At 71.4% G+C, this 56,417-nt stretch carries 50 protein-coding genes (1 of these 50 cut by a window edge); 16 read left to right on the top strand and 34 right to left on the bottom strand.

From position 1 onward, the window contains the following. Nucleotides 1-73: 73 nt before the first annotated feature. From KGD83_RS28060 to KGD83_RS28050, 3 genes are all read right to left on the bottom strand, one after another. A complete protein-coding gene (locus KGD83_RS28060; protein ID WP_212641891.1) occupies nt 74-1,057 on the bottom strand; it encodes an NAD-dependent epimerase/dehydratase family protein in 984 nt (327 codons plus the stop codon). Nucleotides 1,058-1,184: 127 nt separating this feature from the next. Continuing rightward, nucleotides 1,185-1,898 (bottom strand): PIG-L deacetylase family protein, encoded by a 714-nt coding sequence (locus KGD83_RS28055; protein ID WP_212641890.1) that lies wholly within the window; start codon nt 1,896-1,898, stop codon nt 1,185-1,187. Between the two features lie 96 nt (nt 1,899-1,994). After that, nucleotides 1,995-2,726, bottom strand: coding sequence for a WbqC family protein (locus KGD83_RS28050; RefSeq protein WP_212641889.1), 732 nt, complete (start codon nt 2,724-2,726; stop codon nt 1,995-1,997). A 348-nt stretch (nt 2,727-3,074) separates the two neighbouring features. Here KGD83_RS28050 and KGD83_RS28045 point away from each other — a divergent pair, with 348 nt between their 5' ends. Together KGD83_RS28045 and KGD83_RS28040 are read left to right on the top strand one after the other, a co-directional pair. After that, the gene (locus KGD83_RS28045) at nt 3,075-4,598 is read left to right on the top strand and encodes a glycosyltransferase family 2 protein (protein ID WP_212641888.1); all 1,524 of its coding nucleotides are present in this window, start codon (nt 3,075-3,077) and stop codon (nt 4,596-4,598) included. Between the two features lie 141 nt (nt 4,599-4,739). Next, nucleotides 4,740-5,147, top strand: a complete 408-nt coding sequence (locus tag KGD83_RS28040; protein WP_212641887.1) for a DUF3817 domain-containing protein — start codon at nt 4,740-4,742, stop codon at nt 5,145-5,147. Here KGD83_RS28040 and KGD83_RS28035 read toward each other — a convergent pair. Continuing rightward, on the bottom strand, nt 5,123-5,881 hold the full coding sequence (locus KGD83_RS28035) for an SURF1 family protein (RefSeq protein ID WP_212641886.1): 759 nt from the start codon (nt 5,879-5,881) through the stop codon (nt 5,123-5,125). The genes KGD83_RS28040 and KGD83_RS28035 overlap by 25 nt on opposite strands. Nucleotides 5,882-6,342: 461 nt before the next feature. Further along, entirely contained in the window at nt 6,343-6,876 is a 534-nt protein-coding gene (locus KGD83_RS28030; protein WP_212644643.1) for a DinB family protein, read from the bottom strand. Nucleotides 6,877-7,033: 157 nt separating this feature from the next. Here KGD83_RS28030 and KGD83_RS28025 point away from each other — a divergent pair, with 157 nt between their 5' ends. Beyond that, the gene (locus KGD83_RS28025; protein ID WP_212641885.1) at nt 7,034-7,801 is read left to right on the top strand and encodes an alpha/beta fold hydrolase; all 768 of its coding nucleotides are present in this window, start codon (nt 7,034-7,036) and stop codon (nt 7,799-7,801) included. A 25-nt stretch (nt 7,802-7,826) separates the two neighbouring features. Here the strand turns inward: KGD83_RS28025 and KGD83_RS28020 are convergent, their stop codons facing one another. Continuing rightward, entirely contained in the window at nt 7,827-8,234 is a 408-nt protein-coding gene (locus KGD83_RS28020; RefSeq protein ID WP_017563427.1) for a VOC family protein, read from the bottom strand. A gap of 404 nt (nt 8,235-8,638) precedes the next feature. On the opposite strand from KGD83_RS28020, the gene KGD83_RS28015 reads away from it, so the two are divergent. Next, on the top strand, nt 8,639-8,833 hold the full coding sequence (locus KGD83_RS28015) for a helix-turn-helix transcriptional regulator (RefSeq protein WP_043705785.1): 195 nt from the start codon (nt 8,639-8,641) through the stop codon (nt 8,831-8,833). 30 nt (nt 8,834-8,863) lie between these two features. Continuing rightward, nucleotides 8,864-9,364: a hypothetical protein gene (locus KGD83_RS28010; RefSeq protein WP_212641883.1), complete on the top strand. Its 501-nt coding sequence runs from the start codon at nt 8,864-8,866 to the stop codon at nt 9,362-9,364. A gap of 43 nt (nt 9,365-9,407) precedes the next feature. Here KGD83_RS28010 and KGD83_RS28005 read toward each other — a convergent pair whose 3' ends face one another. Beyond that, the gene (locus tag KGD83_RS28005) at nt 9,408-10,070 is read right to left on the bottom strand and encodes a class II aldolase/adducin family protein (RefSeq protein ID WP_212641882.1); all 663 of its coding nucleotides are present in this window, start codon (nt 10,068-10,070) and stop codon (nt 9,408-9,410) included. A 329-nt stretch (nt 10,071-10,399) separates the two neighbouring features. Between KGD83_RS28005 and KGD83_RS28000 the strand changes: the two genes are divergently transcribed. Together KGD83_RS28000 and KGD83_RS27995 are read left to right on the top strand one after the other, a co-directional pair. Next, complete coding sequence (locus KGD83_RS28000; protein WP_212641881.1) at nt 10,400-11,926, top strand: aldehyde dehydrogenase family protein; 1,527 nt, start codon at nt 10,400-10,402, stop codon at nt 11,924-11,926. Between the two features lie 29 nt (nt 11,927-11,955). Beyond that, entirely contained in the window at nt 11,956-13,527 is a 1,572-nt protein-coding gene (locus KGD83_RS27995; protein WP_212641880.1) for a GMC family oxidoreductase, read from the top strand. Nucleotides 13,528-13,634: 107 nt separating this feature from the next. On the opposite strand, the gene KGD83_RS27990 is transcribed toward KGD83_RS27995, so the two are convergent. The 6 genes from KGD83_RS27990 to purS form a co-directional block, all read right to left on the bottom strand. Further along, complete coding sequence (locus KGD83_RS27990) at nt 13,635-13,874, bottom strand: hypothetical protein (RefSeq protein WP_061079651.1); 240 nt, start codon at nt 13,872-13,874, stop codon at nt 13,635-13,637. A 223-nt stretch (nt 13,875-14,097) separates the two neighbouring features. After that, entirely contained in the window at nt 14,098-16,392 is a 2,295-nt protein-coding gene (purL, locus tag KGD83_RS27985; RefSeq protein ID WP_212641879.1) for a phosphoribosylformylglycinamidine synthase subunit PurL, read from the bottom strand. A gap of 71 nt (nt 16,393-16,463) precedes the next feature. After that, complete coding sequence (locus KGD83_RS27980) at nt 16,464-16,985, bottom strand: hypothetical protein (RefSeq protein WP_212641878.1); 522 nt, start codon at nt 16,983-16,985, stop codon at nt 16,464-16,466. A gap of 28 nt (nt 16,986-17,013) precedes the next feature. Then, entirely contained in the window at nt 17,014-17,709 is a 696-nt protein-coding gene (gene purQ / locus KGD83_RS27975) for a phosphoribosylformylglycinamidine synthase subunit PurQ (protein WP_212641877.1), read from the bottom strand. Nucleotides 17,710-18,093: 384 nt separating this feature from the next. After that, nucleotides 18,094-18,573 (bottom strand): ATP-binding protein, encoded by a 480-nt coding sequence (locus KGD83_RS27970; RefSeq protein WP_212641876.1) that lies wholly within the window; start codon nt 18,571-18,573, stop codon nt 18,094-18,096. Between the two features lie 242 nt (nt 18,574-18,815). Next, complete coding sequence (gene purS, locus KGD83_RS27965) at nt 18,816-19,061, bottom strand: phosphoribosylformylglycinamidine synthase subunit PurS (RefSeq protein ID WP_013156400.1); 246 nt, start codon at nt 19,059-19,061, stop codon at nt 18,816-18,818. A gap of 281 nt (nt 19,062-19,342) precedes the next feature. Between purS and KGD83_RS27960 the strand changes: the two genes are divergently transcribed. Further along, entirely contained in the window at nt 19,343-19,978 is a 636-nt protein-coding gene (locus KGD83_RS27960) for a sigma-70 family RNA polymerase sigma factor (RefSeq protein ID WP_248773069.1), read from the top strand. Nucleotides 19,979-20,093: 115 nt separating this feature from the next. Here the strand turns inward: KGD83_RS27960 and KGD83_RS27955 are convergent, their stop codons facing one another. Beyond that, nucleotides 20,094-21,146 (bottom strand): CPBP family intramembrane glutamic endopeptidase, encoded by a 1,053-nt coding sequence (locus KGD83_RS27955; RefSeq protein WP_249352052.1) that lies wholly within the window; start codon nt 21,144-21,146, stop codon nt 20,094-20,096. 460 nt (nt 21,147-21,606) lie between these two features. Here KGD83_RS27955 and pdhA point away from each other — a divergent pair, with 460 nt between their 5' ends. The 3 genes from pdhA to KGD83_RS27940 are packed head-to-tail and all read left to right on the top strand — an operon-like array spanning nt 21,607 to nt 25,137. Then, nucleotides 21,607-22,722, top strand: coding sequence for a pyruvate dehydrogenase (acetyl-transferring) E1 component subunit alpha (gene pdhA / locus KGD83_RS27950; RefSeq protein WP_212641875.1), 1,116 nt, complete (start codon nt 21,607-21,609; stop codon nt 22,720-22,722). A gap of 3 nt (nt 22,723-22,725) precedes the next feature. Beyond that, nucleotides 22,726-23,706 carry an alpha-ketoacid dehydrogenase subunit beta gene (locus tag KGD83_RS27945; RefSeq protein WP_071621015.1) on the top strand — a complete coding sequence of 327 codons (981 nt, stop codon included), beginning with the start codon at nt 22,726-22,728 and terminating at the stop codon, nt 23,704-23,706. Between the two features lie 21 nt (nt 23,707-23,727). Further along, entirely contained in the window at nt 23,728-25,137 is a 1,410-nt protein-coding gene (locus KGD83_RS27940; RefSeq protein ID WP_212641874.1) for a dihydrolipoamide acetyltransferase family protein, read from the top strand. A 93-nt stretch (nt 25,138-25,230) separates the two neighbouring features. On the opposite strand, the gene KGD83_RS27935 is transcribed toward KGD83_RS27940, so the two are convergent. From KGD83_RS27935 to eccCa, 11 genes are all read right to left on the bottom strand, one after another. Beyond that, on the bottom strand, nt 25,231-25,590 hold the full coding sequence (locus KGD83_RS27935; protein WP_071621019.1) for a hypothetical protein: 360 nt from the start codon (nt 25,588-25,590) through the stop codon (nt 25,231-25,233). A 205-nt stretch (nt 25,591-25,795) separates the two neighbouring features. After that, a complete protein-coding gene (locus tag KGD83_RS27930; RefSeq protein WP_212641873.1) occupies nt 25,796-28,456 on the bottom strand; it encodes a TPR repeat region-containing protein in 2,661 nt (886 codons plus the stop codon). A 62-nt stretch (nt 28,457-28,518) separates the two neighbouring features. Continuing rightward, on the bottom strand, nt 28,519-28,851 hold the full coding sequence (locus tag KGD83_RS27925; protein WP_212641872.1) for a hypothetical protein: 333 nt from the start codon (nt 28,849-28,851) through the stop codon (nt 28,519-28,521). A gap of 285 nt (nt 28,852-29,136) precedes the next feature. Further along, the gene (locus KGD83_RS27920) at nt 29,137-31,047 is read right to left on the bottom strand and encodes a serine hydrolase domain-containing protein (protein WP_249352051.1); all 1,911 of its coding nucleotides are present in this window, start codon (nt 31,045-31,047) and stop codon (nt 29,137-29,139) included. Between the two features lie 230 nt (nt 31,048-31,277). After that, nucleotides 31,278-32,207, bottom strand: a complete 930-nt coding sequence (locus tag KGD83_RS27915) for an AEC family transporter (protein WP_212641871.1) — start codon at nt 32,205-32,207, stop codon at nt 31,278-31,280. A 183-nt stretch (nt 32,208-32,390) separates the two neighbouring features. Further along, the gene (locus KGD83_RS27910; RefSeq protein WP_212641870.1) at nt 32,391-34,748 is read right to left on the bottom strand and encodes a serine/threonine protein kinase; all 2,358 of its coding nucleotides are present in this window, start codon (nt 34,746-34,748) and stop codon (nt 32,391-32,393) included. Between the two features lie 74 nt (nt 34,749-34,822). Further along, nucleotides 34,823-35,167 (bottom strand): hypothetical protein, encoded by a 345-nt coding sequence (locus tag KGD83_RS27905; protein WP_212641869.1) that lies wholly within the window; start codon nt 35,165-35,167, stop codon nt 34,823-34,825. 14 nt (nt 35,168-35,181) lie between these two features. Then, nucleotides 35,182-35,472, bottom strand: coding sequence for a WXG100 family type VII secretion target (locus KGD83_RS27900; RefSeq protein ID WP_212641868.1), 291 nt, complete (start codon nt 35,470-35,472; stop codon nt 35,182-35,184). Between the two features lie 41 nt (nt 35,473-35,513). Next, the gene (locus KGD83_RS27895) at nt 35,514-35,849 is read right to left on the bottom strand and encodes a hypothetical protein (protein WP_013156414.1); all 336 of its coding nucleotides are present in this window, start codon (nt 35,847-35,849) and stop codon (nt 35,514-35,516) included. A gap of 262 nt (nt 35,850-36,111) precedes the next feature. Further along, the gene (locus KGD83_RS27890; protein WP_212641867.1) at nt 36,112-37,233 is read right to left on the bottom strand and encodes a hypothetical protein; all 1,122 of its coding nucleotides are present in this window, start codon (nt 37,231-37,233) and stop codon (nt 36,112-36,114) included. Between the two features lie 261 nt (nt 37,234-37,494). After that, nucleotides 37,495-41,460 (bottom strand): type VII secretion protein EccCa, encoded by a 3,966-nt coding sequence (eccCa, locus tag KGD83_RS27885; RefSeq protein ID WP_394358127.1) that lies wholly within the window; start codon nt 41,458-41,460, stop codon nt 37,495-37,497. A 217-nt stretch (nt 41,461-41,677) separates the two neighbouring features. Between eccCa and eccD the strand changes: the two genes are divergently transcribed. Then, nucleotides 41,678-43,012, top strand: a complete 1,335-nt coding sequence (gene eccD / locus KGD83_RS27880) for a type VII secretion integral membrane protein EccD (RefSeq protein WP_212641865.1) — start codon at nt 41,678-41,680, stop codon at nt 43,010-43,012. A gap of 134 nt (nt 43,013-43,146) precedes the next feature. Here the strand turns inward: eccD and KGD83_RS27875 are convergent, their stop codons facing one another. After that, the gene (locus KGD83_RS27875; protein WP_212641864.1) at nt 43,147-43,620 is read right to left on the bottom strand and encodes a GerW family sporulation protein; all 474 of its coding nucleotides are present in this window, start codon (nt 43,618-43,620) and stop codon (nt 43,147-43,149) included. A 199-nt stretch (nt 43,621-43,819) separates the two neighbouring features. On the opposite strand from KGD83_RS27875, the gene KGD83_RS27870 reads away from it, so the two are divergent. Then, the gene (locus KGD83_RS27870; protein WP_212641863.1) at nt 43,820-44,494 is read left to right on the top strand and encodes a hypothetical protein; all 675 of its coding nucleotides are present in this window, start codon (nt 43,820-43,822) and stop codon (nt 44,492-44,494) included. A 201-nt stretch (nt 44,495-44,695) separates the two neighbouring features. Here the strand turns inward: KGD83_RS27870 and KGD83_RS27865 are convergent, their stop codons facing one another. Together KGD83_RS27865 and KGD83_RS27860 are read right to left on the bottom strand one after the other, a co-directional pair. Then, on the bottom strand, nt 44,696-45,835 hold the full coding sequence (locus tag KGD83_RS27865; RefSeq protein ID WP_212641862.1) for a WD40 repeat domain-containing protein: 1,140 nt from the start codon (nt 45,833-45,835) through the stop codon (nt 44,696-44,698). Nucleotides 45,836-46,451: 616 nt separating this feature from the next. After that, entirely contained in the window at nt 46,452-46,829 is a 378-nt protein-coding gene (locus KGD83_RS27860) for a hypothetical protein (RefSeq protein ID WP_019609224.1), read from the bottom strand. Between the two features lie 570 nt (nt 46,830-47,399). On the opposite strand from KGD83_RS27860, the gene KGD83_RS27855 reads away from it, so the two are divergent. Both KGD83_RS27855 and KGD83_RS27850 read left to right on the top strand, forming a co-directional pair. After that, nucleotides 47,400-48,686, top strand: coding sequence for an MFS transporter (locus KGD83_RS27855; RefSeq protein WP_212641861.1), 1,287 nt, complete (start codon nt 47,400-47,402; stop codon nt 48,684-48,686). Nucleotides 48,687-49,113: 427 nt separating this feature from the next. Further along, complete coding sequence (locus KGD83_RS27850; RefSeq protein ID WP_212641860.1) at nt 49,114-49,578, top strand: TIGR03668 family PPOX class F420-dependent oxidoreductase; 465 nt, start codon at nt 49,114-49,116, stop codon at nt 49,576-49,578. A gap of 235 nt (nt 49,579-49,813) precedes the next feature. Here KGD83_RS27850 and KGD83_RS27845 read toward each other — a convergent pair whose 3' ends face one another. The 6 genes from KGD83_RS27845 to KGD83_RS27820 all read right to left on the bottom strand — a co-directional run bounded on the left by KGD83_RS27845 (nt 49,814) and on the right by KGD83_RS27820 (nt 55,705). Further along, nucleotides 49,814-50,647 (bottom strand): SDR family oxidoreductase, encoded by an 834-nt coding sequence (locus tag KGD83_RS27845; RefSeq protein ID WP_212641859.1) that lies wholly within the window; start codon nt 50,645-50,647, stop codon nt 49,814-49,816. 353 nt (nt 50,648-51,000) lie between these two features. Then, nucleotides 51,001-52,818, bottom strand: coding sequence for an acyl-CoA dehydrogenase (locus KGD83_RS27840; protein ID WP_212641858.1), 1,818 nt, complete (start codon nt 52,816-52,818; stop codon nt 51,001-51,003). A gap of 238 nt (nt 52,819-53,056) precedes the next feature. Then, nucleotides 53,057-53,560: an ATP-binding protein gene (locus KGD83_RS27835; RefSeq protein ID WP_212641857.1), complete on the bottom strand. Its 504-nt coding sequence runs from the start codon at nt 53,558-53,560 to the stop codon at nt 53,057-53,059. Then, nucleotides 53,557-54,300 carry a hypothetical protein gene (locus KGD83_RS27830; RefSeq protein WP_212641856.1) on the bottom strand — a complete coding sequence of 248 codons (744 nt, stop codon included), beginning with the start codon at nt 54,298-54,300 and terminating at the stop codon, nt 53,557-53,559. The genes KGD83_RS27835 and KGD83_RS27830 overlap by 4 nt, the downstream gene beginning before the upstream one ends. A gap of 350 nt (nt 54,301-54,650) precedes the next feature. Then, complete coding sequence (locus KGD83_RS27825; RefSeq protein WP_174545932.1) at nt 54,651-54,896, bottom strand: DUF397 domain-containing protein; 246 nt, start codon at nt 54,894-54,896, stop codon at nt 54,651-54,653. Continuing rightward, entirely contained in the window at nt 54,893-55,705 is an 813-nt protein-coding gene (locus KGD83_RS27820) for a helix-turn-helix domain-containing protein (protein ID WP_174545931.1), read from the bottom strand. Before KGD83_RS27820 ends, KGD83_RS27825 begins: the two co-directional genes overlap by 4 nt. 194 nt (nt 55,706-55,899) lie before the next feature. On the opposite strand from KGD83_RS27820, the gene KGD83_RS27815 reads away from it, so the two are divergent. After that, nucleotides 55,900-56,417, top strand: partial view of an ATP-binding protein gene (locus KGD83_RS27815; RefSeq protein ID WP_249352050.1) — the 5' portion only. Its footprint extends 19 nt past the window's final position; 518 of the gene's 537 nt are visible here — the first part of the coding sequence; the start codon lies at nt 55,900-55,902; its stop codon lies beyond the right edge, outside the window.

The raw sequence follows: 56,417 nt of genomic DNA, 5'->3' as shown, positions 1-56,417 counted from the left end.
CCCTTCGTCGTCCTGTCTCGTCTCGGTCGGCCGAGGCGGAGAGGGCGCCCCGGACCGGTCCCTTCCGGTTCGGCTACGCCGGCTGCGGTACGGAGCCCACCGCGCGGCGGTGCTCCATGATCGAACGGATGATGTCGTTGAGGTCGCGCTCGGGGCGGTACCCGATCAGCCGTTCGGCCAGCGAGGTGTCCGGGTAGCGGCGCTGCATGTCCTCGTAGCCCTCGCCGTAGGCCTCCTCGTAGTCGACGTAGGTGATCGCGCTCCTCGAACCGGCCAGCTCCACGACGCGGTCGGCCAGGCCCTTGATGGAGACCTCCTCGTGCCCGCCGAGGTTGACGGCCTGGTTGTACGCCTCGGGGGTGTCCATCAGCCGCAGGAGCGCGGGCACCACGTCGAACACCGAGCCGAAGCAGCGGCGCTGCGTCCCCGTCCCGTACACGGTGATGGGCTCGTCCGCCAGCGCCTGTTCCACGAAGCGCGGGACCACCATCCCGTACCGGCCCGTCTGGCGGGGGCCGACCACGTTGAAGAAGCGGGTGATGACGCACGGCACGCCCGACTCGACGCCGTGCACGTAGGCGACGAGTTCGTCCAGCCCCTTCGCCGCGGCGTAGGACCAGCGGCTCTTGGTCGCCGGACCGTAGACGCGGTCGTCGCCCTCCTTCAGCCCGCCGGCGTCGTTCTTGCCGTAGACCTCGCTGGTGGAGGCGACCATGTAGGGCACGCGGTGCGCCACGGCCGCCTCCACCACGTTCTCCGTCCCGTGCAGGTTGATCCGCAGGGAGCGCAGCGGGTTGTCGACGATGTTGTACACGCCCACGGCCGCCGCGAGGTGGAACACGGCGTCCGCCGGGGCGACCAGGGAGTCGACCAGCTCCCGGTCCAGGACGTCCCCCTCCACGAACCGGAACCCGGGCGAGCCCTGCGCCTGGGCCAGGTTCGCCGGGGACCCGGTCGACAGGTCGTCCAGGACGGTGACCTGATGGCCCCGGGCGATCAGGTGGTCGCACAGGTGCGAGCCGATGAAGCCGGCTCCTCCGGTGACTACAGCCTTCATGGTTTCCCCTCCACTCGGTGTTCTCTCTCGCCGCTCCCCGTCGGGGAGCGGCGTGTGTGCGCGGTCGTCGCGGCCGGGCGCACGGTGGGGCCGCGCACGGCACCGCCGACCGCGGTCTCGGGAGCGCTCAGGCCAGGCAGCGCAGCACGTGGAAGCCCTCCCCGAGCGCCACGCCCGCCTGCATGCCCCGCAGGACGGCGAGGCTGCGCAGGGTGGGCTCGGAGCGCGTGTGCGGGTGCTGGTGGGACTGGGAGCCGTACAGCTGCATGCCGTGGAGCTTGTCGACCACCTGCACCTCGTCCAGCTCGACGATGAGGTTGGGCGGGCACAGCGGCTCCGAGCGCCAGTGGTCGGCGGCCTCCTCGTAGGACAGGGCCAGGTGCGGGTGGTGGCGCAGCGCGGTGTTGGACGGGCGCAGGGCGGTGTGCACCGCCTCGGCCACGGCCCGGTGGTCCTGGTTGTAACTGGAGTGGTGCGGTCCGAGCACCACGGTCGGTCGGAGCCGCTCGATGGACAGCGGGCTCTCACGCTCGATCAGCTGGGCGAGGTCCACCCGGGCGACGGAGTCGAGCCTCAGGTGGTACTGGTCGCCGGGCAGGGCCATGTGCCAGTCGTCCCAGCGGAAGTGGTCGGCGACCTTCTTGATCTCCGCGTAGCGCTCCTCCGCCGTGGAGAAGCCCTTGGGAGACATGTCGGCCGTGTCCCCGACGGTGAGGAACTGGACGAAGACCTCGGCACCGGCCGCCTTGGCCTTGCTCATGAGGCCGCCGCAGCCGAGCGTCTCGTCGTCGGGGTGGGGCGCGAACACCAGGATGCGTTCCTGGGACCAGTCCGTCGTCATACCGTTTCCCGTCCTTTGCCTAGAGAGCGATCGGGTTTTTCCCGGGGAGCGGCGCCGCGCCCGGTGGAGCGGCGCTGTGGTGGACCCGTGTCCGGGTCAGCTCTGGGTTCTCGCCTGCCTGAGCACGTGCAGTGCCTCCGGGCCGGTGTTGAGGAGAAGGTCGATCGCCGACAGACGAGGGACGAAGTCGGCCGGGGCGCGCCCGTGCTGCGGGTACACCGGGTGGCGGAAGTCCTGCCACCGGACGCCGATCCCGTAGCGGCGCAGGGTCTCGGGCTCCAGGTAGTCCCGGGCTCCGTCGCCCGAGAGCATGGTGTGCGCGCCGGTCTTGGCGCAGATCTGGGCGAGGAGCTCGCTCTTGCGGCCGGGGAAGTCTCCGATCTCACTGGCCAGCAGCAGCGGCGTGTCGATCCCGAACCACCGCATCAGCATGCGCGTGGTCGCTACGCACAGGTCCGCGAGACCGTCCCACTCCTGTTCGTACAGGTGGGCGATTTCGTCGCGGTAATCCTTCCAGTAGGGCGCTTTGCGGTAACAGTGTTCCGCGAGTGCCTTGTAGTGTCTTGACTTCCATTTCTGACTGTTGTCAACAACCTTGTCCCGTATGAGGTCGTTCCGGCTGCCCTGGACGACCGGAACGGTCAGCAGGACGGGTTTTCCACCGCCGCCGACGTAGTTGCGGTTCTGCCATCCGCGGCGCTCGAACTGGACGTTGTCGAGGATGATGAAACGGTCGGAACGGTCAATTTTATCCAAAAGCCCCAGCCATGGAAGGTAGTGCGGCTGGTGCAGTGCCACGGTGCGTGACGCACCGTCCTGGCTGCTCATGGCGGAGTGACCCCCCGGGCTGGTGCCCTGTGGGGTTCGAGTGGAACCGGATGAGGATGAGGACGGAACGCCGATCACTCCGAGCATTCTCCTTCTCTCCGCTGGTCACTTTCCGCAGACTTTTCCAGAATCTGGACAATATTGGACAAACCACAGACGAGCCGTAGCTACTGCTCACAAATATCCTCTTATGGTTACCATCTTCCGCAAGCCCGTGTATACGATTTGTGTGGCCTACATAGGACGCGAACCCGGGTGAACCTCTCGGTGTCGTAGGGCGTCAAGATAACACCGACTTTGCGGGTTAATGTCGGTCCGAAACCGAGAACTTCGGAGGGTCCTAGCGCTGTGCGTACCGCACGTTTCATAGGCGGCCTGCTGATCGGGCTCATCGCCCTAGCCCTGGCCGCGGCACTCTTTGTCTACTGGTTCGGCTACGCGACGGACGTGGCCGAGGCCTCCGGTCTCGGCGCCCTGGGTTACGTGTTCCTGTGGTTGGCCTTCGGCGCCAACCTGCTGCTGTGGACCGTCGTCGGACTCGTGCGCCTGGGTGAGGACTCGGTGCGCGCCGTGCTCGGATCGCCGCGCGCCGGACACCGCGGCGCCGTCGGGGGCGGGGCCCGCGAACGCGTCCTGGTGGGCGCGGGCGGTTCCGGCGGCACCGCGCTCGCCGAGCGGGGCGGCGACGCCTCCGAGGCGGGCGCCTCGGCCGCCGTGGCGGCCCGGGCGGCGGATCCCGGGCGGGAGGTGTCCCTGGCCGTCATCATCCCGGCGCACAACGAGGAACCCGTCATCGGCGGCGCCATCGCCTCCGCGACGGGGCTGTTCGACCGCTGGGACGTCTACGTGGTCTCGGACTCGTCGAGGGACTCCACCGCCCAGATCGCGGCCAAGACCGGCGTGAACGTCCTCGAACTCCTCACCAACCGCGGCAAGGCCGGGGCCATCGAGGCGGTCATCGAGGAGTTCTCGCTGACCGACAACTACGACGGCGTCCTCATCCTGGACGCCGACACCGAGCTCGACCCCGGGTACGTGGAGGGCGCCCGGCGGCAGCTGGCCGACCCGTCGGTGGCGGCGGTCGCGGGCTTCGTCGTCTCGGAGTGGAAGCCGAAGGAGCGCGGCTTCGTCGGCCGGATGATCTCGGCCTACCGGGACCGCCTGTACTTCATGCTCCAGTACCTCATGCGCTTCGGGCAGACCTGGCGGCACGCCAACACGGCCTTCATCGTGCCGGGCTTCGCCAGCGTCTACCGCAGCGAGGCGCTCAGGGAGATCGACGTCAACCCCAAGGGGCTGGTGATCGAGGACTTCAACATGACCTTCGAGGTGCACCACAAGCGCCTCGGCCGGGTCTCGATGAACCCCGACACCAAGGCCTACAGCCAGGACCCGTTCACCTTCCGGGACTACTACAAGCAGGTCACCAGGTGGACGCTGGGCTTCTGGCAGACCGTCCGGCGCCACCGGGTGTGGCCGAGCCTGTTCTGGGCCTGCCTGGCGCTGTACATCCTGGAGGTCGTCCTGGTCTCCGCTGTGCTGTTGGTCACCACCGTCGTCGGCCTGTTCGTCCTGGCGGGGACGCTGGGCGGCGAGTTCTTCCTGGACCTGCCTTTCGCCGGGGAGGCCTTCACGGCGGTGACGGCCTTCCTGCCGCTGCTGGCGATCGCCGTCGGCCTGTTCATCCCGGACTACATGCTCACCTGCCTGATGGCGGCCATCCGGCGGCGGCCGTCCTACCTGCTCTACGGCCTGCTCTTCCTCCCGATCCGGCTCGTGGACGCCTACCTCGCGCTGCGGATGATCCCCAAGGCTTGGACCACCGAGTCCGACGGCCGGTGGAGCAGCCCGGACCGCGTCCCGGGCAGGTGACCCGACCTGCGGTGATGTGAGATCGTCCGGCCCCGGGTACCCCGGGCGCCCGGGGTGCCGGACAGCGTTTAGGCTGATTTCCGCCCGCCCGCGGACCTGTCCTGCCGGAGCGGGGACGCAGTCGTCTGAGGGGGATCAGCCGTGGACAAGAGGCGCGTGTCGTTCGCGTTGTACCGGGTGCTCGCGTACGTGACCGGAGTCTTCCTGCTGGGCCTGACCTTCGTGGCCATGCCCGCCAAGTACCTGGTCGGGGAGACCGCGCGGTTCTCCCTGGTGGCCGCGCCGCAGGGCCTGGAGCACTGGTTCGGCCCCGAGTCGCCGCTCATGCTCTACATCGCGATGCCGCACGGCTACATCTACATGGCCTACGTCTTCGTGGTCCTGTGGGTGGCCCTGGACCGCCGCTGGAGCGCCTCCCGCACGCTGGGGGTGGCGCTCGCGGGCACCATCCCCGTGCTCGGCTTCGTGGTCGAGCACCGGATCGTGCGCTCGGAGCAGGCCAAGGACCGCGAGGCCGGACGGCCTCAGGAGCCCGCGACCGCGGGCTGATCCTCCCGGGAGCCGCTCTCGCGCAGCTCCCGGCGCATCAGCAGGACCCAGAAGACCACGGCGGAGACGCCGAACATCGCCCACTGCACGGTGTAGCTGAGGCTGCGCCAGTTGACGGTGAACCCGGTGGGCGGTTCGGGCGGCGGCGCCGGGACGAGCGAGGCTGTGGCCGGGTCCGTCTCGGGCAGGGTGACGTAGCCCTCGTAGAGCGGGTGGTCCCACTCGTTGACGAGCACGGACGCGGCGATGCGCTCGACCTGGCCCTCGGAGACGTCCACCGGCACGACCCCCTCCGAGCCCGCCGGAGGCAGCAGCCAGCCGGTGACCGTGACCTCGCCCCCCGGCGCGGGCGGGATGTCCTGGCCCTCCTCGGCCCAGCCCCGGTTGACGGTGACGGCGGCGCCGTCGTCGGTGACCAGGGGCACGATGACGTCGTAGCCGAGCACGCCGTCCACGACGCGCGGCACCAGCAGCTGGGCGTCCGCGTCGTAGCTGCCGCTGGCCTCCACCGCGCTGTTGGCGAAGGAGTCCGGGTGCATGTACTGGCCCGGTTCGAGCAGGTCCGAGACGGGCACGGCACCGGCCAGGTCCTCGACCGGGTTGGTGATGACCTCGCGGTCGGGCTCGAAGGCGCGGACGAACTGCCAGGCGGTACCGGCGACGCAGACGACGCCGATCAGCAAGGCGAGCAGGTGGATGCCGAGCCACCGTGGGCTGAGGAGCGGTGATCTCACCAGACCAGGCTAAGCGCGGTCCCCGAGCGCCCCGTCATGACCCCGGTTTGACGCTACGCACGCACGCTTGGCCCGCCATCTGCCGAGGAATGACGATCACTTTAAGTAGTTCATCGTGACTCAGGGTTGTTCTTCGAGGTTGGGGTGGGTAGTGTCTCCATCAACGCGGAACGACCGGGTCGTTTCCGCGGCAGGCCTTCAAGGCCGCGACTCCAGGGGGGAGGAGTCGCCGGCCGCTTCCCAGCGCGAGGGTCGCTTCCGTACTTTGAGGGGGGATGCGGAAGCGACCCTCGCCACCTCGTAACCGGGGGCGTTCCCACTGGTCAGTGGGGGCGCCCCCCGCCGTTTCCGGGTCAGGGCGGATCCCCGGCTCCAACCTGATCGGCCCGCTGCCTCCAGGCGGCGTAAGCGGTCATAACCACGCACGTCATCGTGGCGGGTCGGCGGAGCGGGTATGCGGGTCAGCCCATGCTCTTCTGGCCGTCCAGGGCCTCGCGCAGGATGTCGGCGTGCCCGCAGTGCTGCGCGGTCTCACGGATGATGTGCAGCAGCACGTCGCGGGCGGACCAGGAGGCGCCCTCGGGGAACCACGGCGCGTCCGGGAGCCGGTGGCTGACCTCCAGGTCCGGCAGGCCGTCGACGAACTCCTCGGTCTCCCGCGCGGCCAGCGCGTAGTCCGCCAGGACGCCGTCGAGGGTCTCGCCCCCCAGCAACCGGAAGCTGTCGGCCTGCTCCTCCCAGGTGGCCGGGTCCTCGTAGTCCACCTTCGGGTGGACCGCTCCCTCACGGACGAACCGGATCCAGTCGCGCTCGGCCCGGGTCACGTGCTTGACCAGTCCGCCGAGGGTCAGTTCGCTCACCGTGGTGCGCCGGGCGGCCTGTTCGTCGTCCAGGCCCCGGACCGTGAGGCGCAGGAAGCCGCGCTGGTCCTCCAGGGACCGCAGGAGGCTCGCGCGCTCCACGTCCACCGTGCTCGTCGCCGTCGTGACCACCATGACCACCGCTTTCTCGCCCTGTCCGACTCGGTACACGAGGACTCTAGGAAGCGTGGAGGTCAGTTACGGTCCTCCACTGGACGGAAAACGGGAGAAAGGGTGCGGCCCCGAACGGGGCTCTGCCGATAACCTGGCGTTCTGGCGACTCGGAGGTTCCATGACCTTGATTCCGCTCCAGCACCGGCTCGACGGTCCCCGGCACGCGCCCGTCGTACTGCTCGTGCCGCCCTTCGGCACCACGATGTCGGTCTGGGAACCGCAGCTGCCCGAACTCACCCGCGACCACCGGGTCCTGCGGGTCGACCACCGGGGGCACGGCTCCTCTCCGGCCCCGGAGGGCCCCTACACCGTCGAGGAACTCGCCCTGGACCTGCTCGGCGTCCTGGAGGCCCGGGGGCTGACCCGGGTCCACGCGGTGGGTGCGGGACTCAGCGGGGCGCTGCTGGTGTGGATCGCGGCCAACTCACCGCGCACCCTGGAACGCCTCGTGCTGCTGGCCGCGGCGCCCCGCACCCCGCGGACGCACCGGTGGGACCTCCTGGCCTCCCGGGTGCGCTCGTCGGGCCTGGAGTCGGTGACCGCGGACGTGGTGCGGCCCTGGTTCACCCCGGACATGGTTGAGGAGCGGCCGCGGGTCGTGGCCCGGCTGGCCGAGGAGTTCGGCGGGCTCGACCCGGAGGGCTTCGCCTCGGTGTGCGACGCCGTGGCCGGGATGGACCAGCGCCACCTGGTGGCCTCCGTGCGGGTGCCGACCCTGGTGGTGTCGGCCGCCCACGACCCGATGCTGCCGCCCGGCCACGGCCGCAGGCTGGCGGACGGGATCCCCGACGCCCGGTTCGAGGTCGTCTCCGGCGCCGCGCACCTGCTCGGGGTCGAGCGCGCGGACCGGGTGAACGAGCTGCTGGTGGAGCACCTGTCCGGTTGAGGAGGACCCGCCCCGGGAGACGGGATCAGACCTCCGCCACGGGGATCAGCGGACTGTTGATCTCCAGCAGGTAGCCGTCGGGGTCGCGGAAGTGCGCCGCGCGGATGCCCCACGCGGTCCAGTCGCGCGGCTCCATCACCTGGCGGGCGCCGTCCGAGACCAGTCTGGCGGCCGTGGTGTCGACGTCGTCCACCTCGAAGATCACCGCGAACCGGTCCTGGTTCGGCAGCGCCGGGTCGGCCGTGTCGGTCTCCAGGGCCTCCGCCATCACCTCACGCTGGTTGATGGCCAGCCGCGTCCCCGACTCGACGTCGAACTCCGCGTAGCGGCTGCCCTCGTCCCCGCGCAGCACGGGGAGCTTGAGCACCTCGGAGTAGAAGCGGAAGCAGGCCTCGTAGTCGTTGACGAGGAGCCTGATGTAGCTGCAACGCATGGGGTCTCCTGCCGTTCGGCGTCGTTCTCAGCACCATTGTCCCGTTCCGGGAGCCGCGTGGGGGGTTGTCCACACCCGTTTTTCCTCTTCCCCGGCACCGTGTTCGAAACGCGTTCTCCGCGTGGCGGCCCGGCTCCCCGCTCGGGGGCGGTCCACCGCTTCCCGTGGTCCGCCTTCGGCGCCGACCCGTATCCCCTGTTATCCAGGACGTAGTACATGTACTATCAATGGCAGTAGGAGGATGACGGAACGGAGAACCGGTGTGATGAGTACGGATGCCCGGTCGGGCGCCGAGGCGGTCCGGGAGGGGGCGGTGCGGAGTGTCCGCTGAGAGCGGCGGGGCGACCGGCCGCCGTGTCAGGGCCGCGGCCGGGGGCGGCGAGGCCGTCTACAACCGGATCGCGATGCTGCGGGCGGAGCGCGGCGTCTCCCGCCGCCAGTTGGCCGAGGCGCTGGGCGTGCACTACCAGACGGTCGGCTACCTGGAGCGGGGCGAGTACAGCCCCAGCCTCCACCTAGCCCTGCGTATCGCCCGCTACTTCGAGGTTCCGGTGGAGGTCGTCTTCTCCACCGAGCCCTTCCCCCGCATCGGCCAGTGACCGACCCGCACTAGCAAGAGGAGAGATGCCATGTCCTTCTTCGACGACGTCTTCGTACTGCCCTACCCCCACCGGCTCCGGGCCTCCCGGACGAGGCGCCGCTGTTACGTGGTGCTGCACGTGCTCATCACCCTCGCCGTCGCGGTGCTCACGTGGGCCGCCACCCAGCCGGACCCCGGCCCGGTGAGGGCGGCTGTCCAGGCGATCGGGGTGGCGGGCCTCCTAGGAGCGTGGTTCACGGTCCACGCGCGGCTCGGCCAGGCCACGGACCTGATGGTCGGTTACCGAGGGCTGGACGAGCGCCAGCGCACCGAACTGGACCGGGCAACCCGGATCGGGCACAACGCGACGTCGGTGTTCATACTCATCGTGTTCTTCGCGGGGACCATCGGGGGTTTCCTCTCCGCGTCCCTCACCAGCGAGCTGGCCCTGCCCGTGCTGTGGATGATCTACATGGTGCACGCCTCGACCCCCCTCCTGCTCCTGGCCTGGACACGGCCGAACGAGGTCCCCGACGACGAGGACGCGTGACGGTGCGGGGGCCGTCCTGGGCGGTGCGGCCGCGCTCCGGGCCTCAGAGGATGTCCGGGCCCGCCCAGCCGTAGGCGTCGCGCTCGCGGACCCGGGCCAGCTCGTCCTCGGACAGCACACGGGGCTCGCCGAGCTGGCGGGCCCTCAGGTACGCGCCGCTGAGCCAGTCGAGCAGCCGCAGGTTCTCCAGCGCGTGCCCCAGGTCGCGGCCCAGGGCGAGGCCGCCGTGGTCGGCGAGCAGCGCGGCGTCGCGGCCCTTGAGCGCCTTGACGGCGTGGTCGGCGATCTCGCCGGTGCCGTAGGTGGTGTACGGGGTGACGGCGACCGCCCCGCCCAGACCGGCGGCGCGGTGGTGGATGGCGGGCAGCTCGGCCAGGACCGAGGACACCGCGACGGTGTCGGCCGTGAACGCGTTGACCACGGCGGTGACGTCGCGGTCGTGCTCGGCGGACAGGCGGTGCACGGCCATGTGCAGGGTGGCCTCGGCGGCTGGGTCGCGCCTTCCCTCCAGCACGCGGTCGTCGAGCGACATCACCGGGCAGTCGGCGGGCTGGATCTGGTCGAGGCGGACGCCGTGGGGCGTGACGACCACCAGGTCGCCGCTGCGGACGCTGACGGTCCCCGACTCGCCGGGCGCGGTGCCCGGGTCCGCGGCCAGGGCGCGGGCGGTCAGACACACGTCGCGGCGTTCCTGTTCGAGCAGCATGCCTTCCTCAAGGGGTGCGCGGTGGGCGCGGTCCGTGCCGCGGGGGCTCGGGAGTCCGGACGAACCCGCTTAGGTTTGCCTCAACTAAGGGCACACCTCAATGTACGTCAAACTCTCGTCCCCGTCTTCCCCAGGCGCGGGTGTTCCGCCGCTCCCCCGATCGCCGCCCCGAGTAGTTGTTGGCCCGGGTGCGACGCGGGCCGGACCTCGGGCGACCCCGCCGGGCCGGGTCGCTCGCGCGGATCGGCCCTGTTTCCAGGGCGGACATGGCGGAAGAGTCGGATGAGACGAGGCTGTTTGTGACTAACGATCCGGGGCAAACCGGACCCGTGAACGAGCTCTACGTAACCCTTCCGTCCGTGCCGTACCTGGCGGAACCGGGGTCGGCGACGGCCACCAGCCTCTACATCGACGGCCGGTGGCGGGCGGCCGGCAACGGCCGGGTGCGGGAGATCCTGAACCCCGCCGACGCCTCCGTCCTGACCATCGTCAGCGAGGGCGGAAGGGCCGACTCCGAGGAGGCCATCGCCGCGGCCCGCCGCGCCTTCGACGGCGGGGAGTGGCCCCGCACCCCCGCAGGGGAGCGCGGACGCGTCCTCGACCGCATCGCCGACCTGCTCCAGCGCGACCGCGAGGAGATCGCGGTCATGGAGTCCCTCGACACCGGCAAGACCATCGAGGAGGGCGGGATCGACGTCGACGACGTCACCGGCGTCTTCCGCTACTACGCCGGTCTCGCCGACAAGGACGCGGGCCGCCTGGTCTCCGCGCCCGAGGGCGTGCACAGCAAGGTGGTCTACGAGCCCGTCGGCGTCTGCGGCATGATCACGCCCTGGAACTACCCGCTGCTCCAGCTCGCCTGGAAGATGGCCCCGGCCCTGGCCGCGGGCAACACCATGGTGGTCAAGCCCAGCGAGATCACACCGGTCACCACCGCCAAGCTGGTCGAGCTCACCACCGAGGCGGGCGTCCCGGCGGGCGTGGTCAACCTGGTCACGGGCAGCGGGCCCGACGCGGGCGCCCCGCTGTCCGAGCACCCCGACGTGGACCTGGTCTCCTTCACCGGCGGTCTGGCCACCGGCAGGCGGATCATGGCGGCGGCCTCCGAGACGGTCAAGAAGGTCGCCCTGGAACTCGGCGGCAAGAACCCCAACATCATCTTCCCGGACGTGGACCTGGACACCGCCGTGGACTACGCGCTCAGCGCCGCGTTCTTCCACTCCGGACAGGTCTGCTCGGCCGGGGCCCGCCTCATCGTGCACAACGACGTCCACGACGCCTTCACCACCGAACTCGCCCGCCGCGCCGAGGCCATCCGCATCGGCCGCGGCCAGGACGAGGGCGTGCGCTGCGGCCCGCTGGTGTCGGCCGAGCACCGCGCCAAGGTGGAGGCCGCGGTCGCGCGCGGAGTCGAGGAGGGTGCCCGGATCATCGCCGGGGGCGGGCGGCCCGACGACCCGGACCTCGCGCAGGGCTACTTCTACCGGCCCACCGTGTTCGTGGACTGCGACCGCGCCATGGACATCGTCCAGACCGAGGTGTTCGGCCCGGTCGTGACCGTGGAGCGCTTCGAGACCGAGCAGCAGGCCGTCGAGCTGGGCAACGACACCGACTACGGCCTCTCCGGCGGCGTGTGGACCGACGACACCGCCCGCGGGGAGCGTGTCGCCGCGGCCCTGCGCCACGGCACCGTCTGGATCAACGACTACGGCCCCTACTTCCCCGGCGCCGAGTGGGGCGGCTACGGCCGCAGCGGGATCGGCCGCGAACTCGGGCTCGCCGGCCTGGACGAGTACCGCGAGGCCAAGCACGTCTACCGCAACCTGTCCCCCGAACCGCAGCGCTGGTTCGGCTGACGGTGACGAGCGACGAGAGGAACCGGACCGTGGACCCGACCGAGAGCACCTATGACTACGTGATCGTGGGAGGCGGCACCGCGGGTTCGGTGATCGCCAACCGGCTCACCGAGGACCCCGGCACCACCGTGTGCCTGGTCGAGGGCGGTCCCGACGACCGCGGCCTGGAGCACGTCCTGCGCCTGCGCGACTGGCTGAGCGTCCTGGACGGGGAGCTCGACTACGGCTACACCACCGTCGAGCAGCCGCGCGGCAACTCCCACATCCTGCACTCGCGGGCCCGCGTGCTCGGCGGGTGCTCCTCGCACAACACGCTCATCAGCTTCCGGCCGTTCGCCGAGGACCTCGACGACTGGGTCGCGGCGGGCGCCGAGGGCTGGGACAACGCCACCGTGCAGTCCTACGCGGACCGGATCAAGTGCAACATCGTCCCGGTCGCCGAGAAGGACCGCAACACCATGGTCAAGGACTGGGTGGCCTCGGCGGCCGAGGCGGCCGGCGTCCCGGTGGTGGAGGACTTCAACGCCCTGACCTCGCACGGAGGCGGCTTCGCGTGCGGGGCGGGTTTCCTGTCCATCGCCTACGACCCCTACACCGGCCACCGCTCCTCGGCCTCGGTGGCCTACCTCCACCCGATCATGGACGTGCGAGACAACCTCACCGTCATGCTGGAGACCTGGGTGGACCGGCTGCTGTTCGACGGCGACCGCGCCACGGGGGTCAGCGCCACGGCCGCGGACGGCACGCGCACCACCGTCAGCGCCCGCCGCGAGGTGATCCTGTGCGCGGGAGCGGTCGACTCGCCCCGGCTGCTCATGCTCTCGGGGGTCGGCAACGCCGGGGAACTGCGGGAGGTGGGCGTCGAACCCCGCCACGACCTGCCCGGCGTCGGCGAGAACCTGCTCGACCACCCCGAGTCGATCATCATGTGGGAGACCAGCAGGCCGGTCCCGGCGAACACGGTGATGCACTCCGACGCGGGCCTGTTCGTGCGGCGCGACGACTCCGACCCGCGGCCGGACCTGATGTTCCACATCTACCAGGTCCCCTTCGACGACAACACGAAGCGGCTGGGCTACGAGTCCCCGCCCGACGGATACGCGGTCTGCATGACGCCGAACATCCCCCGCGCGCGCTCGCGCGGCAAACTCCGCCTCACCAGCGCTGACCCCCGTGAGAAGCCCGCGCTGGACTTCCGGTACTTCACCGACCCCGAGGGCTACGACGAGAGGACGATCGTGGACGGCCTCAGGATCGCCCGCGAGGTCGCCGCCACCGAGCCGTTCCGGTCCTGGATCGCCCGGGAGGTCGCCCCCGGTCCCGGTGTGCGGAGCGACGAGGAGCTGTCCGAGTACGGCCGCCGCGCCGCCCACACCGTCTACCACCCGGCGGGCACCTGCCGGATGGGCGCCGCGGACGACGACGGCGCCGTGGTCGACCCGCGCCTGCGCGTGCGCGGGCTGCGCGGCCTGCGGGTGGCCGACGCGTCGGTGTTCCCCACGCTGCCGACGCCCAACCCCATGGTCATGGTCCTGGCCCTGGGCGAGCGCGCCGCCGACCTCATCCGCCGGGACGCCCCGGCCGGGGAGGACACGCGGTGAGCACTCCGGCGACCGGGACCACCGGGATCCGGGCGCGGGAGCGCCCGGACGTGTCCCGCTCCGGCCACCGGTCGGCGGCCGTCACGCCGACCCCCGCGGCCTGACCGTCAAGGAGAGGGACGCTCGTGCCTGCGGCGCCTGGACACCCAGTACACGTTCACGCAGGCGGCGACGAAGCCCGCGCCGAGCAGGACGACCAGCCAGACCTGGTCGGTCCACACGTACGCGGCGATCGCGCCGAGCAGCAGTACCAGGGCGCCGAACACGGCCAGCACCGCACGGAAACCCAGGGCGCTCGCCGGACGCTCGTGGCTGCCCAGGGGGCCCTTCAACCTGCCGCGTCGCATGACGTCCGCTCCCTTCCGTCGCCGTACGCTCCCGGCCTCCGGGCACCCCGCGCGTACCGCAGGGGACCCGGTCCACTGTTCCTTCCCGGCCCCCTACCCAATCAGCGGCAACCACGCGGAAAACCTCCTCCGGACGCCGCGCGCGGAGGTGAGCAGACGAGGGGCGGCTGAGACGGCGCTGCGGGGGCGCCCCGAAGGACGCCCCCGCCGCGAACGGTCAGTGTCACACGCCGTCCATCAGGGCGGGCAGGGCCGCCTCGTAGGAGGCGCGCAGGTCGGTCAGCGCGATCTCCACGGCGCCGCCGGGGTGGGTGACCGACAGGGCTTCGCCGCCCACGACGCCGATCTGCTCCACCGGCACGCCGTGCTCGTTGGCCAGCGCCACGAACGCCTCCTCCTCGCCCGGCCGCACCGCGACGACCGCGCGGGCGCCGGACTCGCTGAACAGGGCGGTGAACACGTCCCCGTCCACGGTCACCCGCACGCCCCGGCCGCCGCGCACCGCCGACTCGGCCAGCGCGATCGCCAGGCCGCCGTCGGACAGGTCGTGCGCGGCCTCGGCCAGGCCCCGCTCGGCGGAGGCGGCCAGCACCTCTCCCAGGGCGGCCTCGGCGGCCAGGTCCACCCTCGGCGGCAGCCCGCCCAGGTGGGCGTGGACCGTGTCGGCCCACGCCGAGCCGCCGAACTCCGGCCGGGTCTCGCCCAGCAGGAACACCCGGGCGCCGTCGGTGTCGAACGCCGTCCGCAGCCGGGTGCGCACGTCGTCGATCACGCCGAGCACACCGATCACCGGGGTCGGGTTGATCGCCACGTCGCCGGTCTGGTTGTAGAAGCTAACGTTTCCGCCGGTCACCGGGGTGCCCAGCTGCTGGCAGGCGTCGGCCAGACCGCGGGTGGACTCGGCGAACTGCCACATCACCCCGGGGTCCTCGGGCGAGCCGAAGTTGAGGCAGTTGGTCACCGCCAGCGGGCGCGCGCCCGTCGCGGCGACGTTGCGGTAGGCCTCGGCGTAGGCCAGCTGCGTGCCCGTGTACGGGTCCAGCCGGGTGAAGCGGCCGTTGCCGTCCGTGGACAGGGCCACGCCGCGCTGGGAGTCGTCGGAGACGCGGATCATCCCGGCGTCGTGCGGGGTGGAGACCACCGTGTCGCCGCGCACGTAGCTGTCGTACTGCTGGGTGACCCACGTCGGGTCGCCCACGCCCGGGGCGCCCAGCACGCGCAGCACCTGCTCGCGCAGCTCGGCGTCGTCGGAGGGCCGGGACAGCTTCCCCGCGTCGTCGGCCTGGAGCGCGTCCTGCGAGGCCGGGCGCGCGTACGGGCGCTGGTAGACGGGGCCCTCGTCGGAGGCGGTCCGCGGCGGCATGTCCACCACGGTCTCGCCGTGCCAGGTCATCACCAGGCGGCCGCCGCGCTCGGCCTCCTCGGGGGTCACGTCGGTGACCTCGCCGATCTCGGTGGCCAGGATCTGCCACTTGTCGCAGGTGGCCAGGAACTCGTCCAGCTTCGCGGGCTCGACGATCGCCATCATGCGCTCCTGCGACTCGCTCATGAGGATCTCCTCGGGAGTGAGCCGGTGGTCGCGCAGCGGGACCCGGTCCAGCTGGACGCGCATGCCGCCGGTGCCGCCCGCCGCGAGCTCGGTGGTGGCGCAGGACACGCCCGCCGCCCCCAGGTCCTGGATGCCGACGACCAGGTCCTTCTCGAACAGCTCCAGGCTGCACTCGATGAGCAGCTTCTCCATGAACGGGTCGCCGACCTGCACGCTGGGCCGCTTGGCGTGCGACTCGTCGTCGAAGGTGGCGCTGGCCAGCACCGAGGCGCCGCCGATCCCGTCGGGGCCGGTGGTGGAGCCGAACAGCACCACCTTGTTGCCCGGGCCGGGCGCCTGCGCCAGCTTGATGTCCTCGTGCCGCATCACGCCGATGCACAGCGCGTTGACCAGCGGGTTGCCGATGTACCCGGCGCCGAAGCCGATCTCACCGCCGATGTTGGGCAGCCCCAGGCAGTTGCCGTAGAAGGAGATGCCCGACACCACGCCGGGCAGCACCCGCTTGGTGTCGTCGGCGTCGGCCGGGCCGAACCGCAGCGCGTCCATCACCGCGACGGGGCGGGCGCCCATGGTGAGGATGTCGCGCACGATGCCGCCCACGCCGGTGGCCGCGCCCTGGTGCGGCTCCACGTAGGAGGGGTGGTTGTGCGACTCGATCTTGAACGTGACCGCGCGGCCGTCGCCGACGTCCACCACGCCCGCGTTCTCGCCCATGCCGACGAGCAGGGCGTCGTTCTCGGGCGCCTTCTCCCCGAACTGGCGCAGGTGCACCTTGGACGACTTGTAGGAGCAGTGCTCGCTCCACATGACCGAGTAGATGGCCAGCTCGGCGGAGGTGGGGCGGCGGCCCAGGATCTCGCGTACCCGCTCGTACTCGTCCTTGGCCATGCCCAGTTCGGCGTACGGCTGGGGTGTGTCGGGGTTGTCGTGCGCCACGGCGACGGTGTCGAGACCAGGTGCTTCAGACATGCGTGGTTCCGTTCGGGATGTTCGGGTGGAAGCCGGGCCGTGGCGTCCGACCAACGGCGCGGAAGGTCGGGTCAGGGCGTTTGGGGCCCGCTCGCGTCGCCGAGCATCAGCGTCGCCGGGGAGTCGGGCTCGTCGTGGGCGGAGGTATCGGCCAGCATGTGTTCGCCGTCGCTGAGGAAGACCTGCTCCGCGGGCGCTCCCTGGGGCTCCTGCTCCTCCCAGCCCCGGCCGAGGAGGTGGGAGACCACCGCGTCGACGGTCTCGCGCGAGTCCTCGGTCAGCTCACCGTCCTCGGTCATGACCATGACCAGCCGGACGCACTCGGTGCCCTCGCAGTAGACGTCGGCCTCCGGGTCGGAGACGTAGCTCAGACCGGAGGGCGCCTGGCCGAGCACGTCCGCGTCCGGCGGCGGGTTCTGGGACGGGGCGCCGCCCCGGCCCCCGTCCTGCTGGCCCTGGGGAGGGGGCGGCGAGGCGACGGGCGCCGAGCCGATGGCGTTGAACAGGCCGATGCCCGCGGACACCACCAGTCCGACCACGACCAGCCCCACGAGGACGAACATCGTCCTTCTGGAGCGCAGCAGCCCCATCATCGGCCAACCCTCCAGTTCGGGATGCGGCTCAGGCGTTCACCGGCGAACCGGCGGCCAGGTGGGCGAGGATCGAGGAGAAGAAGCCCAGGCCCTCGTCGGAGGGGCCGGTGAGCGGTTCGACGGCGTGCTCGGGGTGCGGCATGAGGCCGACGACGTTCCCGTGCTCGTTGGTGATCCCGGCGATGTCGCGGCGGGAGCCGTTGGGGTTGCCGCCGACGTAGCGGACCACGACGCGGCCGGTGGCCTCCAGCTCGTCCAGGGTGTGCTCGTCGGCGACGTAGCTGCCCTCACCGCTCTTGAGCACCACCAGGACCTCCTGGCCCTCGGTGTAGGCGCCGGTCCACGCGGTGCCGGTGTTCTCCACGCGCAGCACCTGGTCGCGGTTGACGAACCGCAGCGAGGAGTTGCGGGTCAGGGCTCCGGGCAGCAGGTGGCTCTCGCACAGGATCTGGAAGCCGTTGCAGATGCCCAGGACCGGCAGCGCGCCCGAACGGGCGGCCGGGACCAGCTCCGACATCAGGGGGGCGAACCGGGCGATGGCCCCGCAGCGCAGGTAGTCGCCGTAGGAGAATCCGCCGGGCAGGACCACGGCGTCGACGCCCCTGAGGTCGGCGTCCGCGTGCCATAGCGAGACGGGTTCGGCGCCCGCCAGCGCGACGGCGCGCGCGGCGTCCTTGTCGTCGAGGGAGCCGGGGAAGGTGACGACGCCCACACGGGCTGTCATGAGCACACTCCGAGAGATCGGGTCGAGTCCGTCCCCGCGTGCACGGGGAGAGTGCGGCGAGGGAGACGCCGCTGCCTGGCCCCGTCCCTGGGGACGGTGCGTCCGCACTCCGCAGCGTACCCGCTCACCTGTGGTCGGGTACGACGGTGGAGCCCTTCGGGGGCCCTTCCCTTGGAGGATGCTCCGAACTCCCGTGGTCACCCGCCGCGTTCCGGTGTGGCATTCCACAGGCGGAACCGGCGCTGTGGGCGGGGCCCTGTGTGATGCGTCACGGGGTGGCCCGCACTCGCGGCGGGGCGGCGGACACGCGCGCCGTCGGCGCGGTCTCGGCCCTGGCCGCGGGCCGCCGCGTCCCGGGGCCTGGGGACACGCGGCTCGGCCTGCTCACATCAGGGCGTAGCGCTGGGCCGGCACCTGCTCGGCGGCGCTGCCCTCCGGCGGTCCGTCGCAAGCCGTGAGCCGCTTGCGCAGCAGGACCGTCGTCCTTGGTTCCCCCTCGAAGGCGACCTCGTCCATGAGGTAGCGCATCAACAGAATGCCCCTGCCCGATTCCGCTTCCAGACCGGGGAGGGGCGTGTGGTCGGTGGTGAACCGCTCCGAGAGCGCCACGGGATCGGGCGCTCTCCCGGTATGGGATATCCGCAGTTCACACCATCGCCCGCCCATCTCCGCCTCGACCCTGTAGTCACGGGCCGGTCCGCCGTGGTCGATCGCGTTGGCACAGGCCTCGGAGACGGCCAGGAGGATGTCGTCTACGCAGTCCCGGCACACTCCCGCGCGAACGAGGAGGGTGCCCAGGACGTCACGTGCGACGGCGACCGTGTACGCCTGTCTGGGGAGGGAGATCGAGAAATCGGCGTCCATACGTACACCTCTCGTGCTCCGTTGTCGTGTTCATCCCGGCACGTTAGGAACCTTCCCCGGGGGCGGACGGAGTAAAACGAACGGCCGCGTCCCCGCCGGGGACGCGGCCGTTCTCTCCGGCGCTTCGGGCACGTCGGACACCGTGCGGACGGATTCCCGCGGATTTCTCCGCGGGTTTCCGGCGGCGGCGGATTCCGGGACGGGCGCGGCGTGAGGAGTGCTCCGGATCACACGCGCGGAGGTCAGTCCTCCACGCGCACGCTGTACTCCTCGATGACGGTGTTGGCGAGGAGGGTCTCGGCCAGGCGGCGGACGTCGGCGAGCTTGGCCTCGTCCACCGCGCCCTCCACCTCGACCTCGAAGCGCTTGCCCTGGCGGACCTGCTCGATCCCCTCGAAGCCCAGCCGGGAGCAGGCCCCGGCGATGGCCTGGCCCTGGGGGTCCAGGATCTCGGGCTTGAGCATGACGTCAACAACGACGCGGGCCACAGGGTCCTCCACAAGGAAAAGGGGTGTGCCGCACGTGCCTGCGGCGGGCGGGCCGCCTCCCCGGACCGGCGGGGAGGGGAACGTCGCAAGCGTACGGCACGCGCAAACGGGTAGGCATCCTGACCAGGAGGCGCGCCGGGCCTTTACCTCACGTTGGACAGTGACGGTGACTGTTTCGGGGGTCCCGTGACTCGTATCACGCGGATTGATGTCATCATTGGAGGCCTTCGGCGGCGTCTTACAGAGTGGAAGTGACCGTCCGGTCGTCCTGAGGGGGAATCTTGACGACTATCGAAATGGACCAGGCCTCCACGACCGGTGAGACCCGCGACGGGGAGCAGACGCTGGACTTCGCCACCGCGGTGACGCCGTTCGCCGACCAGCTCTACCCCACGGCCCTGCGGATGACCCGCAACCCCGCCGACGCGGAGGACCTCGTGCAGGAGACCTTCGCCAAGGCCTTCGCGAATTTCCACCAGTTCCGCGCGGGTACGAACCTGCGAGCCTGGCTTTACCGGATCCTGACCAACACCTTCATCAACAGCTACCGCAAGAAGCAGCGCGAACCGCGCCAGGAGACCACCGACGAGATCAAGGACTGGCAGCTCGCCGCCGCCGAGGCGCACACGTCGTCCGGCATGAGGTCGGCCGAGAACGAGGTCCTGGACCACCTGCCCGACTCCGACATCAAGCAGGCGCTCGCCCGTCTGCCCGAGGAGTTCCAGGAGGTCATCTACCTCGTCGACATCGAGGGCTACGCCTACAAGGAGGTGGCCGAGCGGATGGGGACGCCCCTGGGGACGGTGATGTCCCGGCTGCACCGCGCCCGCCGCCAGCTCCGCGAGATGCTCGCCGACTACGCCCGCGACCGCGGCATGAGGGTCCCCGCCTCCAGGGCGCACGCCGCCGCCGAGTAACCGGCCGCGAAGGGCCCGCCCCCCGAACCCGGAGAACGGGTGCGCCCCGGGTCCGACGCTCCCGCCCGGTACTCGAACCGGGCCCGTGGACAGGGCCCGCCCTCCCCCTGACCGATCACGCGTTCCGTTCCGCCGGGGTCGGGGCCGACTCCACGGGGGTCGCCTCCGGTCCCGTCCTTCGCGTGCGCAGCCACACCACGGCCGTGACCGCGATGAGGAGGACGCAGGGCACGAGCATGACGGGCGACCCGGCGCCCATCGACCGGTCCATCCCCTCCATGACGTCGGTGCGCGTGATCACGGTGATGAGGAAGGCGAGCGTGTTGTTGACCGCGTGGATGACCACGGCGATCTCCAGACCGCCCGTGCGCCACGTGATGAGGGCGAGGGCGACGCCCATCGTGAAGTAGTACAGGTTGAGCCACGGGTCGAAGGCCAGGTGGGCCAGCATGAACAGCAGGCTCGATACGAGGACGCCGAGAACGAGGCCGGTGCGCGCGCTCCGGCCCCAGCTCGCGGCGACACGGAAGACGAGCCCGCGGAAACCGTACTCCTCACCGGCCGACTGCAACGGCGCCAGCAGCAGGATGACGGCGAACATGGCGATGAGGTCGGCGAACAGCCAGGATGTCTCGGGATAGGGCGTGAAGACCGAGAACACGGCCATGTAGACCGTCCAGACGGGCAGGATCACCAGGAGGGTCCGCCCGAGCACGTCGGCCCGGAAGTGCGACCGGACCGAGTGCAGCGAGGCGCCCCTCACGCCGTAGAGCCACCGTTGGATGAGCATGCTCCACGGCAGGAGCAGGGCGAGCCCGAGCAGGGCGGAGGCCTGGGCGACGGGGGTGAACTCGTCTCCGCCCAGCATCACGCTGGAGCGGCCGAGCGCCAGGTCGACGAACGCGCCGAGGAATCCGACGGCGAAGGAGAAGACCAGCATCCCGCCGACGAAGAGGACGAGGGCGGCGATGCCGCGCCAGACGCGCCGCTTCTCGTGGGCGAGGACGCGGTGGTAGGGCACGCCCGGCGGGACCGGGCGGGGGCCGCGCCGCCGCTTCGTCCCGGGAGTGGGGTCGGCCCCGGGCGGGGGGTACTCGGGGCCCGCACCCGTGGTCGGGGGAGCCGTCCGGGTCGGCTGGGCGGAGGGGTGTTCGTCGTCGCGGTCCATGTTCCGAACCTAGTTTCGGCGGACGGCGCGCAGTAGTAGCGCCGATCATCCGGTTCCTCCGCGTTTCGCAGCGATCGTCGCATGACGGATGTCATGCGGGCGTGTCCGGAGGGGCCGCGGACCGACGACTCCCCGCCGGTGCCGGGGGGGCGGGCGCGCGGCCCCTCCGCGTCCGGGGCGGCCGGTCTCCGGCGTGTCGCGGCCACGTCCCCGAAAAGTCGTTGGAAACCCTTGTAAGTGCTAGGAAGCCCTGGTAATCGCCCTGGTCGCCGATCGGGGATCATGGGGCCCGCAGCTGAAAAGGTGACGCTGAGGGCTTGCGCTCTCCATGGTGAGGTCTGTCACGATATGGAGAGGGCTGTCCAACTCCCGCCCACCACCCCGGGTGGGACGAGGACCGTGATTCGGCCGATCAGCGTTCACCCACGCGAATTCGGCCCCGAGAACCCGAGGGAGCAACGTGTCGGACACGACCGTGCACGAGGAACCGGAGCTGATCCAGCTCCTGACACCGGAAGGGGAGTTGACGGGGCACCCCGACTACCCCCTGGACATCAGCGCCGAGGAGATCCGCGCCCTGTACCGCGACCTGGTCCTGGTGCGCAGGTTCGACAGCGAGGCGGTCTCCCTCCAGCGCCAGGGCGAGCTGGGCCTGTGGGCCTCGCTGCTGGGCCAGGAGGCCGCGCAGATCGGCTCCGCGCGCGCACTGGGCGCGAAGGACATGGCGTTCCCCTCCTACCGCGAGCACGGCGTCGCGTGGTGCCGGGGCATCGAGCCCCGCGAGCTGCTCGGCATGTTCCGCGGTGTCACCAACGGGGGCTGGGACCCCCACGAGCACGGCTTCCACCTGTACACGATCGTCATCGGCAGTCAGGCCCTGCACGCCACCGGCTACGCCATGGGCGTCCAGCGCGACGGCGCGGTCGGCGAGGACGGCACCGCCGTCATCTCCTACTTCGGCGACGGGGCCACCAGCCAGGGCGACACCAACGAGGCGTTCAACTTCGCCTCGGTGAACAACGCCCCGGTGGTCTTCTTCTGCCAGAACAACCAGTGGGCGATCTCCGAGCCGCTGGAGCGCCAGGCCCGCGTGCCCATCTACCGGCGCGCCGCCGGGTTCGGCTTCCCCGGCCTGCGCGTGGACGGCAACGACGTCCTGGCCTGCCTGGCCGTGACCCGCGCCGCGCTGTCCAACGCCCGCGAGGGCAACGGCCCCACGCTCGTGGAGGCGTTCACCTACCGGATGGGCGCCCACACCACCAACGACGACCCCACCCGCTACCGCGCGTCGGCCGAGCTCGACGAGTGGAAGGCCAAGGACCCGATCCTGCGGGTCCGCCGCTACCTGGAGCTGGGCGGCCACGCCGACGAGGAGTTCTTCGCGTCCGTGGACGCCGAGGCTGACCGTCTGGGCGAGCGGGTGCGCACCGAGTGCCGGTCCCTGCCAGACCCCGAGCCCCTCGACATCTTCCACGAGGTCTACGCCGAGCCCAACGTCCACATCGACCAGCAGCGGTCCGAATTCGCCGACTACCTGGCCTCCTTCGAGGGCGCGGGCGCGGAAGGGGGCCGTTAGGCCATGGGAACCAACCTCACCATCGGCAAGGCCATCAACGCCGGTCTGCGCGCCGCGATGGAGCACGACCCCAAGGTCCTGGTCATGGGCGAGGACGTCGGCAGGCTCGGCGGCGTCTTCCGGGTCACCGACGGCCTGTACAAGGACTTCGGCGCCGACCGGGTCATCGACACCCCCCTCGCCGAGTCCGGCATCGTCGGCACCGCGATCGGCATGGCCATGCGCGGCTACCGTCCCGTGGTGGAGATCCAGTTCGACGGCTTCTTCTTCCCGGCCGCGAACCAGACCTTCACCCAGCTGGCCAAGATGCGGCGCCGCTCGGCGGGCACGCTCAGCATGCCCGTGGTCATGCGCATCCCCTACGGCGGCGGCATCGGCGCGGTCGAGCACCACAGCGAGTCCCCGGAGGCCTACTTCACCCACACCGCCGGGCTGCGCGTGGTGTCGGTCGCCAACCCCGAGGACGCCTACTGGATGATCCAGCAGGCGGTGCGCTCCGACGACCCGGTGATCTTCCTGGAGCCCAAGCGGCGCTACTACGAGAAGGCCGAGGTCGACACCGGGGCGTCCATCGCCGAGGCCGCCCCGATGGGCGCCGCGCGCGTGGTCCGTCCCGGCACGGACGTGACCCTCCTGGCGTACGGGCCCATGGTCAAGACGGCGCTCCAGGCCGCCGAGGCCGACACCGACCACTCCGTCGAGGTCGTCGACCTGCGTTCGCTGTCCCCCGTGGACTACCCGACCCTGTTCGCCTCGGTGAAGAGGACGGGGCGCCTGGTCGTCGCCCACGAGGCCCCCCTCTCCGGCGGCCCCGGCGCGGAGATCGCCGCCCGGGTCACCGAGGAGTGCTTCTACCACCTGGAGTCGCCGGTCATCCGCGTGGCCGCGTTCGACACCCCCTACCCGCAGTCCCGGCTGGAGGAGCACTACCTGCCGGACCTGGACCGGGTCCTGGACGGGGTCGACCGGGCGTTCGCGTACTAGGGATCGGGGAAACCGAAGGACATGGCGATTTCCAAGAACGCACCCGCCGTCGGCGGAGTGCAGTCGTTCAAGCTGCCCGACGTCGGGGAGGGCCTGGTCGAGGCCGAACTCCTCACCTGGTACGTCAAGCCGGGTGACGAGATCACGGTCAACCAGATGATCTGCGAGATCGAGACCGCCAAGGCGGTCGTCGAACTCCCCAGCCCGTTCGCGGGGACGGTGCGCGAGCTGCTGGCCGAGGAGGGCCAGACCGTGGAGGTCGGCGCGGTGATCATCACCGTGGACGACGGCTCCGGCGGTTCCGCCCCGGAGGCCGCCCCGTCGGCGGACTCCGAGGAGCGGGAGAAGCCGCTGGTCGGCTACGGCGAGAAGGCGGCCTCCACCCAGCGCCGCCCGCGCCGCCGCCCGGTCCCCTCGGCACCGGCGTCGCCGCCCGTGCCGCGCGTCAGCGGGCCCGCGCCCGCCGACACGCCCGCTGTGCGGGAGACGCAGGCCGCCCCTGCCCCTGCCCCCGCCCCGGCGCGGGCGCCGGGCCGCCCGCTCGCCAAGCCGCCGGTGCGCAAGCTGGCCAAGGACCTCGGCGTGGACCTGGCGTCGGTCACCCCCACGGGGGAGGACGGCGTCGTCACCCGCGAGGACGTGCGGGCCGCGGTCGGTCGGGCTCCGGTGGGTCCGGAGGCCGCGGAGGCCGCGGAGACCGCCCCCGTGGCGGCCGCGGACCGCACCGCGCGCGAGCGGCGCGTGCCCGTCAAGGGCGTGCGCAAGCACACGGCCGCGGCGATGGTCGACAGCGCGTTCACCGCTCCGCACGTCACCGAGTTCCTCCAGGTGGACGTCACCAGGACGATGAAGGCGGTCGCGCGCCTGCGCGAGCGGCCCGACTTCGCCGACGTGCGGGTGTCCCCGCTGCTGCTGGTCGCCAAGGCCCTGCTCATGGCGGTCCGGCGGCACCCGGAGGTCAACGCCTCCTGGGACGGGGAGAACCAGGAGATCGTGGTCAAGAACTACGTGAACCTGGGGATCGCGGCGGCCACCGAGCGCGGCCTGGTGGTGCCCAACATCAAGGACGCCGACTCCATGACCCTGCCGGAGCTGGCGGCGGGGCTGAAGCGGCTGACCGACACCGCCCGGGCGGGCAAGACCAGCCCGGCGGACATGTCCGGCGGCACCATCACCATCACCAACGTCGGCGTGTTCGGCGTGGACGCGGGCACCCCGATCCTCAACCCGGGCGAGGCGGCCATCCTCGCCTTCGGGCAGATCCGGGACACGCCCTGGGTGCACAAGGGCAAGCTCAAGGTCCGCAAGGTGACGACCCTGTCGCTGTCCTTCGACCACCGCCTGGTCGACGGGGAGCTGGGCTCCAAGGTGCTGCGCGACATCGGCACGGCGCTGGAGGACCCGGAGCTGACCGCCCTGGCCTGGGGGTAGGGGCCTTCGGAAGAGCGCGAAGGGGGCCGGTGCGAGGTCGTCGCACCGGCACCCCTCCGTGAGGGGAGCCCGTCCCCGGAGGGACCGGGAGGGTTACGGGGTGCCGTCCCCGCAGTCGACGTAGTCGGCGATGCTGGCCGTGTACTCCTCGTGGGAGTCGAGGGTCTCCCAGAACTCGTCCATGTAGGCGTGGACGAAATCCTCACCGTTGACGGCCTCACCGCACCAGGTGACCTCGTTGAATTCGGTGGCGTTGGCCAGAGCGGCGTCGATCCGGCTGATGGGACTGGCCTCTTCGGCGCGCCACTCGTCATAGTCGAGTTCGACGGTGTATCCGTCCTCGGTCTCCTGGAGGACGCGGGCTTCGAACAGCCTGTCCCGGCTGCCGGTGCTGTTCTCGAGAACCTCTTCTGGGTCGTTCTCGACGAGCATGCGGTCGAGGGTGTGGAGCATTACCTGCCGTTCGACCCAGAACTGCGAGACGTAGTCCGGTGGCAGCCCTCCCCTTTCAGGTTCTGGCTCAGCTGTGGAGCATGCTGTCAACGCTGCGCACGCAGACAGGGTGATCGCGAGGAAGGCGGGCGCACGGCCCTTACGGCGGATCAAAGTCTCCTCCCGAGACGGTTCGGACGCGGGAACGTTGCGATGGCCCAGTCCGTCATGATCCAGCCTCCTCCTTCGGATCACGGAAACCTTCGACTTCACCGTTGAAGTAGTCCCTCGTCTCGCCGTAGGCACCCGTGTACACGTCGACGAATTGGCCCACCCACGTTTCGCTGGCGCCGTCGTGTCTGACGGGCTCGCCGTGTTCGTCGATGTACTCGCCGTAGATATGTGTCGTGTCCATGATCCCGGAGAGGGCGTCGTCGACACCGTCGAGGTCGTCGCTGTCCAACTCGGACCAGTCGGTGCCCCCCGCGACGCTGACCGTGACGGTCTGGTCGAACACGAAGTCGTTGGTGATGTCGGAAGCGTCGAGCACCCGTCCGTCGCGTTCGATGGTCACCACGCCGCTGTCGACCAGGACCCTGAAATCGCCGCGTTGGGTGTCGTCCTGGAACGCCTGGGGGGTGTTCTGCGACAGGTAGTCGAGGGTTTCCATCCGGAAGTTCCGCAGGATGCTTTCTTCGCTGGTGTAGACGGGGAACCGGGGTGAGACCTCGTACTCGCCGTCGATGATCGCGTTCACGATGCTGTCCTGACCGAGTTCCAGCCCCTTGGAGACAGCGACGCCGATGACCGGGATCTTCTCGGACAGACCCGCTGCCTCGCCCACCACGAACTCGGCGATCTGTGTCTGGCGATCGACCTGTTCACCGAGATCGGCGGTGCGGTCCTCCGATTCCAGCCACAGGGCCCGCTCCAGCAGACCCTGGAGCTGTCCGGCGCCGCGTGCGGCCGCCGTTTCGTTTCCGGTCTCCAGGAAGGCGAACGACTCGATCTGCTGGTAGGCGTCCACTGAGTTGACCACGCGTCCGGCGGTCTCGTCGTTGCCCATGAGGAGTTGCATGTACATGGCCCGCTCGTCGGGCCCCATGTTCACGAAGCTCCTGTCCGCCTCGAACTCCCCGACACCCGAGTTCGGCACGTCACCGCCGCCCAGCACCTCACCGTTGGCGAAGCTGTAGATGTGCGCGTCGAAGACGTCGGCGAGGCTGTCGGCCAGCTCCCCGTTGAACTGGGTGAACGAGGCGTCGGAGTACTCGTTGTCCCCCTCGGTCACGTCCACGCCGGTGTTGACGAGGGCCTCGTGCACGTCCTTGTCGGTGATGGTCTCCATGAACCCGGCGAAACCGTCCCCGGCCCGCTGGCGCACGTCGGGGTCCTCGCTGTGGATGTCCTCGGCCAGCCAGTCGGTGAGCTGGCGCGCGGTGCGCCCGTCGTCGTGCCACTCGTGGGTGAGCGTGCCCTCCAGCGCCCGCGTGCGCAGGTCCTCGTCGCCGTGGTCGACGCCCTCCTCCCCATCGAGGTGGTCGCCGGTGAGCATGTAGTAGTTGGCGTCGGTGTTGCGGCTGGCCACGTCGATGATGTGGGAGACCTGCTCGGAGTCGGGCAGCACCCCGTCGGGGTCGGGGTCGTCGCCCCAGGCGTCGAGGAACGCGCCGGTGGTCAGGTGCAGGTTGGTCGACAGCCCGTAGCCGCCCTGGAGGCCCTCGTCCGTGTGCTCCATGAAGGCGGACAGCGCCTTCATGTCCATCCCCATGCCCACGGGCGTGCCGGGGAGCTTGTTCTCGGCGTCGGGGTTGATCCAGGAGCCCTCGACGGCGTACCGGAAGCTCTCGGGCAGGTTGTCGTACCCTCCGCCGAGCGCGGGGTCCGAGAGCGCGAGCAGCCCGTTGCCGAGGACGCCGAGGGCGTCCTCGCGCTCCTCGTCGCTCATGTCGGACTCGGTCATGAGCTCGGGGTAGACCATGATGCCCGCCCCGGCCCCGTCCCTGCGGTAGGGCTCCTCCAACTGGGCGTAGAACTCCTCCAGGAACGCGATCTCCTCGGGACTGAGCGGCGTGCCGTCCTGCTGGTTCTGCCGGGCGCCGGTCCCCACCATCGTGAGCACGAGCATCATCTCGTGGTAGCGGTCGTCCAGCGGCTTGTCACCAGACCAGTAGGCGGCGAGCTCGTCGGCGTACTGCTCGGCGTTCTCGGGCGTGAGCTCGCTGTCGTCGATGAGCGAGGAGTACCGGGAGGGGTCGAGGTTGAGGAACGCCCAGTTGGCGTTGCCCGCGTCCATGAGCTTGCGGACGTTCTCCGGGGTCGGCCCCTGTTCGAGCATCGTCCGGATCTCCTCGGCGCTGTCCTGGAGGCCCTGCCAGTTGGTCTGCTCGCGGGAGATGAGGCCCTCCTGCACGGTGACGAGTTCGTCGTAGAGCGCCCGGCAGCGCGCTTCGTCCCCCGCGCCCCAGTCCGTCCACAGGAAGCCGTCGGCCTGGGGGTGGGACGAGGTGATGTGGTCGTCCTGGTACTTGGAGGGGACGGCGTTCTCCTTCTCCGTCCTGCTGCCTTCCCAGCTGGTGATCTGCGCTTCGCGCTCGTCGTGGAACGCCTTGACGGCGTCCGCCCACATCTCGGCGACCGAGGCGGCGTAGGTGACGGAGACGGCGGCGTCCCGCCAGTTCTGGAGGTCCTCCTCCGACAGGCTGCGGACGTCCCAGGCGATGACGTCGGTGAACTCGCCCGCGGCGGAGTCGAAGCTCCCGTTGAGGTCGTCGGCCCGGCCGAGGACGCGCGCGTTGAGGATCTCCAGGTCCGCCGCGCAGTCGTAGACGGGCTTGGAGTCGTAGTAGAAGTCGCGGGGGACGAAGATGACGGAGAAGGTTGCCACGGTCTTCCTCGGAGGGCTGCGGGCGGGGCGAAGGGGGGCGGGGCGGGTCGGCGGGGGAGCCGTCAGCCCTGGAAGTTGATGTCGCGGTGGGACTCCCAGGGGTGGCCGAAGTCCTCCGAGCTGTCCAGGTCGTTCCGCGCGATCTCCGCCGCGCCCGCCTGGACGTTGTCGGCCAGCGTCAGCCCGAGCGCCTGGACGTCGATGAGGGCCTGGGCGGTGTTCTCCTTGAACGCGCTGAACCCGGCCCTGACGTCGTCGTGGCCCGAGGCGCTCTCCGCGTCCTCCATGAGGAGGTCGAACGCGTCGGCGAGTCCGGCCATGGCGGCCGCGAGCGTCTCGGCGTACTCACCGCCCCGCATCCCCTCGATCGGGTTGCCGCCCGCTTCGGTGGTCATGTGGGGGTCTCCTCTCCTCGAACGCGGAACCCGCGGGGAGGGGCACGACGCCCTCCACGCACGGAAGGCCCGCCCGCGGCCGTGGAGGCCACTGGAGCGGGTCCGGACAACGGGTGGGACGCGCGGCCGGGGGCAGGAGTTCCGCCGTTCCCCTGAACTGTGGGGATGCTACCCGGAGAGGCGCCGCGTGTGTACCTTTCGCCTCGGTTCGTTAGCTCCTGTTCAGCTGAAGCCGGGGCCGGAGGCGGGTCCGGAACCAGGACGGGGCTCCGGACCCGGGCCCGCTCAGGACACCAGCCACACGAAGCCGTACCGGGCCCCCGTCAGGATGACGGCCGTCGCGGCCAGGACGACCAGGGAGAGGTGGATCCGCCCGGCCGGGCGCAGCCACCCCCTGACCCAGGCGGTCACGGCCACGGCCGCGGTGGCCAGGGTGAGCGGGACGGCGACGGCGAGCGGCAGCGTGAGCGCGAGGGACTCGCTGAAGATCCACTGCTGCAGCGTGTGGCTGTCGAACAGCCCGTACGCGACGAGCCCGACGGCGACGAAGCAGCTCAGCGCGGTCAGCGCGGCCAGCGTGCGGGCCAGGACGGTGAACCGGTCCGGTGCGCGGCGGAACTGCACGAACGCGGTGAACAGGACGAGCAGTCCGGCGGCGGCGACCACGCCGTGCGTGATCGGGTTGGTCAGCGGGGTGGTCCGCTCGTAGACCTGGGTGGCGTTGGAGTCCGTGGCCAGGGCGACGACCTCGCCGTCCTCCTCCAGGAAGGTCAGCCGGTCCGCGCCGTTCTCCGCGGACATCCGCCCGCCGCCGATGGGCAGCCAGCGGTCGTCCGCCGCCATCGAACCGCTGACGGAGAGGGTGCCGTCCCCGGCGTCGCGCACGGTCATGTTGTCGAAGAGGGAGACGATCTGGCCTGGCCCGCTGGCGGAGCGGCGGCTGCTGACGTAGGTGCCCGTGTAGGCGCCGAGGTCGGCGCCGGTGTCGGCCTCACCGGTCGGCGCGGCCTGCGGGTCGAACGTGTCCCAGAACTCCTGGGCCACCGTCATCCGCAGGTCCTCCAGGGGGTTCCCCTGGACGGAGTCGTCGCCGTTGACCGCGACGAACATCCCGGCGTCGATCCCCGGGACCAGGGTGTAGGCGGTGTGCATGCCGTCCAGGTCGCCGGCGTGGCCGATGACCGGGGAGTCCCCGCCCCGCCACTGGTAGGTGCCGTAGCCCACGGCGGGGGCCTCGGGGTGGGACTCGTGCTGGCTCGCCAGCATCTGCTCGGCCACCCCGGCGGGCAGCACGCGCTCGCCGTCGATCTCGCCGTCGCCCAGCAGGGCCAGCATGAACCGGGCCATGTCGTCGGTGGAGGCGAGGGAGGCGCCCGCGGGAGCCTGGGAGACGTGCAGGTCCCCGGCCGTGCTGCCGTCGGGCAGGTGGAACGTCGGGACCTCGTAGACCTCGCGGGCGTCGTAGATCTGGAGGAACGCGCTCCTGTCCATGCCCAGCGGCTCGAACAGGTTCTGGGCGACGTACTCCTCGAACGGCTGGCCGCTCACCTCCTGGACGACGTATCCGGCCAGACCGTTCCCGTGGTTGGAGTAGGCGGTGAACCGGCCGGGCTCGTAGAGCTCCTCGGGCTTGAGGGTGCTGTACACCTCCTGGAGGCTCATGTGCCGTTCGGTGTCCCCGGCCGAGGGGAAGTCGAGCACGTCCGCGAACCCGGCGGTGTGGGTGAGCAGGTGGTGCATCGTGACGCCGTCCATGGGCAGCCGGGCGGCCTCGGGCAGGTAGGCGTTGACGTCCTCGTTCAGGTCGATCTCCCCCTCCTCGGCCAGGAGGAGGGCGGCGGCCGCGGTGAAGGACTTGGACACCGAGCCGGTGGGAAGCGTGTGGACCGTGTGGTCCATGGGGGTCTGGGTGGCGAGGTCGGCGTACCCGTGGGAGGCGGAGGCGACCTGCTCGCCCCCGGCCACGACGGTCACGGCCACGCCGGGCGCCCCGTGCTCCTCCAGCAGCTCGGCGACGCGGGTGTCCACGAACTCCCGCGCGGTCTCGGGGTTGAGCGGCACGGCCTCGGCCGGGGCGGTCGACGGGGCGGTGGGGGCGCCGGGCGCGGCGGCGGCCGAGGCCGCCCCGGGCGCCAGGACGGCGGCGATCATCAGGGGTGCGGCCAGCATCGGCAGGACGCGTGGAACTCGTGGCATCAGGGGCTCCCGGGGTGTTTTCGCTACCCCTCGAACCTAGGATTCGGCGCTGTTCGGAGCACTGGTGCGGACGGGCGTTCCGGTACTACAGCCAGCTGCACCACCGGGGGTCCCGCGCACGGAGCGGAGGGGGAGCGGGCGGGTGCGGCCGGGGAAGACCTACCAGTTGGTCGCGGTGTTCGCCGCGCCGCCCGGCGGTTCCGGGAGCACGGCGCGGACTACGCCCCGGCTCACCCCAGCAGGAAGGTGACGGTGAGCAGGGCGGGAATGGTGAGGAAGGTGGTCACGAGCACCACCTCGCGGACCATCACCTCGCCGGTGCGGTACTGGGTGGCGTAGTTGAAGACGTTCTGAGCCGTGGGCAGGGCCGCCAGCACGACCACGGAGAACAGGCTGGAGGCGTCCAGGTCGAAGACCAGGGCGCCCAGGGCCCACGCCACCAGCGGCTGGACCGCGGACTTGAGCGCCACGGCGAACAGCATCGGCACCCGTTCCGGACCCCGGCCGGGGAACGGGCTGCCGTGCAGGGAGATCCCGAAGGCCAGCAGCATGGCGGGGACGGCCATGCCGCCGATCAGGTGGAAGGGCTCCATCAGCGGTTCGGGCGGCACCCAGCCCGAGGCGGAGACGGCCACGCCCGCCAGGGAGGCGATCACCACGGGGTTGCGGACCGGCGTGCCCAGCGCCCGCCGGAAGACGGGGCCCGCCCCGCGCACGTCGCCGTCGGCCAGGTCCAGGAGGGTGAGGCCGACCGGGGCCAGGACCAGGAGCTGTGTGAGCAGGATGGGCGCGACCAGGGACGCGTCGCCGAGCACGTAGACGGAGATGGGGATGCCCAGGTTGCCCGCGTTGACGTACGAGGACGCGAGCGCGCCGACCGTGGTCGGGCCGACGCCCTGGCGCCGGACGAGCCCGAACACGACGAAGGCGAACGCCACGACGGCCACGCTGATGACGCTGACCACGACGGGCCCGGACACCAGGACGGAGAGGTCGACGTCGGCCAGGATCGTGAACAGCAGCGCGGGGCTGGCCACGTAGAAGGCGAGCTTGCTGAGCACCTCCCTGGCCCCAGGACCGAGGAGGGGGAGGCGCCCGAGCATGTAGCCGATGACGACGACGCTGGTGATGACACCGAAACCGATCAAGACCCCGGACAAGAGGCGCTCCCACCGCACACGCGCGACACAACCCGAAGACGCTATCCGAGGTCGGGTTCGGGCGATACGTCGCAGATCACACCGGTGCGGGCGGTTCCGGCGGGCGGAGGCGCCGCGCGGGGTGCGCGGCGGGGGCCCGGGACGCGGCCGCTCCCGGGGCGGCCCGGGTTCCGGCGCGGCGCCTCACTCCGCGGGTTCCTCCGGGTCGGGGGACGGCGAGGGCTCCTCCTCGGCGGCCTCTTCCTCCTCCGCCTCCCGGGCGGCCTCCTCCGCGGCCTCCTCCTCGGCCAGGCGCTCGGCCTCGGCGCGGTCGGCGGCGCGGGTCGTGCAGACCTCCTCGGCGGCGGACGCGGAGCCGTCCACGGCGATCACCGTGAAGCAGTACTCCATGCCCGTGTAGCCGGTGGAGACCTGGGCGGACACCACGCCGGGGCCGGTCCGGACCAGTGTGGCCGCCTCGTGGCCGAAGGGACCGCCCAGCACGAAGAAGGAGGCGGTGCCGCCGCTGTTGTCGGTCCAGCTGAGTTCGACGGCGTTGAGGCTGTCCGCCAGGAGGACGCCGGTCGGCGCGGAGACCTCGGACGGCGCCGAGGGATCGACGACCGGTTCGGCGGTCTCCTCGTCGGCCGCCGGTTCCGGTTCGGCCTCCTGCTCGGCGGCCGCCACCACCGGGGCCGGTGACTCCAGCGCGGCGAACACCCCGGAGACGCTGGTGACCATGAGGATGCCGCACACGGTCACGGCGATGTGGAGGTGGCGGCGCCACCGCGGCTGGTGCTGTTCGGTCTCGGACACGGGACCCCAGGAGGGGGTGTCGTCCTCGACGCGCTCGGACTCGTCCACGGGCAGGGCGGAGGATTCGGCGGTGCCCGTCCAGCCCTCCAGGCGCGACCAGGCGCGCAGCGCGGAGATCTCCTCGCCGCGCAGCTTGGCCATCATGATCTCGGCGGTGCCGCCCGCGTCGACGGCCGGGAGCCTGCTCCCCTCCAGCCCGGTGGGGCGGGGCCTGAGTTCCCGTGAACGCGGCTGTTGAGGCTGTTGCGGTCCGGTCTCCGGGTGCTGGGCCGCCTCCCCGGGGAGCGGCGGCGCGTGCGGCGGGACCTGCTGGGCGGCGGGCGCGTGCGAGGCCTGGGGGCCCGAGGGACGCAACCGCGCCGTGGCGGGCGGGTCCTGCGGACCCGACGGCGGGAGGGCCGGGGAGGGCGGGACGTCCGCGACGGGCGGTGTCTGCGGTTCGGGAGGTGCCGGGGGAGGAGTCTGCGGACCCGCCCAGGGTGTGTAGGCGTCCTGCTGGGGGCCGGCGGCGTACGGCGGAGGCGGAAGCTGGGGCCCGTTCATCGGGGTCTGGGGACCCGACATGGGCGTATGCGGCCCCGACACGGACGTCTGCGGATCGGGTGCGTGGGGGCGCTGCTCCCGCACGGGGGCCTCGTGGCCCGGAGCCGGATGCTGCGGACCGGACGCCGCCGGGTCCGGCGCGTACGCCGGGCTCTGGGGGCCGGGCAGGGGTGCCTGCGGCGCCATCGGGTACTGGGGCCCTGAGCGCGGAGTCCGCGTGTCCGCGGCCGGGGGCTGGAAGCCCTCCATGGACGCCTGGGCACCGGACACGGGGATCTGCGGCCCCGACACGGGAGCCTGCGGTCCGCTCATCGGGATCTGCGGCCCCGACACCGGTGCCTGCGCACCGCTCAGGGGCTCCTGGCCGCCGGTCGCGCCCAGCGTCGCGGCGGGCCGGGACGTGCGCGCCTGCTCGAAGGCCGAGGCGAACGCCGCCGGGGTCGCGAAGCGCTCCTCGGGCAGCTTGGCCAGCGCCCGGGTGAGCACACCCCGCAGCTTGCGGGAGATGTCGGAGCGTGGAACCGGCTTGGGGTCCTGCGTCAGGACGCGCTCGGCGTAGTCGCGGGGGTCGAACGGCGTTCCGTCCGTCGACGAGAACGGCGTGTGCCCCACCAGCATCGTCCAGACCGTGGAGGCCAGCTGGTAGACGTCGGAGGCGGGCGTGCGCGCCTCGCCCCGCAGCGCCTCGGGCGCCGCGTGCAGGAACGACTCCGTCGCCGGGTCGGGCGGGGGCAGGGCCTCCCCGGACCGGTGGACGGAACCGAAACCGGTCAGCACCGGCGTCCGGCCCGCACGCAGGACGTTGCCGGGGCACACGTCCCCGTGCAGCAGCCCGCGTCCGTGCATCGACCCCAGCGCAGCCGCCACGCTCCGCGAGACGGCCGCCGCCTCCTGGATCGGAGCGGGTCCCCTACGGGCGAGCATGTCGCCGAAGGAGCCGTCCGCGTAGAACGGCAGCACCACGAACAGGTCACCGTCGGCGGTGGTCCCCGCGTCGAGCAGGGGGACCACACCGGGAACCCCGCTGAGCTCGCGCAACTGGTTCAGCTCGGCGCGCCCCAGGTGCTCGGGCAGGACCTTGAGCACGACGTCGGCACCGCTCGTGGAGCGCGTGGCCCGCACGATCCGGGCGCGGCGCCCCTGGCGGAGCAGGGCCGGGTTGCCGTAACCGGGCGCCCAGGCGGCGTGCTCGGAGCCGGACATGGGAGAGCGACCCCCTGGTGGTGTTCGTGGTGTGGAGGATCCCCGTCAGACGACGGGGAGGACGGCACCGGGTGCTACGGAGACGAGGGCGCCTCGGTGGCCGGGCTCTGGAACATCTGCTGGCGGGTGCCCCAACCGCGCTCCTCGTTGACCTCCTGCTGCTTGCCGAAGGCCCCGATGAGGGCGATGACACCGCAGATCAGCGCGACGAGGATGAGCCCGCCGATCACCGCGGGCCACACCTGCTGCCGCCGCCGCCAGTACCGGCTCGAACCGTACATGAGGGCCGACCGCAGCTGCCGGTGCCGCAGGGCGTCCGCCTGGAGGACGTACTTCTCCTCGTTGGGCGTGTAGTGGAACGCCTCGGGGAGCTGCGGATCCGGGTCCGCCGGGGCGGACGAGGGGGATGGGGACGACATCGCCGCTCAGCCTACTAGAACAGTCCGTCGAGGTAGCGGGTCAGCCTGCCGTAGTTGTCCGCGGTGTTGCCGGTCGCGGCGATCACCTTGGCGAAGGCGGCGTTGACCTCGGAGAACTGGGTGTCGAACTCCGTGGCCTTGGCCTGGAACTGGGCGCTGCCCGAGCCCTCCCACTGGCTGACGGTGCTCTCGGACTGCTCGTTGATCTGGCTCATGATGGCGGAGAAGCGGCCGAGGTGGGCCTGCTGGTCCTCGGCCAGGCCCTGGAGGCCCGCGACGTCGCCGTACACGTCGAACTGACTCATGGGAAACCTTTCTGGGGAGAGCGTGGGGGAGGGGGAACGACTCAGGCGTTGACCGGGCGGGAGAGGCCGCCGAGGTCGCTTCCGGCCTGGGAGTAGTCGGAGCTGGAGTCGGAGTCGGTGATGTTGAACTGCCCCTGGCCCTCGTTCAGCTTGATGCCGTTCTGGCTGCACCAGGACATCAGCTCGTCGAAGCGCTCGGTGAGCTGCTCGCGGGCCTCGCGGAAACGGGCGAGGGCCTCGCCCTGGAGGGCGTCGGCGTCGTTGCTCATGTCCTGGATGAGCTGGTTCATCTGGGTGCGGATGCCCTCGGACTCCTGTCCGAGCTGCTCACCGCCGACCGCGAGGCTGTTGACGTTTTCAAGACCGGCGTGGGACATCTGTGCCTTTCCCGGGAGTTGGGGGTGGAAGGGGCCGCCTCTTCGTTCCGTCTCGGGCCGCGTTCGCACGGGGATTCGTGTGGCCACGATAAAGAGGGGAGATTACGGACGATAGTAAGGATCGCACCTTTCGGTCAACGGAGGTGTGCTTTTGTGACATCGGTCGTCGGGCGGTGATCGGCCTGATCGCAGGCAGTGTCCCGCACGCGGCGGCTGGCCGCTTCCGGCCACGGGCCCGGCCCGGACCGGGGCCCGGCCGCCCTCACCCGCCGCCCGCGCCGGGGCTCGCGCCCGGGTCCGCGGCCACGGGTTCCGTCACCCAGCGCACCGCGAGCGGCCAGCCGTCCATGGACGAGTCGTGGAAGCGGGGGAAGAGCTCCGCGGCCTCTCCCGGCTCGCCCCCGGCCAGGTCCACCAGGTGCCAGGAACCGCTGGTCTGGAGCAGGACCGCGTCGCGTTCGGGCGAGGGCGCGTACTGCACCACCGGCCCGTCGCCCTCCTCCAGCAGACGTGTGGCCGTGTGCCCCTGCTCCTCCATGGTCACCAGGTACGCGCCCGCCGGGGGCTCCCCGCCGCCGGCGGGCGGGTCGGGGCGCAGCAGCGCGGTGCCCCCGCCCCAGACCAGGGAGTTGTCGAACGTCTGCCACTGGCCTCCGTCGACGTTGAGGGTCGCGTTGACGACGCTGCCCGCCGTCTCCCGCACCACGAGGGTGCCGCCGTCCACGGCGTTGCTCTGCCGGGTCTGCACGCTGTTGCGGATGTGCAGCGACCCGTCCGGGGTCAGCGCCCAGTCGCTGGGCCGCTGGTTCTCGCCTATCAGGAGGCTGCCCTCCTGGTTGGGGGTGCCCGTCGGGGCCTCGAGGGGCACCGACAGCACCTGCGGGGGCACGCCGTCCTGCGGGGTGTCGGAGACGAACCACAGCCGGTCGCCGTTGATCACCGGACGGGACAGGACCTCCCCCTCCGCCGCGGGTACGGACTCGACCTGCTGGTAGGAGACCTCCTCGGCGCCGGACTCCTGCGGATCGGTGAGCGCCGCCACCTGCACGGCGTTGGGCTCCTCGGTGACGTAGGCGAAGTGCGTCCAGTCGGCGGAGAACTGCGCGTGCACGGCCAGGTCCCGGGCCATCGGGTCGACCGCGCCGTCGGGCAGCGCGATCCGCTGGAGCGGCTGCCCGGTCGCTGGGTCGTGGAAGACCAGGACCTGGTCGGTCTCCGGGTCACCGCCCTCGAAGCCACGGTGCAGCAGGGCCAGGCCGGACAGCCCCTCCTCGGCCAGCTCCTCCCCGGTTCCGGGTTCGCCGTCGGAGCCGCCGGACGTGCCGGTGCACGCGGTCAGGGCGAGCAGGCACACTGCCGAGGTCAGGGCGAGGGGGCGCCGCATGGAGCTGCCTTTCGGGGGGACGGGGTCGGTCGGGAGGCCGCGGGGGCACGGGGTGTGACTGTCCCGGGGACGCCGAGGTTCGCTCCGGGACGCGGTACCCATTATCCGGTCCGCGACGACACGGCGCCCCGGCCGGGTGCGCCGCGCCGGTACGCGCACCGAAGGCCGGTGCCGCGAAGCCCCTGCCGGGGCAAGGCCCTCACACCTGGGGGTCCGTACTGCCCGGAGGCCCGCGCCGCGCGCCGCGCCGCGGGCGCCGGGTCACGCTGGCGGTTCGCTCCACCCGACCTGGACCAGGTCCGGGCGCTGGCCGCGGCGGGCCAGCTGGGCGCGGCCGACCGGCAGCTGCTTGGACGCCGTGCCGTTGGCCAGGCGCCCCTCCATCCGGTCCCCGGAGAAGAGCACGCCCGGCGTGGCCATGTCGCTGAGCGCCTGGAGCACCGGCTCGAACATCGCCCGCGCCGAACCGCCCGTGCGGCGGGCCGCGATGATGTGCAGCCCCAGGTCGGAGCCCTGCGCGATGAAGGGCACCAGCGGCGCGAGCGGGTTCGCCCTCGCCCCCAGCATGTCCATGTCGTCCACGACGATGAACAGGTCCAGGCCCTTCCACCAGCTGCGCTCACGCAGCTGCTTGGGGGTCACGTCCGGCCCCGGCAGGCGCTGCTTCAGCGAACCCGCGAGGTTCGCGGCGACCGCCTGGGTCTGCTCCGCGCTCGTGCAGTAGGCCAGCAGGTGGTCCTCCGGGACCAGCTCCAGGTGGCTGCGGCGGAAGTCCACCATGACCACGCCGATCTCCGTGGGCGGGCGCTGCACGATCTGCTTGACCAGCCCGCGCAGGAGGGCCGTCTTGCCGGTCTGCGGGTCGCCGTACACCACCAGGTGCGGGTCCCGGGACAGGTTCGTGGTGACCGGCGCCAGCGTGCTCTCGGCCAGGCCCACCACCAGTTCGGCGGCGCGGCCCTTGGGCGCCCGGCGGCCCTTGAGCAGGTCGGACAGCTCCACCTTGGAGGGCAGCGTCTTGACGCCCTGGACGGCCTTCTGCGGCCAGCGCTCCCCGATCCGCTTGACCAGGTCCCGGATCCCGTCGGTGACGTCCTCGTCGCTGGCCACCGCGTCCACCCGCGGCAGGGCCACGTGCGTGTGGTGCTCCTCGGCGGTCAGGCCGCGCCCCGGGGTGTCCTTGGGCAGCGCCTCGGCGACCTTGCGCCCGATCCCCGAGTCCATCGGGTCGCTCAGCCGCAGTTCGAACCGGCCGCCGAAAAGCGCCTGCAGCCGGGACCGGATCTGCGAGGAGGCGGCTCCGGTCAGGATCGTGTGCACGCCCAGGGACGGGCCGCGGGTCGCGATGTCCATGAGGACCTCGTCGGCCTCGTCGAAGGTGTCGCGCACCGAGGACCAGCCGTCGACCAGCAGGAACAGGTCGCCGACCACGTTCGCGGGCACCGTCCCGTCCGCGCGCGCCTGGCGCAGCGCGGCGGGGGAGTCGAGCCGGTGCTTGCGGAACACGCGCTGGCGCCGGTCCAGCTGGGCGCGCACGTCCACCAGCACCCGCTGCACCTTCTCCGGGTCGGCCCGCCCGGCCACGCCCGCCACGTGCGGCAGCTCCTCCATCGCCTGGAGGGCGCCGCCGCCGAAGTCGATCGCGTACACGCCCACGCGGCCCGGCGGGTACCGCCACGCCAGGCTCGCGACCACCGTGCGCAGCAGCGTCGACTTGCCGGACTGGGGGCCGCCCAGGACGATGACGTTGCCCTCGGCGCCGGTGAAGTCCATCTCGGCCGGAACGACCCGCTGTTCCCGGGGGATGTCGGTCAGGCCGATGACGGCGCGCATGTCCGACGGGCGCGGCTCGGTTCCGGGGCCCTCCAGGTCCTCGCCCTCGCCCAGGTCCTCCAGGACCCTGTCGAGGGTGAGCAGCCGCGGCAGCGGCTCCAGCCAGATCGGCCGGACCTTCTCCGCGCCCGAGGCCACCAGCCGGTCCACCGTGACCTGGAGCGTGGTGCGCTTGTCCTCCTTTCGCCCGGACTCCTCGGCCCGGCCGCGGATCGACTCCACCAGCGACTCCACCAGCGAGCCCGCCCCGGTCACCTTGTTCAGCCCGTTGAAGGAGAGCAGGGGCAGCACCGGTTCGTGCTCCTCCTTCTCCTCCCGGACCGGCGGCTCGTACGGCTGCGACACCATCGCCGCCTTGAACCGCTCGAAGACCGACGTGTCCACCTTCAGGTAGCCGGAGCCCGGCTCGGGCGGCAGGTGGTAGGCGTCGCCCACGCCGATGGCCTCGCGGCTCTCCGCCTCGGAGAACGTGCGCAGGCCCACCCGGTAGGACAGGTGCGACTCCAGGCCCTTGAGCTTGCCCGACTCCAGGCGCTGGGTGGCCAGCAGCAGGTGCACGCCGATCGACCGGCCGATGCGCCCGATGGCCACGAACAGCTCGGCGAAGTCGGGGTGCGCCGTGAGCAGCTCCGAGAACTCGTCGATGATGATCAGCAGGTGCGGCAGCGGTTCCAGGCCGGGGTCGTTCTCCCGGGCCGCCTCGTAGGCGTGCAGGTTGGGCAGGTTGCCCGCGTCCTTGAGGATCTGCTGGCGGCGCACCAGCTCGCCGTAGGTGGCCTCGCGGAACCGCAGGACCAGCGAGTCGTCGTCGGCCAGGTTGGTGATCAGGCCGGTGCTGTGCGGCAGGCGGTCGGTGTCGGCGAAGGTCGCGCCGCCCTTGAAGTCGACCAGCAGCAGCGCGAGCGACTCCGGCGAGTGGTTGATGACCAGCGAGGCCACCATCGTCCGCAGCATCTCCGACTTGCCCGAGCCGGTCGCGCCGACCACCAGGCCGTGCGGGCCCATGCCGCCGAACGCCGACTCCTTCAGGTCCAGCAGCACCGTGTTGCCGCTCGGTCCGACGCCGATCGGCACCCGCAGGTAGTCGCCGGTGCTGCGCCTGCGCCAGGTCTGCCGGGTGTCCAGCTGGGCGACGTCGGCCACGCCCAGGATCTCCGGGAGCCCCACGGTGGCGTGCATGGCGTCGTCGCCGTCGGTGACGGCGATGCCGTACGGGGCCAGGACGCGGGCCAGTGCGGTCAGGTGCGCGACGTCGGACCGGTCGGCGCGGCCCTGGAGCGGGACGCGCGGTGCGTCCTCGGAGGTGTCGGCGTGCTCGGTGACCTCGGTCAGCGTGCCGTCGGCGTCGATGCGCAGCCGCAGGTCCACGCCCTCCGGCTCCTCGCGCCGGTCCGCCACCAGGGCGATCACGTGGATGCCCAGGTCGGCCAGGGAGGACACCGGCGGTTCGGCGTGCAGACCGGACAGGGTCGACTGGTACTCGCCGTCCAGGACGACTACCAGGCGCTGGGTGCCCGGACCGGGCGGGGCGCCGCGGCGCCGCTGGAGGTCGACGGTGCGCCGTTCGATCTCGTCGGAGAGCAGTTCGGCGATCTGCACGGTGTTGACCGCGACGAAACGGGCGGGCATCGGCCCGTCCTTGGCCTCGTCGAAGGTGTTGTGCGGCAGCCACTTCAGCCACTCCCAGTGGGAACGCAGCTTGTTGTCGCGCACCACGCCGATCCGCAGGTCGTGCGGGGAGTGGAAGGTGGCCATCTGCGCGACGAGCGAGCGGGCCAGCCCCCGCGCGGCCTCGCGGTCGCCCACGACCGACACCACGCCGTGCTCGCGCAGCGGCAGGACCAGCGGCATCTCGGGGACGTTCGCGTACAGCTCGATGAGCTGGTCGGCCGCCCCCTGGCACACGGGGTCGTAGACGATCAGCGGCGAGGAGGTGTCGACCTTGAGCCTGAGCCGCCGCGCCAGCGGGCGCGTCCCGGTGCCCGCCCGCAGGTCCAGGAAGTCCGGGTCGGCGGCCCGCCGCTCCCAGCGGCGCGTCCGCGACCGCGCCGGATCGACGAGCAGCTGCGGGTCGGGGTGGCGGAACGCGCTGTCGGCGCGCTGGACGGAGGCCACGTCCCGGACGATCTCGCGGAGCTGGTCGAGGTAGTCGACGTAGCGTTCGCGCTGCTCGCGGATGCGCTTGCGCGGGCCGTTGTGCTGGGCCACGAACATGATGATGCCGACGACCACGCTGGCGACCATGATCATCACGCCGGCGACGGCCATCAGCGGACGGTGGCCCATGGTGATGGACATCAGCAGAGAGCCCGAACCGGTGATGATCGGCATGATGATCATCGCGCCGGAACTCGACGAGGGCGGGTTCTCCGGCATCTGGGGAGGGGTCGCGATGACGAGCGGAGTGTTCCCGGGGGCAGTCGGGACGCTGCGAGCTGGGCGGGGTACGGGTCTCGTCGCCACGGGGATCTCTTTCGGTCCGCCTACGGGGGCTGGTGTCTGGGTGGCTACGCTAGGAATGATCTCGCGATCCCCGCGAATCGCCTAATTCGCGTCCGTCTCCCCCCGAGGGTGACAACCGCCCACGACGAACGACAAAGGAATTCTTGGTGTGAGTGGATACTGCCGGGTCACGGTGACCGGACCGGAACGCTGGGCCGATCTGGCACTTCCCGGAACGGTTCCCGTGGCCACACTGATGCCCCGCATCCTGGAGGTCTGCGCACCCGAGGAGGAGGGCACCGAACCCGCCGCGTGGACGCTCACCACCGTGGAGGGCGACCCCGTCCACCCCGACCAGCCGCTGGAGAGCGCGGGCGTCTACGACGGCGACGTGCTGATGCTGGACCGCCGCACCGCGCCGGGCAGGCCCGCGCACGTGGACGACGTCCGCGGTGCGGTCGAGGACCGCGTCGACGCCACCGCGCACATCTGGAACCCCACGACCACGCTGTCCTTCGGCCTCCTCGTCGCGGCAGTCGGGCCCCTGCTGCTGTTGGGGCTGATGACGCGGCTGAGCCCGTCCGCCTGGCACCTGGGGATCGCCTCGGCGGGAACCCTGTTCACGGTCGCGGTGATGCTGCTCGCCGCGCGCAGGCCGCTGCCCGCCGTCGCGCACGTGCTGTTCGCGACGGCCTGCGCGTGGGGCGCGGTCACCGCCGTGCTCGCCGCGAACCTGCTGACCGACGCCGACTTCCTGGTGCAGGCGGCCTTCGCGCTGTCCGGCGCACTGCTGGTGGCGGTGATCGGCTGGACGACGCACGAGACGGGGCTGGCCTACATCTGCGCGCTCGGAGTGGTCGCGGTGACGGCCGGAGTGCTCGTGGTGGTGGGCGTCTTCGTGGAGCCGGTGCAGGGGGCGCGGTCCATGGGGCTGGTCCTGGCGCTGTGCGTGGGCGCGCTGCCGCGCGTGGCGATGGTGATGGGCGGGCTGTCCGGGCTCGACTACGAGGTGGGGCGCTCGGGGCAGGTCACCACGGACCGGTTCGAGGACACCTTCGGCAACACCGACCGCATCCTGCTGGGCGTCGTGCTGGGCGCGGCGGTGAGCGGCGGCGCGACGACCGTGCTGCTGGCCTACCTGGCCGCGGGCCTGCCCGACCTGCTGCTGTGCGCGCTGCTCTCGCTGCTGCTGGTGCTGCGCTCCCGGCTGTTCGACCGCATCCGGCACGTGCTGCCGCTGCGCCTGGCGGGGGTGCTGGGCCTGGGCGCGGCGGGTGTCGCGACGGTCGGCGAGTACGCGTTCCTGGCACCGTGGCTGCCGCTGCTCGCGCTCGTGGCGGGGATCGCGCTGGGCGTGCTGAGCTGGGTGCGGCTGACCGACGTGCCGCGGGCCTCGCTGCGCCGCATCCTCAACTGGACGGAGATCCTGGTGATCATCGCGATGTGCGCGGTGTTCGCCTGGGGGATGGGCCTGTTCGCGTTCGTGGAGCGGATGACCTCGTAGTCCTGAGGGCGGGCCTTCTCCGGGGAACGGGCGGGGCCTGCGGGGGGCGGCGTCCGGCGCGACGCGGTTCCCGGGGAGGGGCGGGAGCCCCGCGACGGCCCGGGCCGCCCGGAGGCGGGTCCGGGCTCGGCCGGTCAGTCGGTGCGCTCGGTTCGGCAGGAGGTCCGCGCGGCCTCGCGGGACTCCCGCATCGCGGTCAGGGCGCGGCGGCGGCGCGCCTCGCGCAGCGAGACGCCCACGATGCGGGTGGCCGCGGCGGCCGTCACCACGGCCAGCGGGATGACGAGGAGCGATGCGGGCTGCCGGATGGGGCGGTACCGCGCCCCCTCCCGGTCGATCAGCAGGAAGCCCGCGGGCCGCACCCGGACGAAGCCGCTGCCCCCGGCCCCGTCCCCTCCCGCGACGAACAGGCGGCTGGAGCCCCCGCCCATGATGGTCAGCGCGGTCACCCGGGCCACCGGGACGACCGTGGAACCCTCCGCGACCACGGCCTCGCCGAACGCCGACGAGGACCGCGCCGAAGCGCCGGTGTTCCCGATCAGCCTGGCCAGCGCGGACAGGGCGGGACTGGTGCGGCGGGCGCGGCGGCCCAGAGCGGTGTCCGGCATGGCGGCGGGTCCCTTCGTGGCGGTTGCGTACCCGCCCCATTGTGTAACGCGGACGCGGTCCCCGGAACGTTACCGGCCTGTTCCGGACACCGGGTCGCGGCCTGCGGAAGGCGGCGTTGCCCGGGACGCTGTGTGACGGAATGTGAGAGGAGGGCGATATGGTGTCCGCCGTCCGCGTTCCCCAGGAAGGAAACCCCCGGTGTCCCCTGCGCCCCAGACGACGAAGACCGCGACCGCGCTGGTCCTGGCCCTCATGCTGACCGCCTGCGGCGGCGCGGAGCCGGAGCAGGCCGCGGACGCCTCCGACACCGCGGCGGCCGACGCCCAGGCATCCCCGTCCGAGGGGACCCCCGAGGCGGCCGTCGAGCTGGTGGACCCGATGGAGCTGGCCCCCGACGACCTGTGCCGGGTGCTCTCCGAGGAGACCCTCACCGAGCTGCTCGGTCCGCCCGACGACCGGGCCGGCAGCCAGGAGTCCGACGCCGCTGTCCCCGACCCCGAGGACGTGGAGAATCTCGGCGGCCTGTCCATGACGTGCATCACCGTGGCCACGAGCGTCGGTCCGCCGCCGCGCAGCCACAGTCTCACCTACCGCCTGGAGATCAACGAGGGCCCCTACCAGGAGGACACCTCGGCACCCGCGGAGGAGGACGCCGACCCCTCGATCGAGATCGGTGACTACGCGGTCGTGGAGGTGGACCCGGAGGGCACCGACGTCGACCTCCAGGTGGTCCAGGGCCAGGTCGGTGTGAGCGTCGACTACTCGGCGACGGAGGTCGTCGACTACGAGGGCGTCCCCTACGCCGACGAGGAGGAGATGGTCGCGCGCGCCCTCACGGCGGCGGAGGAGATCCTCGCCTCCACCGGCGCTTAGCGGACCGGCCGCACGGGTTCTGAACCGCGATGATCTTGTACTTATAGCCGGTGTCGGCGCTCGAACCTCGCTATGGGTACAAGACCACGGCGCGTGGGGCCGGCCGGTCCGGAGGTCACGACAGCGGCGGCCCCACGCGTTGGCGGCCTCCCCGTCCAGCCCTCCAGGGGGCCCGGGTCCACCGCGCGCACGCGGCCCGGCTCAGGGCGTGAGCACGTTGAGCAGACTCAGTTCGGTGTCGTAGACGGCGACGTCGCCGCTACCCGTGCGCAGGCCCGCCACCCGGGACCCGTCCTGGGACAGCGCCATGGGGAACACGCGGGGCAGCTCCGGGCCCAGCGCGACCTCGGTCGCCGAGGCGTACCGCCACGCCACCATGTCGCCGCGGCCGGTGGCGGGGTCCAGACGGGCGGCGAACACGCGGCCGCTCGCGGCGCTGTAGGCGACGTCCACCAGGACGCCCTCGTCCGGGCCGGGGACGAACTCGCGGACGATCGCTCCGGTCCCGGGCACGACGAGGAACACGGAGCCGGAGCGGATGAGCAGCACGGCCGAGCCGTCCGGGACGAGGTCGAACGATGCCGCGCCCACACCGGAGCGCTCGCGGATCAGGCCCCGCAGCGAGAGGCTCTCGGTGTCCCACACGGCGATCCCGCCGCCCTCCTCGCCGCCCGCCACCACGCTGCCGTCGAGCGAGTACCTGATCGAGCCCAGCACGCCCGAGCCGGACAGCCGCGCCTCCAGCTCCCAGGTGCGGGTGTCGTGCAGGTGCAGGTGCCGTCCGTCGGGGTCGCCGCGCACGCCCAGCGCGAGCGAGGAGCCGTCGGGACTGAAGGCGATCGACCGCACGGCCCTCTCCTCGCCGACGTCCTGCCTCCGGCCGGTCTCCAGGTCGACGACGGAGGCGCCGTCGAGGGTTCCGTAGGCGAGCAGGCACCCGTCGGGGCTGAACGCCGCCGGGGTCGGCGGCACGGCTGAGGAGTCGTGGTCGATGCGGGCGATGGCGCGCGACTCCCGCCAGTCCCACAGGGTCACCGTGTCGATCTGGGAGACGGCCAGGACGGAGCCGTCGGGTGAGAAGGACAGCGCGAGCGGGACGTCCTCGGGGAAGGAGGTCATCGGGGTCCCGGTCGCCGCGAGGCTCTCGGAGAGGGCCGATCCGGTCGCGGAGCAGTCGGCGGCGCGCTCGGCCGCCCCGGGGTCCCACGAGGGGGCGGTGAAGGAGTACAGCCCCACGCTCACCAGGAGCACCACCACACCGGCCAGCGCCGCCGCGCGCAGGAGGGAGCGGCGGCGTCGTTCCCCGAGGTGTGAGGGTTCTTCGGGGTGGAGGGGGCGCATGGGTCCTCTGGGGGGTGTCACAGGGGTGAGCGAGGACGGCCCGTCGTCTCCGGGCCGGTGCGTGTGTGGTTGTCAGCAGCCACCGTAACCCCAGGAGGCCGCTGGTGGGGAATGGTCCTGGAGGGTTCGGGCAGGTTATGTGCCCTTCTGTCAGTCTTTGGTGTCTTAGGTCCGAAGATCTCTCGGCCGGAAGGGTGCCGGAGGCGCGCGCGGCGGGCGAAAGGCCGACCGGGGCCCGTGGGACCGGGGCGCGGGAACGCCCGCGTACCAGGGGGTCTCGGCTTTACGCCGGACCGGGACGTGTCGAGTCCTTCTGCGCGGGTAGGGCGAAGTGACAAGAGAATCGTCCGCACGCGCGCCGGACAGGTGGCCGAGGGGCGTGTGCGGGGAAGAGGGTCGTCTCCACGGGAGGACGGCGCCGCGGGGGGCGACGTGGCCCGCGCGGGGCCCGGGAACGCCGACAGGCGTGCCGGGCGCGTTCGGCGCCCCTGAGGGGGCCGCGCACCGGACAGGGGAGTGCGCGGACGGGGTACGTGTGCGGAGCGGGCTCCGCGGGCGGCGGCCGGGGGCTCAGCGGCTCCGCTGACCGGGAGGTCTCAGAGTCGGCCGTGCGGTCTCAGGCCGCGACCGTGTGGTTGATGACGCTGCCGTGGCCGTAGACCGGCTCGGGCCCCTGCGCGAAGGGGTTGAGGAGTTCGGCGGCGCCGACGGGGTCGCTCGCGGGGTGCGAGACCGGACCGCCGTGGAACAGGTCGTTCCAGAAGAAGCGGCCGTCGCGACACCAGACGTTGACGTCCCGCTGGACCGAGACGACGGCCAGCTCGGAGCTGCCCGACCAGTAGAACTGGCGGGGGGTCACGGAGGCGAGCTCGCCCAGGAGTGCCGTGATCGCGCGCTGGGCGCAGAAGGCGTGGCGGGGCTTGTGCTTGATTCGCCTGGCGAGGGCCGATTTCGCCCGGGAGGCCCGGGGGTTGTTCAGGCGCCAGTGACTCAAGGTCGTCTCCAGTGGTCTAGGTTGCCGCGGTGCCGTGTTCGCTTGTGCGGCCACGTCGCCGCGGATCGAGGTGCTCCCGCCTCAGGTGGCCTTGGCGGGTTCCCTCCACAAAGTTGGTGAGGCGTGAACGATGTCGTTACCTCGTAGTTATTCTTTGCGCTCCGGATGCTAGCAGCAACTGACCCCTTGTAGTCGAGGCTTCTACAAGTGACCAATATCACATTTAACGAATGTGTCTCGACTTCACCAAACCAAGAACCAGCAGCTCAGGGCGGGTATTCCGAACGCCTGGCCGTTTTTTGGGCGTCGCGAAAAGCCTGTCCGTTTGCGTGGGTGATGTCGCCAGTGTCACTCGTTGTGGCCACTCTTGGCGTGTTTGTCGTGACTCTCCGCGACTTTGTGCAGGTTACGGGCCCTTGACCCGCTCAAACCCCGGCTTTGTCGTCCGCGCCCTCTCCCGACATGCCGGTGTTCCCGTCGGTTTTGCCCCCGCTTTCACCCCGGTGTAAGGGCTGGTCCCGTATGTGGAGGACACTGGAAAGGTCGTACGAAACGGAGAGAAGTCGCCCAGTGACACAGACCGAGACATCCGGTGACCGGACTACCGCACGGGAGGGCGTCGTGGCCTCCGAACCCGCTGGCGGCGCCAGGGCCTGGCTCGTGTGGGGCGTCGCCGTGGGCGGGTACTTCCTGGCGATGCTGCACCGCAACGGTCTCGGTGTGGCCGCCCTGGAGGCCCAGGCCCGCTTCGACGTCGGACCGGCTCTGCTGTCCCTCCTGCCGATGCTGCAACTCCTGGTGTACGTGGTCCTCCAAGTCCCCACCGGGCTGCTGGCCGACCGGCTCGGCCCCCGCTACACGCTCGTCATGGGCATGGCGGCGATGACGGTCGGCGCGTGCCTGTTCGCGCTCGCCCCCGGCATCGAGGTGGCGGTGGCCGGGCGGTTCCTCATCGGTCTCGGCGACGCCCTGGTCTTCCTCAACGTCATCCGGCTGGCTGCCCTGTGGTTCCCGCGTTCGCGCTACGCCCTCGTCAGCGGGCTCACCGGCGTGGTCGGCGGAACGGGGCAGGTGGCCAGCGCCGCGCCGATGGCCTGGGCCCTGGAGGGCTTCGGCTGGGTGGCCGCCTTCCTGGCCACCACGGCCCTGACCGCGCTGATGGCCCTGCTGATGCTGGTGGTCGTGCGCGACCGCCCGGCCGGGGCGGCGGGCCGCTCCACGGTCGCCGACCCGATCTCGGTGTGGGCCGCGCTCAAGGAGGCGCTGCGCTCGCGCGGCCCGCAGATCGGCATGGCCCACCACGCGGCCGTCATGGCCCCGTTCACGATGATGATGGTGCTGTGGGGCTACCCGTTCCTCGTGGGCGGCCTGGGGCTGTCCGAGGACACCGCGGCCCTCACCCTCACCGCCCTGGCCGCGGGCGGGCTGTGGATGGCTCCGCTCGCGGGCGTCTTGATCGGGCGCAGACCCGGCGTGCGCCGGTGGCTGGGGCTCACCCTGAGCACTGTGCTGAGCCTGGGCTGGCTGCTGCTGGTGGCGTGGCCCGGGGGAACCCCGGTGGCAGTGGGGCTGACGGTGCTCGCGGTGAGCGCGATCGGGCAGACCCTGGCGCCGACGGTCTCCTTCGACTTCGCGCGCGACGGCATCCCCGCCAGCCGGACCGGCGTCGCCTCCGGCCTGGTGAACATGAGCGGGTTCACGACCGCGGTGGTGTGCACGGTGGCGGCGGGCGCGCTGCTCCAGGCGCTGCCGGAGGGCCCCGAGGCCTACCAGTTGGCGTTCGTGCCGATGGCCGTCGCCACGGTGTGCGCGACCGCGGCGCTGTACTTCTTCGTCCTCCGCCGTCCCCGGGCCTGACCCCTCGGGTCAGTACACCCGGGACCCCGTACCACGCGCGCGCGTGCGCGTGCGCGCGTGGAGAAGAGGACCGCTCCTCCTCCCGCCTGAACCGGAACCGCTCCCGCGCGTGCGCGCGCGTGGAGGAGAGGCGCGTCCCCGGTCCGCGGAGCCGAGGACCTTCGGGGGACGGGGGCGTTCTTACTCGTGGAGGCCGGTCCGGCGACCGGCCTCCGCCGTGTGCACGGCTCCGTACGCGCCCGGGGACGGGGACGAACCGCCTCTCCGGTGGGCGCGGCGGGCCCCGCGCGTGCGCGGGGACGAGAAGCGTCCCCCGAGACCGCAGGGCCCGTTCGGGGCCTCGCGCGCGTGCGCGCGGGGGTGAGGGGAGAAAGAGGGGCGTGCGCGCCTCTTGTGCCGTCCGGGGCCGCGTGGGATTTTCTCTGTCATGAGGTGGAGTCCCGAACGGTCCAGGGAGATGTTCGCGCGGAGCCGGGTCGCCAGGCTGGCCACGGTGGGCGAGCACGGGCAGCCCCATCTGGTGCCCGTGGTGTTCGCGGCCTACGGCGACACGATCGCGATCCCCGTGGACCGCAAGCCCAAGACCACGTACCGGCTCAGGCGGCTGCTCGACATCGAGGGCAATCCCCGGGTGTCGCTGCTCGCGGACGAGTACTCCGACGACTGGGACCGGCTGTGGTGGGTCCGCGCGGACGGTGAGGCGCTGGTCCTGCACGACGGCCCGGCCTGGACGGAGGCCCGCGACAGGCTGGTCGAGCGCTATCCCCAGTACCGGGACACGCCGCCCGAGGAGGCGATCATCCTGGTGGAGGTCCGCCACTGGTCCGGGTGGTCGGTCGCGGAGGAGCCCGACGCGGAGTCCGGTGCGGAGCCCGGCACGTCGGAACACTGACGACGCGCAGGAACACTGACGGCGCGTCGCGACACCGACGACGCGGGGCGCTGGGACTCGGTGGTGTGCGGCGGCGGTCCCGCTTCCGTGGGCCGCCGTCGGCCGCCGACGGTGACGCCGGGAACGGGACCGCCCCCTGAGCGGGGGACCGCCGCGCACGGTCCGCTGGGTGGCGCCGGGGCGGGCCGGAGCCACCCAGCGGACCGCGGCGGCGGATTCCGGGTGCGGGCACGGGTCAGCCCGCGCGCCAGGTGGCGTCCTGGAGCGCGCCCCCGGCCTGCGGGCCCATCAGGGAGAGCCCGCCGTCCACGAACAGCGAGGCGCCGGTGACGTAGGACGCCTCCGGCTTGGCGAGGAAGGCCACGGCCTCCGCCACCTCGTAGGCGTGGCCCGGCCGGGGCAGCGGGTACCCGGCGCGCGAGTCCAGCGCGGGCTCCTCCTCGTGCTGGCCGGTCATGGGCGTGGCGATCTCGCCCGGCGCCACCGCGTTCACGGTGATGCCGTACAGACCCAGTTCCAGGGCCAGGACGCGGGTGAGCAGCTTCAGGCCGCCCTTGGCGGTGCAGTAGGCGCCCGCGGTCACCCGCGGGAACTCCTCGTGCACGCTGGTGACGTTGACGATGCGGCCGCCGCGACCGGCTTCGCGCATGTGCGCGGCCGCGGTCTTCGAGCACAGGAAGGGCGCGTCCAAGTCCACGGACAGGACCTCGCGCCAGCGCTCGTAGCTGGTCTCCAGCAGGTGCTCCCCGGAGCCGGTGCCCGCGTTGTTGACCAGGACGCCGATGCCGCCGAGGTCCTCGATCAGCTCGGCGACGGCCTCCGAGCCCCGCACGGGGTCGGAGAGGTCGTGCTGGCGAACGGACACCCGGCGGCCGGTCTCGCGGATCTCGGCCTCCGTGCGGTGCACGCCCTCCGCGTCGCTGTGGAAGGTGACGCCGACGTCGAAGCCCTGCTGCGCGAGGCGGATCGCCGTCGCCCGGCCGATTCCGCTGTCCGCGCCCGTCACCACAGCCACGCGGTCGTAGTCGTCGAACTCCCCTGCTCCCTCGACGCGGTCGTCGCTTGCCATGCTCTGCCCCCTTCCGTGCGCCCCCGGCGGCGCACGTGCTCGGGTGAGCGGCTACCCAGCGCCACACCCCGTACACGTGGGACGGGTGGCGCGGACGCGGAGCGGCGGGGCCAGGACCGGCGCGTTCCGGGCGTGTGGGACCGGAGCCCCGGTGCCGGAGCGGGTGCGTTCCGCGCGCGGGGCCCGCCACCTCGAGGTGGACGCCTCAGAGGACAGCGCGCCGATCCTGCGCCGCCTGGGCTTCGAGCAGGTGACCACGACGACCCCCTACGTGTGGTCCCCGCCGGAGGCGGGGTGACCGGAGGGCGGGGCGGCCCGGTGGCCGCCCCGCCCTCTCGCTGGGTCCGACGCGGTTAGAAGGCGGACTCGGGGACGTCCATCAGTTCCACCGTCACGCCCTCGGCGACGCGGCGCTCGGCGGCGATGCGCGGCAGGAACTGCTCGGCGAAGAAGCGCGCGGCGGCGATCTTGCCGGTGTAGAAGTCCTTGTCCCCGTCGCTGGCGCCGTCGATGCTGTTGAGGGCCACCTCTGCCTGGCGCAGCAGCAGCCAGGACAGGACGACGTCACCGAAGGCCATGAGCAGGCGGGTGGAGTTCAGGCCCACCTTGTACAGCTCGCGCGCGTCCTCGGCGGAGCCCATCGCGTGGCCGACCATGAGCTCGACGATCTTCTCGACGTTCTCGGCCGCCTCCAGGAGCAGCGCGCGCTCCTGCTTGAGCTGGCCGTTGCCCGCGTCGCTCTGCGCGAAGGCCTTGATCTCCCCGGCCAGCTTGCCCAGGGCCTGGCCGCCGTTCTTCACGATCTTGCGGAAGAAGAAGTCCTGGGCCTGGATCGCGGTGGTGCCCTCGTAGAGGGTGTCGATCTTGGCGTCCCGGATGTACTGCTCGATCGGGTACTCCTGGAGGAACCCGGAGCCGCCCAGGGTCTGGAGGGACTCGGCGAGCAGCGCGTAGGAGCGCTCGGAGCCCACGCCCTTGACGATCGGCAGCAGGAGGTCGTTCATGGCCTCCAGCTCAGCGGCGTCCTGGCCCGTGCGGTGCGCGATCTGGATCGCGTCCTGCTGGGTGGCGGTGTAGAGCACCAGGGCGCGCATGGCCTCCACGTAGGACTTCTGCGTCATGAGGCTGCGGCGCACGTCCGGGTGGTGGGTGATGGTCACCTTGGGGGAGTCCTTGCCCGCGGCCAGGTCGTTGCCCTGCACGCGCTCCTTGGCGTACTCCAGGGCGTTGAGGTAGCCGGTGGACAGGGTGGCGATCGCCTTCGTCCCGACCATCATGCGCGCGTACTCGATGACGAGGAACATCTGGCGGATGCCGTCGTGCTTGTCGCCCACGAGGTAGCCGATGGCGGGGTGCTTGTCGCCGAAGGTCAGCTCGCAGGTGGTGGAGGCCTTGAGGCCCATCTTGTGCTCGACGTTGGTGACGTAGGCGCCGTTGCGCTCGCCGGGCGAGCCGTCCTCGTTGATGAGGTACTTGGGGACCAGGAAGAGCGAGAGGCCCTTGGTGCCGGGGCCGGCGCCCTCGGGGCGAGCCAGCACCAGGTGGAAGATGTTCTCGGTCATGTCCTGCTCGGCCGAGGTGATGAAGCGCTTCACGCCCTCGATGTGCCAGGTGCCGTCACCCTGGTCCACGGCCTTGGTGCGGCCCGCGCCGACGTCCGACCCGGCGTCCGGCTCGGTGAGGACCATGGTGGCGCCCCAGCCGCGCTCGATGGCCAGCTCGGCGAACCGCTTCTGCTCCTCGTTGCCCTCGGAGTGCAGGATGCTCGCGAAGCCGGGCCCGGCCGAGTACATGTGCACGGCGGGGTTGGCGCCGAGGATGAGTTCGGCGGCGGACCAGACCAGGGAGCGGGGGGCGCCCAGGCCGCCCAGCTCCTGGGGAAGGTCGAGGTTGTACCAGCCGGCGTCCATGTAGGCCTTGTAGGACTTCTTCAGGCTCTCGGGGAGCGCGACGGTGTTCGTCTTCGGGTCGAAGACCGGGGGGTTGCGGTCCGCGTCCTCGAAGGACTCCGCGAGGACGCCCGTGGCGAGGCGGTTGACCTCGTCCAGGATCGTGCGGGCGGTCTCCTCGTCCAGCTCCTCGAAGGGGGCCTGCCCCAGGACGTCCTGGCGCTTGAAGACCTCGAAGAGGTTGAACTCGATGTCGCGCAGGTTGCTCTTGTAATGCGTCATGGACAGCTCCGCTGTGTCCCTGGCCGCGGTGTCTGTACACGCGGATCTACCGACTAGTAACAAGTCAATGTTACTACCCAGTAGCGACCGGCGCCAGTGGGAGGGAGGGAGTTGTGTCCCAGGGGATACCAAAAGGAGGGGCGAGTTTTCGTGAGGCGCGCTGAACGGGCTGTTCGCGGGCTCGCGCGGGGCGGGGAGGCGCTGGCCCGGGCCTCCCCGCCCCGCCCGGAATCCGGCCTCAGTCGATGAGGACGTAGGGGCGCGTGGCGGGCGGGGCGCCGCCCGGGGGGACGGCGAAGGCGGCCCACACGTGGGTTCCCAGGTCGGCCCAGGGGGCGAGACGGAAGTGTCCCCAGGCTGTGGACAGGTTCTCCACGAGCAGCAGCCCGCGCTGGCCCTCGGCCCAGTTCCACTCGTCCTCCGTCCGTTCCTCCGGGACGGCCGGGATCGCGCCGCCTCCGCCGCAGTCGCTCACCGAGAACCGGAGCGTTCGCGCGTTGGGCATCGACAGCGCGCGGACGACCTCGCCGTCCCTCTCTCCTGAATCCGTGTACTTGACGGAGTTCGCGAACAGCTCGCTGGCGCACAGCCGCACGGTCTCGACCAAGTCGCCGTCGAAACCGGCCAGGTCGGCCGCGAGGTCGGCGCGGACCCGCGCGAGCTGGTCCAGTGTTCCCGGGTAGACGCGGTGCTCCCAGCGGACGAGGGGGCGCGGAACCTTGGGCGTGGTCAGGAAGATCATGCCGGGACCGCCTGTCGGCAGTGCTCCGCGCGGGGCTGATGTGTCTGCTGTGCTCGCTGCGTCCGCTCGGTTCGTTGCTGCTGCTGGTCGAGCCAGACGCGGGCGAGCCGGGTGAACGCGCGCCAGTCCTCGGGGTCCTCGCAGGCGGGGGACGGAGGGCGAGGGGCGGGTACCGGGGTCGGAGCGGGGTCGGAGGCCCGCGCGGGGACCGGGGCGGGAACCCGGGCCGGGACCGGGACGGAGCCGGTCGCCAGGAGGTCGCCGGAGAACGGGGTGTTCGTGCTGGGCTGCTGGTCGAGACGGATGGTGACCTCGTGCCGGACCCGCGCGGCTCCGGGTTCGCGGGTTCCCGCGCGAGCCTCTGCGCGGGCCTGTTCTCGGGCCGCGTAGTAGGGGCGGACCAGGGCGATGTCGTCGGCGGGGAAGCGTGCGCTCGGCGGGGCCAGACGGGGCGCGGCGGCTGGAGCGGGAGCGGCGGCGGGGACGGAGCCGGGAACAGGGCCGGGAGCGGCGGGGCGCTCGGGGTGCCTGGGCGGCTCGGGAGCCCGGTCGGTTCGTGCGGGAGGTGTGGCGGCCTCGACCGGAACGCGGACCTGGGCGGGAACCGGGACGTAGCGGCGGACCCGGGTGGAGCGGCGGCGACGGCCGCCGGTGGCGGAGTGGCGTCCGCACGGGGGCGCGAAGAGGGCCTTGACCGTGCCGAGGGCACGGATCAGGGCCGCAGCGCTAAACTGGCGCATGCTGGCAATTTCCTTGTCTCAAAGGGTGGAGTTGCTGGCCACGGCCCCGGACGGTGTCTAACCGTCGCGGGGTCATTGTGTGGATGGAGTTGTGTGTCCGGTGTCAGATTAAGGGCAGGGGTGGAGTGGAAGCGAACTTTTCTGCGAACTACTCCAGGGTAATTTCGGCTTGATGGCATCGCCGCAGCTCAGGGCCCTGTAGAGGGGTTATTGGCTGGCTCCGCCGGGTTCACTTTGGTTGGTATCTAACGCCGCAACTGATGGCTTTTGTTGTGAATGTCCGGAATTGTGTGGAGGCATAAAGAAGGAGCGGCACCACACGAGGAGCGCCGCTCCGTAGCTCCCGGTGGCTAGCCGAGGCTCTTGAGCGAGTCCACGAGCGCGGTCCACTCGGTGGCCGCGAACGACAGGTGTCCCAGCTCGCGGTTCTGCGTGTCCCGCACGGCGGTGGTGGCACCCTCGGCGACCTCGACGCAGTTGGTTTCGGCGATGCTGTAGCTGCTCTTGTGCCATGAGGGGGTGTTCAAGCGGGCCTCCAGGCAGTTGGTTTCAGCCTTGCTGTACGTGGACTTGTACCACGTTCCTTCGATCATCACTCAACTTCTCCTTGTGCTTTCTTGAGCAGCGACCGTGACTGATCCGGAGGGAGTGCGAATCCCCGCAGGTCTCCCATGCGGGATACGTGTTCTTCGACAGTGTCCGCGTCGACGATCACGCCTCCAACTGATCCGGTCTCCAGGTAGAGGAGCATCCCGGCGTCCGGGACTCTCAGCAGCATGAAGCCGTTGTCGAGTCCCGGGTGGTCCCAGGTATCGGCGGGGACGACCAGGATCTCCACTCTGCTCCGCGTGGAGACCTCCAACAGGTACCCAAGCTGTTCCCTCATGGTGTCAGGGCTGCCGAGACGCCGGTACAGCACGGTCTCGTCTAGGACAACCGAGAAGAAGGGGGCGTCATCGCGGGCCAGGATGACCTGTCGCTCGGTGCGCTCCTTCGCCTTCGCTTCCACCGCCGTTTGCGAGTCAGCCCGGTTTCCTGCCCGGATCGAGGCGCGCATGTAGTCGCGCGTTTGTAGAAGTCCGGGGATGAGCAACGGGTGGTACTGCTGAATCTGGGTGGCCCTCTGCTCCACGATCGGCAGTTTCCTGTACCAGTCCGGCGGCGTGTAGGCCTCGTGCTGTTCCTCCCACACGGCGACCAGGCGACCTTCGCTGTTAAGCGCCTGGTCAATTCGTTCCGCCGTGTCCTTTTTGGCAGGCGTCTTTCCCAGCTCGATATCACTGACCGTCGCCTGGGACGCTGGTAGCAGGCTTGCCAGCCTGCTCTGTGAAAGTCCCGCCTGTTCACGGAACCGGCGCACCTCGGCGCCGAACTTCCGAGCCTTCGGATCGACCTCGTTCGCCATGCACAGCTTCTTACCAGTCCGCTATCAGGCGCCAACAGGGTTTACCTGAGAATTTCGCATTTCCCAGCGATCGGTAGATCAGATGAGCCTTCCGATGAGACTGTGACGACGGCCGAAGAAAAGTCCCGGCGGCTGTACTGACAACCCCGGGACCTGGTCCGGAACCCGTGCTTCTCACGACAACAGGTACGAACATGAACCAGGCTATCCCTCGTCAGTCCACCCCGGAAGGCGTTACCGGCCGCCGAACGCCGACGCTCCAACCGCCCTGGCGGATGCGGTTCGACGACTCCGACCGCTGCGGCATCGTCCTGGGCAGCGACCCCCGCCACGTCGGGATCGCCCGGAACTGGGCCTACCGCAACGCCCGCTCCCCGCGCCGTGCGGCCTTTCCGCTGGTGCTTGCCGTGAGCCTGCTGGTCACCAACGCGCAGCAGCACAGCCGTTCCGGCGACCCCGGCGGCACCGTCCGGGTCACGCTGCATCGCAAGCCCCACACCTACACCCTGACGGTCACTGACGACGGCCCCAGGCCGGACCAGCCCGTCCGCTTTCCGCGTCCGCGAAAGCCCACGGAACCGCTGGAGGCCACCGGCAACGGGCTGCTGATGCTGGACGAGCTGTCGGTGTCCTGGGACTGGACGGGCAACGCGGGCGAACCCCTGACGGTGCGCGCCCTCATCGACCGCGCCGGGGAGAAGCGGGCCGGGGC

The organism is Nocardiopsis akebiae (assembly GCF_018316795.1).
Classification (GTDB): Bacteria; Actinomycetota; Actinomycetes; order Streptosporangiales; family Streptosporangiaceae; genus Nocardiopsis; species Nocardiopsis dassonvillei.
The sequence above is the reverse complement of the archived record's forward strand: the minus strand, read 5'-3'. Positions and strand labels throughout refer to the sequence as shown.

Bases quoted from the DNA above. Each gene is read 5' to 3' on its own strand.
- KGD83_RS28060 (WP_212641891.1), bottom strand. From the start codon at position 1,057: ATGAAGGCTGTAGTCACCGGAGGAGCCGGCTTCATCGGCTCGCACCTG.
- KGD83_RS28055 (WP_212641890.1), bottom strand. From the start codon at position 1,898: ATGACGACGGACTGGTCCCAGGAACGCATCCTGGTGTTCGCGCCCCAC.
- KGD83_RS28050 (WP_212641889.1), bottom strand. From the start codon at position 2,726: ATGAGCAGCCAGGACGGTGCGTCACGCACCGTGGCACTGCACCAGCCG.
- KGD83_RS28030 (WP_212644643.1), bottom strand. From the start codon at position 6,876: ATGGTGGTCACGACGGCGACGAGCACGGTGGACGTGGAGCGCGCGAGC.
- KGD83_RS28025 (WP_212641885.1), top strand. From the start codon at position 7,034: ATGACCTTGATTCCGCTCCAGCACCGGCTCGACGGTCCCCGGCACGCG.
- KGD83_RS28020 (WP_017563427.1), bottom strand. From the start codon at position 8,234: ATGCGTTGCAGCTACATCAGGCTCCTCGTCAACGACTACGAGGCCTGC.
- KGD83_RS28015 (WP_043705785.1), top strand. From the start codon at position 8,639: ATGCTGCGGGCGGAGCGCGGCGTCTCCCGCCGCCAGTTGGCCGAGGCG.
- KGD83_RS28010 (WP_212641883.1), top strand. From the start codon at position 8,864: ATGTCCTTCTTCGACGACGTCTTCGTACTGCCCTACCCCCACCGGCTC.
- KGD83_RS28005 (WP_212641882.1), bottom strand. From the start codon at position 10,070: ATGCTGCTCGAACAGGAACGCCGCGACGTGTGTCTGACCGCCCGCGCC.
- KGD83_RS27990 (WP_061079651.1), bottom strand. From the start codon at position 13,874: ATGCGACGCGGCAGGTTGAAGGGCCCCCTGGGCAGCCACGAGCGTCCG.
- purL (WP_212641879.1), bottom strand. From the start codon at position 16,392: ATGTCTGAAGCACCTGGTCTCGACACCGTCGCCGTGGCGCACGACAAC.
- KGD83_RS27980 (WP_212641878.1), bottom strand. From the start codon at position 16,985: ATGATGGGGCTGCTGCGCTCCAGAAGGACGATGTTCGTCCTCGTGGGG.
- purQ (WP_212641877.1), bottom strand. From the start codon at position 17,709: ATGACAGCCCGTGTGGGCGTCGTCACCTTCCCCGGCTCCCTCGACGAC.
- KGD83_RS27970 (WP_212641876.1), bottom strand. From the start codon at position 18,573: ATGGACGCCGATTTCTCGATCTCCCTCCCCAGACAGGCGTACACGGTC.
- KGD83_RS27955 (WP_249352052.1), bottom strand. From the start codon at position 21,146: ATGGACCGCGACGACGAACACCCCTCCGCCCAGCCGACCCGGACGGCT.
- KGD83_RS27945 (WP_071621015.1), top strand. From the start codon at position 22,726: ATGGGAACCAACCTCACCATCGGCAAGGCCATCAACGCCGGTCTGCGC.
- KGD83_RS27940 (WP_212641874.1), top strand. From the start codon at position 23,728: ATGGCGATTTCCAAGAACGCACCCGCCGTCGGCGGAGTGCAGTCGTTC.
- KGD83_RS27935 (WP_071621019.1), bottom strand. From the start codon at position 25,590: ATGCTCCACACCCTCGACCGCATGCTCGTCGAGAACGACCCAGAAGAG.
- KGD83_RS27925 (WP_212641872.1), bottom strand. From the start codon at position 28,851: ATGACCACCGAAGCGGGCGGCAACCCGATCGAGGGGATGCGGGGCGGT.
- KGD83_RS27920 (WP_249352051.1), bottom strand. From the start codon at position 31,047: ATGCCACGAGTTCCACGCGTCCTGCCGATGCTGGCCGCACCCCTGATG.
- KGD83_RS27910 (WP_212641870.1), bottom strand. From the start codon at position 34,748: ATGTCCGGCTCCGAGCACGCCGCCTGGGCGCCCGGTTACGGCAACCCG.
- KGD83_RS27905 (WP_212641869.1), bottom strand. From the start codon at position 35,167: ATGTCGTCCCCATCCCCCTCGTCCGCCCCGGCGGACCCGGATCCGCAG.
- KGD83_RS27900 (WP_212641868.1), bottom strand. From the start codon at position 35,472: ATGAGTCAGTTCGACGTGTACGGCGACGTCGCGGGCCTCCAGGGCCTG.
- KGD83_RS27895 (WP_013156414.1), bottom strand. From the start codon at position 35,849: ATGTCCCACGCCGGTCTTGAAAACGTCAACAGCCTCGCGGTCGGCGGT.
- KGD83_RS27890 (WP_212641867.1), bottom strand. From the start codon at position 37,233: ATGCGGCGCCCCCTCGCCCTGACCTCGGCAGTGTGCCTGCTCGCCCTG.
- KGD83_RS27875 (WP_212641864.1), bottom strand. From the start codon at position 43,620: ATGCCGGACACCGCTCTGGGCCGCCGCGCCCGCCGCACCAGTCCCGCC.
- KGD83_RS27865 (WP_212641862.1), bottom strand. From the start codon at position 45,835: ATGCGCCCCCTCCACCCCGAAGAACCCTCACACCTCGGGGAACGACGC.
- KGD83_RS27850 (WP_212641860.1), top strand. From the start codon at position 49,114: ATGAGGTGGAGTCCCGAACGGTCCAGGGAGATGTTCGCGCGGAGCCGG.
- KGD83_RS27845 (WP_212641859.1), bottom strand. From the start codon at position 50,647: ATGGCAAGCGACGACCGCGTCGAGGGAGCAGGGGAGTTCGACGACTAC.
- KGD83_RS27840 (WP_212641858.1), bottom strand. From the start codon at position 52,818: ATGACGCATTACAAGAGCAACCTGCGCGACATCGAGTTCAACCTCTTC.
- KGD83_RS27835 (WP_212641857.1), bottom strand. From the start codon at position 53,560: ATGATCTTCCTGACCACGCCCAAGGTTCCGCGCCCCCTCGTCCGCTGG.
- KGD83_RS27830 (WP_212641856.1), bottom strand. From the start codon at position 54,300: ATGCGCCAGTTTAGCGCTGCGGCCCTGATCCGTGCCCTCGGCACGGTC.
- KGD83_RS27820 (WP_174545931.1), bottom strand. From the start codon at position 55,705: ATGGCGAACGAGGTCGATCCGAAGGCTCGGAAGTTCGGCGCCGAGGTG.